Source organism: Alteromonas sp. S005 (assembly GCF_036864475.1).
Classification (GTDB): domain Bacteria; phylum Pseudomonadota; class Gammaproteobacteria; order Enterobacterales; family Alteromonadaceae; genus Alteromonas.
Genome location: NZ_JAZETN010000016.1, coordinates 1 through 57671 on the forward strand (window position 1 = coordinate 1; position 57671 = coordinate 57671).

53 protein-coding genes and 1 pseudogene (1 of these 54 running past the window's edge) are annotated in these 57671 nt (G+C 44.5%); 35 read left to right on the plus strand and 19 right to left on the minus strand.

Annotated features, from left to right (window positions below):
- A partial coding sequence (locus tag V7R55_RS15925; protein ID WP_334060270.1) for a tetratricopeptide repeat protein occupies positions 1-199 on the plus strand: 199 nt, incomplete at its 5' end.
- A gap of 56 nt (positions 200-255) precedes the next feature.
- Here V7R55_RS15925 and V7R55_RS15930 read toward each other — a convergent pair.
- From V7R55_RS15930 to V7R55_RS15950, 5 genes are all read right to left on the minus strand, one after another.
- Positions 256-1095 (minus strand): isopenicillin N synthase family dioxygenase, encoded by an 840-nt coding sequence (locus tag V7R55_RS15930; RefSeq protein ID WP_334060271.1) that lies wholly within the window; start codon positions 1093-1095, stop codon positions 256-258.
- A gap of 169 nt (positions 1096-1264) precedes the next feature.
- Positions 1265-2476, minus strand: coding sequence for a NupC/NupG family nucleoside CNT transporter (locus V7R55_RS15935; RefSeq protein WP_334060272.1), 1212 nt, complete (start codon positions 2474-2476; stop codon positions 1265-1267).
- Between the two features lie 12 nt (positions 2477-2488).
- Positions 2489-3112, minus strand: a complete 624-nt coding sequence (udk, locus tag V7R55_RS15940; protein WP_014950808.1) for a uridine kinase — start codon at positions 3110-3112, stop codon at positions 2489-2491.
- Positions 3113-3300: 188 nt separating this feature from the next.
- Positions 3301-4254, minus strand: coding sequence for a hypothetical protein (locus tag V7R55_RS15945; RefSeq protein WP_334060273.1), 954 nt, complete (start codon positions 4252-4254; stop codon positions 3301-3303).
- Positions 4254-5147, minus strand: coding sequence for a hypothetical protein (locus V7R55_RS15950; RefSeq protein ID WP_438823601.1), 894 nt, complete (start codon positions 5145-5147; stop codon positions 4254-4256). Before V7R55_RS15950 ends, V7R55_RS15945 begins: the two co-directional genes overlap by 1 nt.
- A gap of 386 nt (positions 5148-5533) precedes the next feature.
- On the opposite strand from V7R55_RS15950, the gene V7R55_RS15955 reads away from it, so the two are divergent.
- Positions 5534-8743, plus strand: coding sequence for a TonB-dependent receptor (locus V7R55_RS15955; RefSeq protein ID WP_334060275.1), 3210 nt, complete (start codon positions 5534-5536; stop codon positions 8741-8743).
- A 188-nt stretch (positions 8744-8931) separates the two neighbouring features.
- Positions 8932-9615, plus strand: coding sequence for a type 1 glutamine amidotransferase domain-containing protein (locus V7R55_RS15960; protein WP_334060276.1), 684 nt, complete (start codon positions 8932-8934; stop codon positions 9613-9615).
- Between the two features lie 84 nt (positions 9616-9699).
- On the opposite strand, the gene argR is transcribed toward V7R55_RS15960, so the two are convergent.
- Positions 9700-10164 (minus strand): transcriptional regulator ArgR, encoded by a 465-nt coding sequence (gene argR / locus V7R55_RS15965; protein WP_179984645.1) that lies wholly within the window; start codon positions 10162-10164, stop codon positions 9700-9702.
- A 237-nt stretch (positions 10165-10401) separates the two neighbouring features.
- On the opposite strand from argR, the gene mdh reads away from it, so the two are divergent.
- Entirely contained in the window at positions 10402-11340 is a 939-nt protein-coding gene (mdh, locus tag V7R55_RS15970; RefSeq protein ID WP_334060277.1) for a malate dehydrogenase, read from the plus strand.
- Positions 11341-11643: 303 nt separating this feature from the next.
- On the opposite strand, the gene V7R55_RS15975 is transcribed toward mdh, so the two are convergent.
- On the minus strand, positions 11644-12447 hold the full coding sequence (locus V7R55_RS15975) for a hypothetical protein (RefSeq protein WP_334060278.1): 804 nt from the start codon (positions 12445-12447) through the stop codon (positions 11644-11646).
- A 131-nt stretch (positions 12448-12578) separates the two neighbouring features.
- Here V7R55_RS15975 and V7R55_RS15980 point away from each other — a divergent pair, with 131 nt between their 5' ends.
- Positions 12579-13625: an alpha/beta hydrolase family protein gene (locus V7R55_RS15980; protein ID WP_334060279.1), complete on the plus strand. Its 1047-nt coding sequence runs from the start codon at positions 12579-12581 to the stop codon at positions 13623-13625.
- A gap of 115 nt (positions 13626-13740) precedes the next feature.
- Here the strand turns inward: V7R55_RS15980 and ppc are convergent, their stop codons facing one another.
- A complete protein-coding gene (ppc, locus tag V7R55_RS15985; protein WP_334060280.1) occupies positions 13741-16362 on the minus strand; it encodes a phosphoenolpyruvate carboxylase in 2622 nt (873 codons plus the stop codon).
- Between the two features lie 233 nt (positions 16363-16595).
- Here ppc and V7R55_RS15990 point away from each other — a divergent pair, with 233 nt between their 5' ends.
- The 10 genes from V7R55_RS15990 to nqrM all read left to right on the plus strand — a co-directional run bounded on the left by V7R55_RS15990 (position 16596) and on the right by nqrM (position 26432).
- Complete coding sequence (locus V7R55_RS15990) at positions 16596-17216, plus strand: FKBP-type peptidyl-prolyl cis-trans isomerase (RefSeq protein WP_015068144.1); 621 nt, start codon at positions 16596-16598, stop codon at positions 17214-17216.
- A 332-nt stretch (positions 17217-17548) separates the two neighbouring features.
- A complete protein-coding gene (gene fabV, locus V7R55_RS15995; protein ID WP_278383530.1) occupies positions 17549-18727 on the plus strand; it encodes an enoyl-ACP reductase FabV in 1179 nt (392 codons plus the stop codon).
- A gap of 508 nt (positions 18728-19235) precedes the next feature.
- Positions 19236-20576 carry a Na(+)-translocating NADH-quinone reductase subunit A gene (locus tag V7R55_RS16000; protein ID WP_334060281.1) on the plus strand — a complete coding sequence of 447 codons (1341 nt, stop codon included), beginning with the start codon at positions 19236-19238 and terminating at the stop codon, positions 20574-20576.
- 3 nt (positions 20577-20579) lie between these two features.
- Positions 20580-21782, plus strand: coding sequence for an NADH:ubiquinone reductase (Na(+)-transporting) subunit B (locus V7R55_RS16005; protein ID WP_015068141.1), 1203 nt, complete (start codon positions 20580-20582; stop codon positions 21780-21782).
- Positions 21772-22536, plus strand: a complete 765-nt coding sequence (locus V7R55_RS16010; protein ID WP_141154611.1) for a Na(+)-translocating NADH-quinone reductase subunit C — start codon at positions 21772-21774, stop codon at positions 22534-22536. The genes V7R55_RS16005 and V7R55_RS16010 overlap by 11 nt, the downstream gene beginning before the upstream one ends.
- A 10-nt stretch (positions 22537-22546) precedes the next feature.
- The gene (locus tag V7R55_RS16015) at positions 22547-23179 is read left to right on the plus strand and encodes an NADH:ubiquinone reductase (Na(+)-transporting) subunit D (RefSeq protein ID WP_015068139.1); all 633 of its coding nucleotides are present in this window, start codon (positions 22547-22549) and stop codon (positions 23177-23179) included.
- A gap of 3 nt (positions 23180-23182) precedes the next feature.
- Positions 23183-23791: an NADH:ubiquinone reductase (Na(+)-transporting) subunit E gene (nqrE, locus tag V7R55_RS16020; RefSeq protein ID WP_015068138.1), complete on the plus strand. Its 609-nt coding sequence runs from the start codon at positions 23183-23185 to the stop codon at positions 23789-23791.
- Between the two features lie 20 nt (positions 23792-23811).
- Complete coding sequence (nqrF, locus tag V7R55_RS16025) at positions 23812-25044, plus strand: NADH:ubiquinone reductase (Na(+)-transporting) subunit F (protein ID WP_334060282.1); 1233 nt, start codon at positions 23812-23814, stop codon at positions 25042-25044.
- A 119-nt stretch (positions 25045-25163) separates the two neighbouring features.
- The gene (locus tag V7R55_RS16030) at positions 25164-26189 is read left to right on the plus strand and encodes an FAD:protein FMN transferase (RefSeq protein WP_334060283.1); all 1026 of its coding nucleotides are present in this window, start codon (positions 25164-25166) and stop codon (positions 26187-26189) included.
- Positions 26190-26198: 9 nt separating this feature from the next.
- Positions 26199-26432 carry a (Na+)-NQR maturation NqrM gene (gene nqrM / locus V7R55_RS16035; RefSeq protein ID WP_014950791.1) on the plus strand — a complete coding sequence of 78 codons (234 nt, stop codon included), beginning with the start codon at positions 26199-26201 and terminating at the stop codon, positions 26430-26432.
- Positions 26433-26857: 425 nt separating this feature from the next.
- Here the strand turns inward: nqrM and V7R55_RS16040 are convergent, their stop codons facing one another.
- A complete protein-coding gene (locus tag V7R55_RS16040; protein WP_334060284.1) occupies positions 26858-28111 on the minus strand; it encodes a type II toxin-antitoxin system HipA family toxin in 1254 nt (417 codons plus the stop codon).
- Positions 28108-28413 (minus strand): hypothetical protein, encoded by a 306-nt coding sequence (locus V7R55_RS16045; protein WP_020744337.1) that lies wholly within the window; start codon positions 28411-28413, stop codon positions 28108-28110. Before V7R55_RS16045 ends, V7R55_RS16040 begins: the two co-directional genes overlap by 4 nt.
- Before the next feature lie 366 nt (positions 28414-28779).
- Here V7R55_RS16045 and V7R55_RS16050 point away from each other — a divergent pair.
- The 4 genes and pseudogenes from V7R55_RS16050 to V7R55_RS16065 form a co-directional block, all read left to right on the plus strand.
- A pseudogene (locus V7R55_RS16050) lies at positions 28780-28948 on the plus strand (IS3 family transposase); the annotation flags it as partial.
- Between the two features lie 133 nt (positions 28949-29081).
- Positions 29082-30155 carry a DNA polymerase IV gene (gene dinB, locus V7R55_RS16055; protein ID WP_334060285.1) on the plus strand — a complete coding sequence of 358 codons (1074 nt, stop codon included), beginning with the start codon at positions 29082-29084 and terminating at the stop codon, positions 30153-30155.
- A 50-nt stretch (positions 30156-30205) separates the two neighbouring features.
- Positions 30206-30454 carry a DUF1653 domain-containing protein gene (locus V7R55_RS16060; RefSeq protein WP_334060286.1) on the plus strand — a complete coding sequence of 83 codons (249 nt, stop codon included), beginning with the start codon at positions 30206-30208 and terminating at the stop codon, positions 30452-30454.
- Positions 30455-30517: 63 nt separating this feature from the next.
- Positions 30518-31408 carry an MBL fold metallo-hydrolase gene (locus V7R55_RS16065; RefSeq protein WP_334060287.1) on the plus strand — a complete coding sequence of 297 codons (891 nt, stop codon included), beginning with the start codon at positions 30518-30520 and terminating at the stop codon, positions 31406-31408.
- Between the two features lie 39 nt (positions 31409-31447).
- Here V7R55_RS16065 and V7R55_RS16070 read toward each other — a convergent pair whose 3' ends face one another.
- A complete protein-coding gene (locus V7R55_RS16070; RefSeq protein ID WP_269918326.1) occupies positions 31448-31666 on the minus strand; it encodes a VF530 family protein in 219 nt (72 codons plus the stop codon).
- 104 nt (positions 31667-31770) lie between these two features.
- Complete coding sequence (locus V7R55_RS16075) at positions 31771-32664, minus strand: sterol desaturase family protein (RefSeq protein WP_334060288.1); 894 nt, start codon at positions 32662-32664, stop codon at positions 31771-31773.
- Between the two features lie 87 nt (positions 32665-32751).
- On the opposite strand from V7R55_RS16075, the gene V7R55_RS16080 reads away from it, so the two are divergent.
- Positions 32752-33423 carry a Crp/Fnr family transcriptional regulator gene (locus V7R55_RS16080; protein ID WP_334060289.1) on the plus strand — a complete coding sequence of 224 codons (672 nt, stop codon included), beginning with the start codon at positions 32752-32754 and terminating at the stop codon, positions 33421-33423.
- Between the two features lie 85 nt (positions 33424-33508).
- On the opposite strand, the gene rutR is transcribed toward V7R55_RS16080, so the two are convergent.
- On the minus strand, positions 33509-34183 hold the full coding sequence (gene rutR, locus V7R55_RS16085) for an HTH-type transcriptional regulator RutR (RefSeq protein ID WP_334060290.1): 675 nt from the start codon (positions 34181-34183) through the stop codon (positions 33509-33511).
- A 309-nt stretch (positions 34184-34492) separates the two neighbouring features.
- Here rutR and rutA point away from each other — a divergent pair, with 309 nt between their 5' ends.
- The 9 genes from rutA to V7R55_RS16130 all read left to right on the plus strand — a co-directional run bounded on the left by rutA (position 34493) and on the right by V7R55_RS16130 (position 44955).
- Positions 34493-35581, plus strand: a complete 1089-nt coding sequence (rutA, locus tag V7R55_RS16090; RefSeq protein ID WP_334060291.1) for a pyrimidine utilization protein A — start codon at positions 34493-34495, stop codon at positions 35579-35581.
- Positions 35581-36315 (plus strand): pyrimidine utilization protein B, encoded by a 735-nt coding sequence (gene rutB / locus V7R55_RS16095; RefSeq protein WP_334060292.1) that lies wholly within the window; start codon positions 35581-35583, stop codon positions 36313-36315. Before rutA ends, rutB begins: the two co-directional genes overlap by 1 nt.
- A gap of 132 nt (positions 36316-36447) precedes the next feature.
- Positions 36448-36831 carry a pyrimidine utilization protein C gene (gene rutC / locus V7R55_RS16100; RefSeq protein WP_159120466.1) on the plus strand — a complete coding sequence of 128 codons (384 nt, stop codon included), beginning with the start codon at positions 36448-36450 and terminating at the stop codon, positions 36829-36831.
- A gap of 58 nt (positions 36832-36889) precedes the next feature.
- On the plus strand, positions 36890-37750 hold the full coding sequence (rutD, locus tag V7R55_RS16105) for a pyrimidine utilization protein D (RefSeq protein ID WP_334060293.1): 861 nt from the start codon (positions 36890-36892) through the stop codon (positions 37748-37750).
- A 69-nt stretch (positions 37751-37819) separates the two neighbouring features.
- Positions 37820-38440, plus strand: coding sequence for a malonic semialdehyde reductase (locus tag V7R55_RS16110; RefSeq protein ID WP_334060294.1), 621 nt, complete (start codon positions 37820-37822; stop codon positions 38438-38440).
- Between the two features lie 22 nt (positions 38441-38462).
- The gene (locus V7R55_RS16115; protein WP_334060295.1) at positions 38463-38993 is read left to right on the plus strand and encodes a flavin reductase; all 531 of its coding nucleotides are present in this window, start codon (positions 38463-38465) and stop codon (positions 38991-38993) included.
- Between the two features lie 19 nt (positions 38994-39012).
- Positions 39013-40503 carry a CoA-acylating methylmalonate-semialdehyde dehydrogenase gene (locus tag V7R55_RS16120; RefSeq protein ID WP_334060296.1) on the plus strand — a complete coding sequence of 497 codons (1491 nt, stop codon included), beginning with the start codon at positions 39013-39015 and terminating at the stop codon, positions 40501-40503.
- A gap of 271 nt (positions 40504-40774) precedes the next feature.
- Positions 40775-43093, plus strand: a complete 2319-nt coding sequence (locus V7R55_RS16125) for a TonB-dependent receptor (protein ID WP_334060297.1) — start codon at positions 40775-40777, stop codon at positions 43091-43093.
- 362 nt (positions 43094-43455) lie between these two features.
- A complete protein-coding gene (locus V7R55_RS16130) occupies positions 43456-44955 on the plus strand; it encodes an NCS1 family nucleobase:cation symporter-1 (protein ID WP_334060298.1) in 1500 nt (499 codons plus the stop codon).
- Between the two features lie 61 nt (positions 44956-45016).
- Here the strand turns inward: V7R55_RS16130 and V7R55_RS16135 are convergent, their stop codons facing one another.
- On the minus strand, positions 45017-45751 hold the full coding sequence (locus V7R55_RS16135) for a helix-turn-helix domain-containing protein (protein WP_334060299.1): 735 nt from the start codon (positions 45749-45751) through the stop codon (positions 45017-45019).
- A gap of 131 nt (positions 45752-45882) precedes the next feature.
- Between V7R55_RS16135 and V7R55_RS16140 the strand changes: the two genes are divergently transcribed.
- The 4 genes from V7R55_RS16140 (at position 45883) to V7R55_RS16155 (ending at position 48623) form a co-directional block, all read left to right on the plus strand.
- Positions 45883-46281, plus strand: a complete 399-nt coding sequence (locus V7R55_RS16140; protein WP_334060300.1) for a hypothetical protein — start codon at positions 45883-45885, stop codon at positions 46279-46281.
- Positions 46282-46288: 7 nt separating this feature from the next.
- Positions 46289-47098: a DUF2145 domain-containing protein gene (locus tag V7R55_RS16145; protein ID WP_334060301.1), complete on the plus strand. Its 810-nt coding sequence runs from the start codon at positions 46289-46291 to the stop codon at positions 47096-47098.
- A gap of 10 nt (positions 47099-47108) precedes the next feature.
- Positions 47109-47579: an inner membrane protein YiaA gene (yiaA, locus tag V7R55_RS16150; protein ID WP_334060302.1), complete on the plus strand. Its 471-nt coding sequence runs from the start codon at positions 47109-47111 to the stop codon at positions 47577-47579.
- Positions 47580-47789: 210 nt separating this feature from the next.
- Positions 47790-48623, plus strand: coding sequence for a class II glutamine amidotransferase (locus tag V7R55_RS16155; RefSeq protein WP_334060303.1), 834 nt, complete (start codon positions 47790-47792; stop codon positions 48621-48623).
- 138 nt (positions 48624-48761) lie between these two features.
- Here V7R55_RS16155 and V7R55_RS16160 read toward each other — a convergent pair whose 3' ends face one another.
- The gene (locus tag V7R55_RS16160; protein WP_334060304.1) at positions 48762-49658 is read right to left on the minus strand and encodes a LysR family transcriptional regulator; all 897 of its coding nucleotides are present in this window, start codon (positions 49656-49658) and stop codon (positions 48762-48764) included.
- Between the two features lie 226 nt (positions 49659-49884).
- On the opposite strand from V7R55_RS16160, the gene V7R55_RS16165 reads away from it, so the two are divergent.
- Positions 49885-50400 (plus strand): lactoylglutathione lyase family protein, encoded by a 516-nt coding sequence (locus tag V7R55_RS16165; protein WP_014950763.1) that lies wholly within the window; start codon positions 49885-49887, stop codon positions 50398-50400.
- 145 nt (positions 50401-50545) lie between these two features.
- Here the strand turns inward: V7R55_RS16165 and V7R55_RS16170 are convergent, their stop codons facing one another.
- From V7R55_RS16170 to V7R55_RS16185, 4 genes are all read right to left on the minus strand, one after another.
- Positions 50546-51187, minus strand: a complete 642-nt coding sequence (locus V7R55_RS16170; RefSeq protein WP_334060305.1) for an MBL fold metallo-hydrolase — start codon at positions 51185-51187, stop codon at positions 50546-50548.
- Positions 51188-51190: 3 nt separating this feature from the next.
- On the minus strand, positions 51191-52597 hold the full coding sequence (locus V7R55_RS16175) for an APC family permease (protein ID WP_334060306.1): 1407 nt from the start codon (positions 52595-52597) through the stop codon (positions 51191-51193).
- Complete coding sequence (locus V7R55_RS16180) at positions 52594-54294, minus strand: amidohydrolase (RefSeq protein WP_334060307.1); 1701 nt, start codon at positions 54292-54294, stop codon at positions 52594-52596. Before V7R55_RS16180 ends, V7R55_RS16175 begins: the two co-directional genes overlap by 4 nt.
- A gap of 110 nt (positions 54295-54404) precedes the next feature.
- On the minus strand, positions 54405-55445 hold the full coding sequence (locus V7R55_RS16185; RefSeq protein ID WP_334060308.1) for a serine/threonine dehydratase: 1041 nt from the start codon (positions 55443-55445) through the stop codon (positions 54405-54407).
- A gap of 197 nt (positions 55446-55642) precedes the next feature.
- Between V7R55_RS16185 and V7R55_RS16190 the strand changes: the two genes are divergently transcribed.
- Positions 55643-57671 carry the 5' portion of a putative bifunctional diguanylate cyclase/phosphodiesterase gene (locus tag V7R55_RS16190; protein WP_334060309.1) on the plus strand. 950 nt of this gene lie beyond the right edge of the window, so 2029 of the gene's 2979 nt are visible here — the first part of the coding sequence; its start codon is at positions 55643-55645; its stop codon lies off the right edge, out of view.

Sequence of the window (57671 nt, forward strand, 5' to 3'; positions counted from 1 at the left end):
GGCAATTAAGCATTATAAAAAAGGGTTGAAGCTAGATAATTCTCGTCACGAGATTTTGTTCGGCATGGCCAAAGCGTATCACGAGTTGGGAGATGTTAGCGAAGCACAACGCTTTTTAGAAAGGGCTGTGAAGTATTCACCAAACGAACAAGATAAACAGCGCTATTCTTCTAAATTAGCGACCTTAGCAAGCAACTAAAAAAAAGCCGCAGACTAGCTGCGGCAAAAAGAATAACACTACAAAAGGAACTTAATTTATATAACGCCCAGCTCACGAAGGCGCTCTTGCAGGTATGACCCTGCGGTATGACGTTCTGAAAGAACAACATCTGGTCTAGGGTGTAAAAATAGTGGCAATGAAATACGAGACTTCGTCATGTCAGTGCCATCTGGGTTTACAACTCTATGCGTAGTTGATGGGAAATATCCGCCGGATGCTTCTTGAAGCATATCGCCAATATTCACAATTAAGTTCCCGAAATCACAAGGAACGTCAATCCAACTACCGTCTTTAGCTTGTACTTGCAATCCAGGCTCGTTGGCTGCAGGCAAGATAGTAATCAAATTAATATCTTCGTGAGCAGCAGCGCGAATTGCATCAACTTCTTCATCACCTTTTAGTGGAGGGTAGTGCAGTATACGTAGCAAGGTTTGATCTGAATCTTTGATCATGTCACCTAGCGGCTGACTGTACTTATCGCTCACCTCTGAAGGAGAGTGCTTTTCTATCCAACCCAATAGCTCTTTCGCTAGTGTATTAGCTTCCTCATAGTACTGAGAAATCTGCGGATGTAGCGCTTCTGGACACTGACCCCACGGATAGAAGTGGTAATACTCTTTAATATCTTTTTTCGTAAAGCCTTTAGCTACCTCAGAAACACTCTGAGGGAAAAATCCGTCTTGTTTACCTTTGTTGTACAGGTAATCGTTCTTCTCTTCACTGTCGAAGAAGCCCTGCCAATTGTCGTAAATACCTTGAACTAATGACTGTTGGATAGGGTGATTCTTTAAAACACCGAACCCTGTCTCGCGAAGTGACTTCACGAATTCTTCTTGTGCGTTTTCCGCTTGGTAATCAACAGCAACTAATTGCATAACTTTATCCCGTATATTTTGACTGCGGCATTATAAAGGTAGACGGGCTACAGAAAAAAGTCGCAGAAATTGACATAAATCAATCCCGCGAAGAATTTGCGCGTAATTTACAGAAACCTGACCAGTTAGTCTAGTAAAATCTTGACCAACTGGTCCAAATTAATGAAATTTAACCAAGAGTGAGGTAAAAGCCCGCTAGCGCGGCACTCATCAAGTTAGATAATGTTGCAGCAATAACAGCTTTTAACCCCAGTCTCGCAATTTCTTTTCTGCGTGTTGGTGCCATGGCACCAATTCCACCCATCAAAATAGCGATAGAAGAGAAGTTTGCAAAACCACAAAGTGCAAAGGTGATAATGGCCTGAGATGCTTCAGATAGCTGTGATTGGTTTTCTAAGAAGTTAAGATAGGCAACAAACTCGTTAACCACCATTTTCTGACCAATAAAGCTGCCTGCAAGTTGCGCTTCCTCCCATGGTACGCCGATTGCCCATGCGAGAGGTTGAAGTACATAACCCAGGATCCCTTCAAACGTAACGTTTTCATAACCAAATAGCGCTGCCGTCCAGCCGATAAGGCCGTTAAACATGGCAATTAAAGCTATGAAAGCGAGTAGCATAGCGCCTACGTTTAACGCAAGCTGCATGCCTGACGCTGCGCCACTGGCAGCAGCATCGAACACATTAGCGTAGCCGGTATCTTCCGCGTCTACGTCTTGTAAATCTTCATTTGGCTTGCTGGTTTCAGGCAAAATAATTTTTGCCATTAACAAGCCACCTGGCGCAGCCATGAAGCTTGCCGCCAATAGATATTTAAGATCAACCCCCATGCCAGCATAACCAGCCATGACAGAGCCTGCTATTGATGCCAGGCCGCCTACCATAATGGCAAACAGCTCAGAAGTCGTCATGTGTGGGATGAAAGGACGAACCACTAGAGGGGCTTCGGTTTGACCAACAAAGATGTTGGCAGCAGAGGACATAGATTCTGGACGACTGGTTCCCAGCGCTTTTTGTAAGAATCCACCGATTACTTTGATGATGACACCCATCACTTTGAGGTGATAGAGAACCGCGATAAGTGCAGAGAAAAAGACAATAACGGGAAGCACGTTAAAGGCAAAAATAAAAGCAATTGATTTGTCGCCAATAGGGCCGAACAAGAAGTTAATGCCTTCTTGGCTATAAGCAATAATGTTGGCGACAAATTTGGTTGCGCTTAATAGAACTTCTTTACCTGGTTCAGAGTACAGGACAAATGCGCCAACTGATGCTTGAATAGCAAATGCGCCGCCAACGGTGCGCCAATTTATACTGCGTTTCGCCGATGATAACGCGAAAGCAATACCCAGAAGGACTGCAATGCCCAGTAAACTTACCATAGTAATGTTCCCTTAAAGAAGCGCTTGCTGAATGTGTGATTTGATCACATCTAATGCAATTTGGTTTTTGCCACCTTGCGTCACTACTACGTCGGCAGTGAAGCGGCTAGGTTCGATAAATTGATGATACATAGGCTTAACAGTTTCTTCGTACTGCTTTGCCACCGACTCGATACTACGACCGCGTTCTTTCAGGTCTCGCATCATTCGGCGCATCAAACAAATATCAAGAGGGGTATCGATAAAGATTTTTACGTCATACAGGGGAAGTAAATCGGTACGCGCAAGTAACATAATACCTTCGAGTATAATTACCGGTGCGGGGTTCAAGCGCTCCGTTTCAGGTAAACGCGTGTGCGTTTTATAGCAATAGTGCGGATAGTCGATAGGCTGACCATCACGCAATGCTTGCAAGTGTGCTTTCAAAAGCTCATGTTCAAATGCGTTTGGATGATCGTAGTTATTCTTCTCACGTTGTTCCATGGGAAGATGATCTTGGGCGCGGTAATAGTGGTCTTCGCGCAGCACTTGAACAGGGCGACCTTGAGCACTGAAGCCGTTAAACAAATTTTTTGTAAAAAGAGACTTCCCAGAGCCAGAAGCTCCAGAAATGGCAATAATAAGTGGCGATTGCATAGTACTATAAAGCTGGTTTTGTTGGTGCAAAGATACGCGTTTAGGCCTCGCGAATCAATGTTATATTCACAAGTTATCACTTTTGGGCGCGGTCTTTGCTAGAACTTTATTGTATTTTCAAGGTATTGCGGGCTGTTTTTTAAACTCGCATAAAATACAAAAAAGTTCTCCAAGTGGTCAGTTTTTAATTAGTTACCAATAATTTCGATATCCTCTTCTTTTATCGGTGGCAATGCATAAGAGTGTTGCTTTGAACGTGAACCTTCACCCTGAGCACGAGGAGGGTAATAATTCTCTTTTTCTTCATTATACGATGCGAACACCTCATCAAGAGCAGCTCTTATCTCACTTAACGTCTTGTCTAAGTTTGCGTTGAAGTCTGGACGTTTGCGTTTAGTGTGCCCAAGTTCTATGAGGCGCCCGAAGCTTTTGTTGGCTAAAGCTAGTAATTCAGTAGGTACATCTTTGTGGGGAGGCAAGGGATTACCTGGGTGCTCGATACAATACTTAACCAATGCGGTATAAAAGCATAAAGGCTTGTTCTGTAGCGTAACCACTTTATCGTCTATACCGTTAGAAATGGTTTTGTCTTTTAAATTAATCACAAGCTTAGGCGTAGGGGGGATGACTTCTTCAAGCGCTTTGCGAGCCTTTCTTGTTCTACTCGAAATAAAGAATAGCGGCGATGTAAAGAGTGACGCAATTAAAGCAATCCAACTGAACGTTAAGGCGCTTGAAGGAAGTTTATGGCGAAGTTCGACGAAAATCTCTTGCTCAGCATTAATGAAACGGGAAGACTTTTTACTGGGGTATAGGCTGAAGTCATCAGAATTCGTTTCTATACCTTGAATACCCTTTACCAAAACTGGATAACCTTCTTCTTTGAGGCTGCTGTTCAATCTACTCAGATATCGGTAAATCGCGAATTGATTGACCGGCGTGTTAAGTGTTTTATTACCCACATCTAGAAAGGCACTATCTAAACTAATTCTTCGCTGAACATTATCAAGCGCTAGATGAACAGAAGATTGGAATGAGAAATATTGTGCGGTTATCGCCACGCATTGTAGTGCCACTATTAAAGCTAAAACGTTAATGGCAATCAGGGGCTTGGACTTGAAATAAATCTTTTTATTACCCATTAGTTACACCCCTCTTCCAATGTAATAGTTTTGTAATAGGGTCTGGGGTGAGACATCGCTATATCGTGAACGACTGACTGCATTGCACAAAACAAGTCGGTATTCTGCGTTTGCATTTTCAAAAACCATTGCATTCCGCTTACGCTCTCTAAAAGCGGCGTGGCGTAGTTTCGTGAAAACTTTTCTTTATCTTCTTCAGCCCAGTAAGAAGATATTATGTCCACATCACCGGCAAGCAGCGCGCGTCTTAGTTCTTGATGAGAACTAAAATATACAATATCAACATTATTGGCGCTTAAGCCCAACTCTTGCATCACAGTCTTTGGTACGATATGGCCTGAGCGACTGCTAGGATAGTCCAATAAGCCAATGCGCTTTCCTAAAAGATACTCTTTTGAAAGCTCAGGCCTTTCTCGTAAAGCAATGAAAAAAGCCGAATAGTTAGGGTGCGATGCGATCTTAGTTAAGCCGTAAATCTGATCTGCCCCGAAAGCATCAACTACGTTGCTCTTGACCAACGCTAAATCAACAACGCCGTGATTTATATAACGAAACGTGTCGTAATCGCTTTGTCCGATAATTATCTTTACTTCGCCGAATTGACGTTTAATAGTTTGATCGCTGCACAGCTTTTCCTTTGCCATCTCGGCTATTCTGCCGTCGGTTACATAGACAGAAAAAACATCAAAATTCCCCACAAGGTCGGTCTTGCAGTTCATGTTTTGACCAGTTTGAGGGGCGATATCAGTGTATGTGACTGAATGTTGAAAATAGTTCACCGCACCGCAGGTAATTGCAGCGATAACAAAAATTATCCATTTCCCGGAGGCAACAATTCTGAAATTCGTCAAAAAAACGACCAAATGAATTAACGATTTATAGTGTGATTTCATCAGTTAAGGTTATTTATTGCAATAGGTAAGTTTATTTTAAATAGTTATGTATTTGATTTATTTATTATTTTTATGGGTAAACCTGATTTTTATTAAACGCTGTTTATTAGTCGTATATCTGTCAAGAATAGGTCCAGCTAATCGTTATGGATTGACAATAATAATAACAAGTAAATTAACTTGACCGCATGGTCAAGAAATAGTTTTCAAACTCAATAGCCTCGGGCGATAGCTGTTAAATAAAAATGTAAAACTGTAATAAAACTGACACGAATGTTTACGACAATTTAAAACATTCGGGTATAAGCACAGGCTAGATGTGCTATTTTTGCACTACACTAGACCGTGTTAAAAAAAGAATTTTAAACAAAAAGGGAAACACACACATGAACTTCAAAGCAAAGCTAAGTCGCGTAGCGATCGCTGTTGCTGTTGCTGCAGGTCTGGCGGGTACAGCCTCGGCTCAAACAACAACGTCGTCTATCCGAGGCAATGTTGTCACTGAAGCTGGCTCAGACCTTTCTGGCGCGACAGTCACAATAAAACACGAACCTACAGGTACTTCCTCAGTAGCAATCACGAACGAAAACGGCACTTTTTCTTCGCGCGGTCTTCGCGTAGGTGGTCCTTATACGATTACAATTTCAGGTGACGGTTTCGTTCCTGCGAAAGTAGAAAACGTTTATCTTTCTCTAGACCAGGCGTTGGATCTTCCAATTCAACTTGAGTCGTCTCGCAGCACTGAAGTTATTACGGTAACCGGTAGCTCTGCGGGCACTGGGTATACCAATGAAGCACTAAGCACAAGCCTAGGTCTTGAAGCGCTTCAGCAGGTAGTATCAATTGACCGTGATATCACAGATGCAGCACAACTAGACCCGTTTGCATCAGTAAACGTTCAAAGCGGTGGTTCAAAAGAGCTTAGCATTGCAGGCGCAAATAATAAGTTCAACTCTTTGACTGTTGATGGCGTAGCATTAAATGACCGTTTCGGTCTTAACGCTAACGGTTACCCTACTCAGCGCTCTCCAATTTCTTATGACGCAATTGAATCTTTGTCTATTCAAACTGCGCCTTTTGACGTTGAGTATAACGGGTTTACTGGTGGTACAATCAACGCTGTAACTAAATCAGGTACGAACGAATTCCACGGCTCAGTCGGTTACTACTACACTGACGATTCATTCATTGGCGATAACAATGGTGATGAAGAGTTCAATTTCGATTTCGAAGAAGAAACGTTTGTTGCCACTTTAGGTGGCCCGTTGATAAAAGATAAGCTCTTTTTCTTCGTTGCGTACGATAAATTTGAATCTGTAGCACCACTTAATCGTGGACCTGCTGGATCAGGCGCCGTTAATGAAGTTCCATCTATCACGCTTGATGATGTTGCCCAAGTTTCTCAAATCGTTTCTGACGTGTGGGGCTTTGACATAGGTGGTTTCCAGAAAGACGACGTGCAAGATGAGAAAGTTCTTGCAAATATCGATTGGAATATCAACGATGACCACCGCGCTAAGTTTACTTACATGCTTACCGACGGTAACTCAATCAATGAGCAAAATGGTAACAACTTCCTAGCGCAAGACGAAGTACTTGGTGCATCTTCTGCTTGGTACGATCGTTCTGAAAAAGTTGAAAGTTTTATTGCGCACGTCTTCTCTGACTGGACTTCAGATTTCTCTACACAGTTCAAGGTAGCGAAAACTACGCAAGCTACAGGCCAAGAGTCTCTAAATGGTTCTGAGTTCCCTAACTTTGCCGTTTTCCTACGTGAAGTCGATGGCGATGAGAATTACTTGACGATTGGTCCAGACCGCTTCCGTCACGGTAACTCTCTTGATCAGGACTTCTTCCAAGTTAAACTAGTTGGTATTTACACAACTGGCGACCACATCATGAAGTTTGGTTATGAGCGTGAAGAAGTTGACGTAAATAACCTATTTGCACAAAACTCTGAAGGTTCATACCTATTTAACAGCCTAGAAGACCTTGCAAATGCTGAAGCTTCTGCGCTGCTTTATAATAATGCTATTACAAACGATGAGAACGACCTTCGTGCGATCTGGGGTTACAACTATAACTCACTTTATTTCCAAGATTCATGGGAAGCGACAGCTGAGCTAACGATTGACGCTGGTATTCGTTATGACTGGTATGAATCTGAAGGCTCTATCCGCGAAAACCAAAACTTCGTAGACCGCTACGGCTACTCAAATACTAACGATGTTGATGGTCTAGATGTAATTCTTCCTCGTGTGTCGTTCCAGTGGTATGCCTCTGATTATACAACTGTACGCGGTGGTATTGGTCGCTTCTCTGGTGGTGCACCAAGCGTTTGGGTATCAAACAGCTACTCAAATGACGGCGTAATTTCTGACAACTATCAAGACTTTGGTTCTGGTCAGACATACCAAGTTCCTACTACACCAGATGCTGCTACAGGGCAGTACATTCCTCAGAATATTCTTGACCAGCTTGCTAACAATGCCCCAGATGGTGATGTGAATGCGCTGGCGAATGATTTTGATATTCCTACAACGTGGAAAGTAAGCCTTGGTGTTGCTCACGAGCCAGAAATGGAAGAACTAGAAGGTTGGTTGTTCTCTGCTGATGTGCTTTACAACAAGCTTGAAAATGCTACTTACTGGTATGATCAACGCTGCGAAAACCCAGTGGGTACAGCGCCAGATGGTCGTGGTGTTTACGACTGTAGTGAAGGTCCAGAGGCTATCGTAACTGGCTCAGTTGATGAAGGTGATTCAATACTTTACGCCCTGTCTGCTTCAAAGGCGTGGGATACCTCTTATGGATCATTCGACTTCTTCACAAGTTATACTTACGCTGACGTGGAAGATATCGGCTATGGTACATCTTCAACTGCGACATCTAACTACTCCGACTTTGCTGCTTATGACCGTCAGCAACCGCGAGCTGGCACGTCTAACTTCCAGACTGAGCACCTATGGAAAATGCGCTTCAATTGGAAGAAAGAGTTAATTGACGGTTATGAAACGACTGTTTCAATCTTTGCCGAGCGTCGCTCTGGTCAGCCTTACAGCTACACATTTGATGAAAACAACGCATGTGTGCTAGATGTTGGTGGTGGTCGTTGTGAGCGTGAAAGCCGTAACGATGATGCAGGTCACCTGCTTTACGTTCCAGATGGCATCAATGATCCATTGTTTGCAGCCACTTCATTTGGTGGTGACTTAGCAGCTCAGCAAGAATTCATTGACTATATCAATAGTTCAGAGCTAGCTCAGTATAAAGGTGGAATTGCTGAACGTAATGGCGACAACTCTCGCTGGTCAACAATCATTGATGTGCGTGTTCAACAGGAACTACCTGCGTTGTATCCAGAGCACAAACTTACCGTGTTCTTTGATATAGAAAACTTCGGTAACCTACTGAATGACGATTGGGGCCGCATCGAGCGTACTCGCTATGAATATGAGCGTGCTGTAGTTTCTGCAAATATCGTAGATGGTCAATATGAATATTTTGACTTGAACAGTGATTCACGTATTAAAAACCTAGAAGTTCTTGACCAATCAGTATGGCAAGTTCAGTTCGGTATTAAATACGACTTCTAATTACTTAGTTTAAAAAAGTTGTAGTGTTAGGTGCCACTCTCCTTAACAGGAAGTGGCACTTTTTTATGCCTGCGATTTATCTCACACATCTGTTACTTACCGCGCATAGCCTTTGCTTATGATCTAAGTCCCTCCACTACACGAATCAAGTGACGAGAAAATTTTTTAAATGCTCGCAAGGAGGGCTTATGACAAAACGTATGCTAATGGTAATGACGTCTCATGAAATTATGGGTGATACGGGTAAGAAAACAGGCATGTGGTTAGAAGAGTTTGCAGCGCCATATTACGCATTTAAAGATCAAGACTATACGATTACCCTTGCGTCGCCAATGGGAGGCCAAGTACCTATCGACCCAAATAGCCTTGCAGATGATGCGATGACAGACGACGCAATAAGATATACAAAAGATGAACTGGCGCGAAGTGCAATGGCGTCTACCATACCGCTTGAAGATGTGCGTGCTGAAGAGTTTGACGCCGTATTTTACCCGGGCGGTCACGGCCCTTTGTGGGACCTATCTGACAACGTCCACTCAATTAAATTGATTGAAGACACAATCGCGGCAAATAAACCTGTTGGCGCAGTCTGCCATGCTCCAATCGTGCTAAAGGACGTTAAAACTTCAGATGGCAAGTACTTAGTTGATGGTAAGCAGGTAACGGGGTTTTCAAACAGCGAAGAAGCGGCAATGGAACTTACCGATGTAGTACCATATCTGGTTGAAGATGAACTGGTTAGAAAGGGTGGAAAATATCAAAGTGCTGACGATTTCGCCGTAAAAGTGTGTACTGATGGCTTGTTGGTAACGGGACAAAATCCACCATCGTCACGCCCTGCAGCAGATGCGCTAATTAAGCTTTTATCTTAGGATAATCTTAGTTTATAACCGATTTGGAAACCGCATCTTGTATGCGGTTTCTTGCTTTTTGATTATTAGCTTTTGGAGGCATGGCTAAACGTTTTCAAACAAGTCTTCAACGCGTTGTCTTAATTCTTCAATTCTCGTCACGTCAGCAGGGGCAATAAAAATAGTGTCATCACCTGCAATCGTCCCTAATACGCCGTCTTTTTTACTCAATGAATCAAGTAGGCGAGCAATAAGCTGTGCTGCTCCTGGGCTGGTTCTAATAATAACCATCACATTGTTGTGAACAATATCTAGTACCAACTGTTTGAGCGGACTTTTGGCAGTAGGCATACCTAATTCAGGAGGCAAACAGTAAACCATGTCTCCTCGTGCATTTCGGGTTCGTACTGCACCAAACTTACTTAGCATTCTAGAGATTTTTGATTGGCTGATGTTGTCAAAACCTTGTGCTTTTAAAGCGTCAACAATTTCGCCCTGCGAACCATAATTTTCTGCTTTTAGAATTTCTTTAAAAGCTTTGATGAGTTGCTCTTGTTTTGCGTTTGCCATTAGCGCTCTTTTCTTTTTTAAGTGTTATCGTTAGGAATTGTACTTTGTATGCGCATATTGTGCCGTACAGGTAGACTTTGCGCAATTTCTTTGCATAATCATTCATGATAATGAATATCGTACAAAAATCGCCATAAATAACGTTAATAAGACGATCCGGTGATTGAGTTTTCCCCCGCGTTGCATTAGTGTGACGTTCCGTTTAAATACGTGAAGTAATCCCATAGGAGAAATGGTATGAAAGTAGCCGTGTTAGGTGCTGCCGGTGGTATTGGTCAGGCGCTGTCTTTGTTGTTGAAAACACAATTGCCAGCAGGTTCAGATTTAGCGCTTTACGACGTTGCGCCAGTTGTTCCTGGTGTTGCCGTTGATTTGAGCCACATCCCCACTGCGGTAAAAGTAACCGGTCACGGTAAAGATGACCTAGCTGAAGCACTTACTGGAGCAGACGTAGTTCTTATTCCAGCAGGTATGCCTCGTAAGCCAGGTATGGATCGTTCAGATCTGTTCAACATCAACGCCGGCATTGTTAAAAACCTAATTGAAGGTGTAGCTGATAACTGCCCGGACGCGTGTGTTGGTATCATCACTAACCCAGTGAACACTACTGTAGCTATTGCAGCTGAGACGCTAAAAGCAAAAGGCGTTTACGACAAGAACAAGCTTTTCGGTGTAACTACACTAGACGTTATCCGTGCTGAAACTTTCGTTGCTGAACTTAAAGGCGTAGATGTATCTTCAGTGCACGTACCGGTAATCGGTGGTCACTCTGGTACAACTATCCTTCCTCTTCTTTCACAAGTTGAAGGCGTTGAGTTCACAGACGAAGAAGTATCTAGCCTAACGACTCGTATCCAGAATGCAGGTACTGAAGTTGTTGAAGCGAAAGCGGGCGGCGGCTCTGCAACCCTTTCAATGGGTCAAGCAGCGGCACGTTTCTGTCTATCTCTTGTTGCAGCAATGCAAGGTGAGAACGTTGTTGAGTACACTTATGTACAAACTGACGACAGCGACGACGCAGCATTCTTCGCACACCCTGTACGCCTTGGCGCAAACGGTGTTGAAGAAATCTTGCCATACGGCGAGCTAAGCGCGTTTGAAGAAAAAGCGAAAAACGACATGCTTGAAGGCCTACGTGGCGACATCAAGCTAGGCGTTGACTTCGTAAACGGCTAATTGGTGAGTGTCATTGGCAGGCCTTTGAACGTAGGCACGCCGTGAATACTTCCCTGTAGGCTTCGCCACCGCATCCCTGCGGTGGAGAGCCTACTTATCAAAGCCCCGCCAGTTCCAAACTCCCCATTATCCTAATCACTGTAGATTTGTAGAGAGCGCAGTCTGTTACGACCTTGCGTATCCAGCTTTTTCTGCGCGTTTGAAGGCTTCGCAACTGCACATTCAGAACAGGAGAGCTAAGTAAGGCGATGCTTATTTAAAGCATCACCCAGCAGCTATTCATTTATTTACCACCTATGAAGATTACTGTGCTTGGGCTGGCTCTATGCGGTGCAGCTTTATCGCGCCCATGGCTACTGGATAGCCCTTGTGAATTGCGTAGGTGTAGCCTGAGATCATGTTGTCTGTTTGCATAAATAGGATGATGTTTGAAGCAAAGGTTGTATGTGACGCTTCAATCTCGATCACTTTGCCATCGATACTCATATCGCTAGCAGAGAAGCTTGATTGCACTTCATTGAAGGTTTTGCTGCCCTTTCTATAAACCCGTAATGAACCTTGCTCGTCTTCATTTAATTGTAGTAATGCTAATTCTGGTCTGTCTAAATAATGCATTACGCCAATCCATGTGCCGAAGGGGTGTTCGGTAGTATTTTGTTCAGCATTAGCAATAAGCTGCTCACGTTTTTCAAGGAACTTTCTAGGCGTCGATTTCGCTTCTTGTTTTATCAACTGATAAGTATGAGATACGTAACTCTCTTTACCTTTAAAGCTCGACTCAAGTACTTTTAAATTGGTATCTAGATAAGGGGATAATGTAATCGTTCGCGTTACATCGCTCTCAATGATTGTTTTGATAGTGCATCTATTTTCTATACAAACAATGTCGTCATTAGTAAAAGGTGTGCGACGCGCTTTCTTTAAACCACCTAGAATGGCTATTTCAAAAAAATTGTGCTCGCCACTGTCGTTTATTTGAAGCAATCGAAAAGTAAGGTCATCTTCACTAATGCCTTCCCACAAACCAGCGGGTAGCTCCATTGTACTGGCTGCACAGCGACCACTTAGTGAAAACAGAGTGATTAAGAATATTAGAGATATGCGCATATTTAGTCCTTTAATGCATAGGGTGACAAACTTTGTTACCAATCATATGCATATTTCATTGAGTCGCAAAGCATTTCATTATTTACTAGTCACTCTCATTAGCTCTTTTTTGAAACAAACAAGGATGTGTTATGACGTTTATAAAGCGCAACGTTATGTTTGCCATTTTGTACGCTGCATTTTGTTTTAATGTCAACGCTACAGATTCGGGGGTGAACAAAGCTACCCCCGAAGTACCGGTGGCAGGTCAAATTTTCACTCAGTTACCTTCAACACTTACCCTTAAAGGCAATGCTTTGCCTTTTGAAAACTATCAAGCATGGCTTGCGCATGCACAAAGTAACAACCAAAAAATAGCTTTTGTCGACCGCTGGCAGAAGCGTGTTAATCCCAAAGCGTTTAATACTCTAATAAAACAAACAAGCGCCCAGTGGATTGAGTATGAATCTGATGGTTTGAAGATTTCAGGTGTCATGGTGGTGCCTAAAAACGCTGGCAACGAAAAGCTTCCGGTTATTATTTATAATCGCGGTGGTAATAATAAACACAATGTCAGCCGAATTACTGTAGTAGACCGACTTCTTCCTCTTGCCGCACAAGGTTACATCGTACTTGCCAGCAATTATCGAGGCTCGCGCTTTAGTGAAGGTGAAGATGAATTTGGCGGAAAAGACGTACACGATGTGCTTGCTCTTATCGACATTGCAAAGCAACTTCCTCATGCCGATTCTTCAAAAATTGCGCTGTATGGCGTTAGTCGTGGCGGCATGATGACATGGCAAGCCTTGCGTCAGTTGAAGGCATCAAATGATATTAAAACCGCTATAGTTGTAGCAGGCCCCACTGATTTACATTTTGTGATTAATCGAAGAGCCGATATGAAAGCTCTCCTGTATAGAATGATCCCAGATATTGAAAACAATCAAGAGACTGCTCTAAATGCACGTTCTGCGGTGAAATGGGTAGATGAACTTAACACTAAAGTTCCACTTTTGCTTATTCACGGCGATGCTGACGTGCGTGTTGATGTTGCGCACACAAACATGGCAGCTAAAGCGCTTAGTGAAAATCAACACCCTCATAAAGTGGTAATTTATAAGAGTGGGGATCATGGCCTTACGTTTTATCAAAAAGAAATGAAAGCCGAGATAAGCAGTTGGCTTTCTCAGCATATGTAAGGCTTACGTCAATCTTACTAGGCTGTATACACATGTGATGATAGCGTACCTTAAATACAAAAAAGCCCGCTAAGTATTACTAAGCGGGCTTTAATTTTTCACAAATTTAGCTTACTTAACCTGTGTTACGCATACCAATAGCAATACCTGCGATGGTCACCATCATGGCACGCTCTAGACTGGTGTTCTGTGCATCATCACCGGCTTTACGGATACGATCTAAAAGCTCAATTTGCAGGTAGTGCAGCGGCTGAAGGTATCCTGCGCGGATCTCCATCGACTCTTTACCCTGCGGGTCGTTCTTCATAATGTCGTCATCGCCTGTAATAGCTAACAGTGACGAGATGCTCTCTTTGAGCTCGCTACGCAATGCTTCACCAAAGTGTTTAAGCTCTTTTGGTACCAAGCGCTCATCATAAGCTTCACTGATGCGTGGGTCAGCTTTGTGGAACACCATGTCTAGCATAGATAGACGTGAACGATAGAATGGCCATTCGCTGAACATCTCGTTAACCACTTTTTCGTTCTCAGGTGTCTTCACGCTATCAATGGCGCGCATAACGCCTAACCAGCTTGGCAGAACTAAACGGGTTTGTGCCCAAGCGAAGATCCATGGGATAGCACGTAAGCTCTCAATACCGCCTTGTGGCTTACGCTTAGCAGGGCGGCTGCCTAGTGGCAGTTTGCCTAACTCTTGCTCTGGTGTAGCCACACGGAAGTAAGGTACAAACTCTTCATCGTGACGTACCGTTGCGCGGTAGTTATCACGACCTTGCGCAGCCATTGCGGTAATAAGCTCTCGCCACTCTTCTTTTGGTGCCGGAGGTGGGAACAACATGGCTTCAATTATGGCGCTGGCGTAAATACCTAGGCTGCGTTTAGCGAGTTTTGGCATACCAAACTTATAGCGAATGGTTTCGCCCTGTTCTGTTACACGGAAGCCGCCGTCTAATGAGCCAGGAGGTTGTGAGTAAATAGCAGCATGAGCTGGCAAGCCACCGCGGCCAATCGTACCGCCACGGCCGTGGAATAGGGTCAGGCTTACGTCAAACTCATCAGCAATCGCAACCAAGGCTTCTTGTGATTGATATTGGGCCCAGCCCGCAGCTAATGCACCAGCGTCTTTCGCTGAATCAGAGTAACCGATCATAACGAACTGACGCCCTTTCACGTAACCGCGATACCAGTCGATAGACAGGAGTTTGCGCATTACATCTGGTGAGTTATTCAAATCGTCTAGCGTTTCAAATAGTGGTGCTACCGGCATTGGCCAATCTACACCGCTTTCTTGAAGCAGCAACTGAACGGCCATGACATCTGACGGCTCGCTCGCCATAGAGATAATGTAGATACCAAAGCCATGCTTACTGTGTTTTGCAATGACCTTACAGGTCTCTAGTACTTCTTTTACATCGTCAGATGCATCCCATTGTGATGGGAATAGTGGGCGTTTTGAACTAAGCTCGCGCAATAAGAATGCTTGTTTGTCCGCTTCACTCCACTGCGAATAGTCGCCAAGGCCAAGATAACGTGTTAATTCGCTAAATACGTCTGCGTGACGTTCAGAGTCCTGACGTACATCAAGGCGCAGAAGATGAATACCAAATACACGAGCACGGCGAATGGTGTCTAGAAGTAAGCCATTAGCAACAACCTGCATACCGCAGTCTAATAGTGACTGATAGCAAAGCATCAACGGCTCGATAAGCTCATCGTCGCTTTCTATCCAGTTAGACGTGTCTGGATTTTTACCCGCAAGGTAGTCGGCAATGCCGTCACGAGTAGCAATAAACTTATTTACCAACGGGCGAAGTAGGGCGCGGTACGGTTCGTTTGCATCGCCTACTTGTTCACGTAGTTCTTCATTGCAATCGTACATTGAAAGTTCTACTTGCAAACGATCAAGGTCGATAGCGAAAAGCTTAGCCGCGCGCTTTCTTGCCAGCAGCAATACTTGTTCAGTTACTTTTGAAGTAACAAAAGGGTTACCGTCTCTGTCGCCGCCCATCCAAGAGCTAAATTGTACTGGCGACGAGTCTAGCGGTAGCGATACGTCGTAGTCTTCGTTTAAACGACCATCAAGCTCGCGCATGAAGTCAGGTACCGCTTCCCACAATGAGTTTTCAATGACCGAGAAGCCCCAACGCGCTTCATCAACAGGCGTCGGGCGCACTGAACGAATTTCTTCAGTGTGCCAAGCTTGAGCAATAAGGTCAGCAATGCGTGTTTCTATCTTTTTACGCTCAACATCGCTTAACGATTCTTGATGCACAGCTTGCAGGCAATCCGCTAGCTCTTTGTGTTTATGAATAAGTGTACGGCGCGTAACCTCAGTAGGGTGCGCGGTTAATACAAGATCAATGTTTAGTTTTGCAACGGCGTCTTGTACTTTGTCAGCAGTCAGTTCTGCTTTATCTAGGTGTTTAAACAGAGCATCAATAGATGCATCGACATTCATTGCCGCGTTGTATTCTTGCTCGGCAATATTACCTAGGTTCAAGAACTGTGCGAAGGCACGACCAACAGTAAGCAAATCGCTGTCAGACATTGTTTTGAAAGTTTCTTTCAGTTCTTCGCTACAAGTAGCGTCTCCCTGATAAGAGGCTCGGCCGCCTTTTCTAATCTTTTCAATCCGGTCTAGCCACTCCTGACCTAATTGATTTTTGATTGTTTCACCAAGGGTTTTACCAAGGTATCGAACGGTATCTTTCAGTTCAGCATCGTAGTGTGTTTGCATGCTTTCCTCCTAAATATATGGGCCTAACCATACTGTGTCCTTCGCGACTTGTCTAACCACTTTCGGTTATAATTTACAACATTTTGATACTTTTGCACCACAGTTAACATTGCTCAAAGCAAGATATTTTGTGGTGTGATACACTCTTGCACCGGAAAATGCAGAAACATTCTCGCGTTATGCGTTTTGTTTGAAATTTGTACTGCATTTGTAATTTAATTTCAGGAGTTCTTGTGACTGATACATTCAATACAGTAGAAACCCAAGCAAGTTACGGCATTGGTTTTCAAATGGGTCAACAACTTCAATCAAATCCGTTTGACGGACTAGCGATTGACGCTGTTGTAGCTGGCCTTAAAGACGCCTTCGCAGGTCAAGCACCTCAGGTTGATAACGACACTCTGCGTGATGCGTTTGGCGAAATTCACAAGCGTATGCAAGCTGCTAAAGAAGAAGCAAGCAAAGCGGTTATTGAAGAAGGCACAAAGTACCTTGAAGAAAACGCGAAGCGTGACGAAGTAACCGTAACTGAATCTGGTCTTCAATACGAAGTTGTTACTGAAGGTGACGGCGAGACACCAGATGCTTCTAGCACAGTACGTGTTCACTACCACGGTACGCTTATCAACGGTACTACGTTTGACAGCTCTTACGAGCGTGGTCAGCCAGCTGAATTCCCAGTAGGCGGCGTAATCAAAGGTTGGACTGAAGCACTTCAACTTATGAAAGCAGGTTCAAAGTATCGTCTATACGTACCACACGACCTAGCTTACGGTGAGCAAGGCGCAGGCGCAGCTATTGCACCTTACAGCACCCTTATCTTTGACGTAGAACTTCTTGACGTTCTAGGTTAATGATTTCTTCACAGGAGTGCCCAGTGGTGCTCCTGTGAACACCCGTATTTTTCTTCGTTTAATATCCTATCCCCTTCTACCTTCTAGCCTATTCCTTTTATTTTTCTAACGCTTAGTTTGTAAACGAGCAATGCAGTCATACACTGAGATCGTTTGTGTTTCGCTTATTTAAATCTAAATATGTGATGCTACTATGTTTTGTTGGTGAGAATGCATGTATGCGATATGCTGACAAAATCGTATGAAAGGTTCAGCAGGCTTCCATCTGCTCCGAGTTGTTATCAGTGGCTTCGGCATTACAATAGCCCCACGCTCAAATAAGGAAAATTATTATGGTTATCAAGCCTAAAGTGAGAGGCTTCATTTGTACAAATGCGCACCCGGTAGGCTGTGCAAAAGCGGTGGATGAACAAATTGCTTATGTAGAAGCAAAGGGTGACTTAGGCGAAGGCCCTAAAAATGTACTGGTTATTGGTAGCTCAACAGGCTACGGGTTAGCGTCACGCATCACATCTGCGTTTGGTTATGGCGCAAAAACATTAGGTGTTTGTTTTGAAAAAGCACCAACGGAACGCAAAACAGGTACGGCAGGTTGGTATAACACTGCAGCGTTCCACGAAAAAGCCAAAGGGAAAGGCTTGTATGCTGATACAATAAACGGCGATGCCTTTTCTGATGAGATCAAAAACGAAGCTATCGAAAAAATCAAAGCCGAAATGGGCAAGGTCGACTTGGTTATTTATAGCCTTGCGTCTCCGCGCAGAACCGACCCAGAAACCGGTGTAACCTACAAGTCGACGCTTAAGCCAGTAGGCGAGGCATACACCACAAAAACTTATGATACAGATAAAGATAAAGTGCATGAAGTGGCACTTGAGCCTGCTAACGACGACGAGATCCTTAACACCATCAAAGTGATGGGCGGCGAAGATTGGGAGCGTTGGATGGACTTTTTGCGTGAAGCCGATGTGCTTGCAGAAGGCTGTAAAACCACCGCTTATACCTATATCGGGAAAGAGCTTACATGGCCTATCTACGGTCAAGCAACTATCGGTAAGGCAAAAGAAGATCTAGATCGCGCTGCTGCTGCTATTATTGGTAAAAACAGTGACTTGCTTGTACAAGCAAACGTAAGTTCACTAAAAGCACTGGTAACGCAGGCAAGTTCTGCCATTCCTGTAATGCCTCTGTATATCTCACTCATTTACAAAGTGATGAAAGAAGAGGGGACACACGAAGGGTGTATTGAACAAATTCATGGTTTATTCACACAATGCCTGTTTGGAAATACGCCTACGTTAGATGAAGCAAATCGCTATCGCATGGACGGCAAAGAAACCAACGACGCTACTCAGGCAAAAATTAAAGCGCTATGGGATCAGGTGACACAAGAGAACTTCCATGACTTAAGTGACTACAAAGGTTACCACCATGAGTTCTTAAAACTGTTCGGTTTTGACATTTCCAGCGTTGATTACGACAGTGAAGTTGACCCACTGGTTAAGTGGTAAAACTTAAACTTACCATTAATTAACTTAATGCTATCTGTGCAAAAGCCGTCTGATTTGACGGCTTTTTTGTACTTTATTGCAAGCCGATATGGGGTGTCAGCGGTAAAAATGTAAATGAATAAGACCAAAGGTTTACATTAAATTGTAGAAAAATTTGCCTTTATCTTGAAATAGCGTGGCACAAACGTATGGGTTAATGCTAAAATCCCGAAATTAAGTAGGGGTCTTTTCTGCCTCTACCAAAACAGCGGCGGCGATTGCAGCTACACAACAAAAATAATAAGTGTAAATTTCTGCTGGTGGTCTATATAGAAAGGGCGAATAAAACGTCCGCTTAAGGAATTATGCGTTACGGCTTCATAACAGGCTGACCGTAGCAATTGCAGCAAGTTCCATCATTCAATAAAAAGGTGTCTAACACCTGTTAATAGTGCGTTTTTGCATGCTGACAGGCAGGGTTTCTGCGGTCATGCAAAAGGGTATTTCTATTAGAGTAGTGCAATTACATATGATAAAAATCAAGAAAGGTCTCGACCTCCCAATTGAGGGAGCGCCAAAGCAGGAGATTGCTGATGCATCTTCTGCAACGCGCGTTGCCATTCTGGGAGAAGAATATGTGGGTATGCGTCCTACCATGCACGTCCAAGTTGGCGATGTAGTGAAGAAAGGTCAGGTTCTTTTTGAAGACAAAAAGAATCCTGGCGTTAAATTCACTGCGCCAGCAGCGGGTGAAGTGGTAGAGGTTAACCGTGGTGCAAAACGTGTTCTTCAGTCTGTAGTTATCAAAGTGAACGGTAGTGATGCCGTAACATTTGATAAAATTGCAGCTGACCAGATCGCGAGCGCAACACGCGAGCAGCTTCAGTCAATCCTTGTAGAGTCAGGCATGTGGACAGCGTTCCGTACACGTCCATTTAGCAAATCTCCTAAGCTAGACTCTGTTCCAAGTTCAATTTTCGTTACAGCAATGGATACCAATCCACTTGCAGCAGATCCTGCTGTGATTATTGCTGAGCGCCAAGACGATTTCGTAAATGGTCTTAAAGCGTTAACGCAATTGAGCGGTGGCAAGACTTACGTTTGTAAAGCGGCAGGTTCTTCTGTTGCTACTGGCGATGCGGCAGTTGATGTTGAAGAGTTTGGCGGTCCTCACCCTGCGGGCCTACCGGGTACTCATATCCACTTCCTTGATTCAGCCGGCATGAACAAAACGGTTTGGCACATCAACTACCAAGACGTAATGGCGATTGGTGCATTGCTAACTACAGGTGAACTAGATAACCGTCGAGTTATCTCACTTGCAGGTCCTGCTGCAACAAACCCACGTCTAGTGCGCACTATCATTGGCGCAGATGTGACCGAGCTAACTGCGAACGAGCAAGTAGACGGTGAAGTACGTGTTGTTTCTGGTTCTGTGCTTAACGGTACCACAGCAATGGGCGTACACGGTTTCTTAGGTCGTTTCCACACCCAAGTTTCACTATTAAAAGAAGGTCACGAGAAGAAATTGTTCGGTTGGATCCTACCTGGTTCAAACCAACACTCAGTGACACGCGCTTACTTAGGTCACCTAAGTGGTAGCAAGAAATTTGATATGACAACAACTACCAATGGTTCAGAACGTTCTATGGTTCCAATTGGTAATTACGAACGCGTTATGCCCCTAGATATCATTCCTACGCTTCTGCTTAGGGACCTGATTTCTGGTGATACTGACGGTGCTCAGACGTTGGGTTGCTTAGAGTTGGACGAAGAAGATTTGGCATTGTGTACTTATGTATGCCCTGGCAAATACAACTATGCTCCTATCTTACGCGACTGTTTGACCACGATAGAGAAAGAGGGTTAAGTCATGGGTTTAAAAGCGTATTTAGAAAAAATTGAGCCGGATTTTGAGCCGGGTGGTAAGCATGAAAAATGGTACGCGCTTTATGAAGCTGCAGCGACCATCTTTTATACGCCAGGTAAAGTAAACAAAGCTAACACGCACGTGCGTGATAGCATTGACCTTAAACGCATCATGATCATGGTATGGATGGCAACATTCCCAGCTATGTTCTTTGGTATGTATAACATCGGTTTCCAAGCACAAGAAGCTATTGCTGCTGGTGCAGGAACGCTGCCTGATACATGGCAGGCGGGTCTTTTCACTGCGTTGGGTGGTGATCTGACAAATGCTGGTATTTTAGGTCTATTTTTCTACGGTGCATGTTTCTGGCTACCTATTTATGCAGTAACTTTTGCTGTTGGTGGTTTCTGGGAAGTACTCTTTGCTTCTGTGCGTAAGCACGAAGTTAACGAAGGCTTCTTTGTAACATCAGTACTGTTTGCACTTACACTTCCAGCCACTATCCCTCTATGGCAAGTAGCACTAGGTATTACCTTCGGTGTTGTTATCGCTAAAGAAGTATTCGGTGGTACAGGTCGTAATTTCCTTAACCCAGCTCTGTCTGGTCGTGCATTCCTATACTTTGCATATCCTGCACAAATCTCAGGTGACCAAGTATGGGTAGCAGCAGACGGTTATTCGGGTGCAACGTCTCTTAGCCAAGCAGCATGGGGTAACCTAGACTACGCTGATATGACTCAGTGGATGGATAGCTTTATCGGTACCATCGCGGGCTCTGCAGGTGAAGTATCTACTCTTGCAATTATTCTTGGTGGCTTGTTCATCATGTACATGCGTATAGCAAGCTGGCGCATTGTTGCTGGTGTAGCGATAGGCGTTGCCTTCTTCGCAACTCTGCTAAACCTAATTGGCAGCGATACGAACCCTATGTTTGCAATGCCTGCACATTGGCACTTTGTTGTTGGTGGTCTTGCTTTTGGTATGTTCTTTATGGCGACAGACCCAGTTTCTGCATCGTTCACAAACCAAGGTAAGTGGGCTTACGGTATCTTCATTGGTTTCATGACGGTACTAATCCGCGTCCTTAACCCAGCCTTCCCTGAAGGTGTAATGCTAGCAATTCTATTTGCTAACTTGTGGGCGCCACTGTTCGACTATTTTGTCGCACAAAGCAACATCAAGCGGAGGGTAGCACGTGTCGGCTAAGAAAGAATCTTTAGGCAAAACTATCGGTGTAGTAGTAGCCGTATGTTTGGTTTGTTCAATTGTTGTTTCTGGCGCGGCTGTTGGCCTTCGCTCTTTACAGCAAACAAACGCGGCTCTTGATAAAAAGAGCAACATTCTTAATGCTGCAGGCCTTTACGAAATGGGCATGAGCAACAACGCTATCGAAAGTACGTACAGTGAGCGAGTAGAGCAGCGTTATGTAAATCTTGAAGAAGGTACGTTTGTTGAGGCGCCAGCTCCAGATTACGATATGTATAAAGCTGCTAAGCAGACTGAGTACAGCACAAAGGTAACGAACAGCAATGTAGGTTTCCAACGCCGCCCTAACGTGGCAAGTGTTTACTTAGTTCGCAACGACGCAGGTGATGTATCTCGTATCATCTTACCTGTACACGGTAGCGGCCTTTGGGATCTTATGTACGGATTCTTAGCGATAGATGCAGACGGCCAGACGGTTCGTGAGCTTATTTACTATCAGCAAAAAGAAACGCCAGGACTAGGTGGTGAAGTGCAAAACCCTGCTTGGCAGGACAAATGGGACGGCAAAGAGCTTTACGAGAATGGCGAAGTTGCTATTCGCGTGGTGAAAAATGCTAACCCTAGCAATCCTCACACTATCGATGCGCTTTCAGGTGCAACCCTAACTAGTAACGGTGTTGAAAACACAATTCGTTATTGGGTAGGCGAGCAAGGCTTCGGCCAGTTCCTGAAGAACCAAGCATGGCGTTCATAAGGGAAGTCTCATGGCAGATACTAAAGAAATGAAAAAGGCCCTCTTTGGGCCAATCCTGGACAACAACCCGATCGCCCTACAGGTATTGGGTATCTGTTCAGCACTGGCAATTACCACTAAGCTGGAAACAGCTTTGGTAATGTCGCTAGCGCTTACAAGCGTTGTAGCGTTTTCAAACTTGTTTATTTCACTAATTCGTAACCAGATTCCATCTAGCGTTCGAATTATTATCCAGATGACAATCATTGCATCGTTGGTAATCGTAGTTGACCAAATACTAAAAGCGTATTCGTATGAAATATCGAAGCAGCTGTCGGTATTCGTTGGTCTTATTATTACCAACTGTATTGTAATGGGTCGTGCTGAAGCTTACGCCATGAAGAGCCCACCTCTAATGAGCTTCCTTGATGGTATTGGTAACGGCTTGGGTTACTCTTTCATTCTAATTGTTATTGGTACAATTAAAGAGCTATTTGGTTTCGGCACCATTTTGGGTTTCGAAATCCTTCCACTGGTTCAAAACGGTGGCTGGTACCAAGGTAATGGTTTGTTAATTCTACCATTCAGCTCGTTCTTCTTAATCGGCGGTATGATTTGGGTTATCCGTACTATCCGTCCTGAGCAAGTAGAGCCTAAGGAGTAAGTCATGGAACATTATTTGTCGTTATTTGTTCGCTCAATTTTCGTTGAGAACATGGCGTTATCACTTTTCTTAGGTATGTGTACCTTCCTTGCGGTATCTAAGAAAGTTAAAACTGCTATGGGTCTTGGTGTTGCTGTTATCGTGGTACTAGGTATCTCGGTTCCGGTTAACCAAATTATTTATGTAAACATTCTTGCTCCAGGCGCACTAGCATGGGCAGGTTTCCCAGAAGCTGACTTAAGCTTCCTTAACTTCTTGACGTTTATCGGTGTTATTGCGGCATTGGTACAGATCCTAGAGATGAGCTTAGACAAGTTCTTCCCTGCGCTTTATAACGCACTAGGTATCTTCCTTCCGCTTATTACCGTTAACTGTGCAATCTTCGGTGGTGTAGCGTTCGCAGTACAGCGTGAATATAACTTGACCGAAAGCGTTGTTTACGGCGTAGGAAGTGGTATCGGCTGGGCAATTGCAATTGTGTTGCTTGCGGCAGTACGTGAAAAGCTTAAATATGCTGATATGCCTGATGGTGTTCGTGGTCTAGGTTCTGTATTTATGATCGCGGGTCTAATGGCACTAGGCTTCCAGTCATTCACTGGTATTCAGCTGTAAGAAAGCTCGGGAGCATATAAATGAATAATGTAGAAATATATCTAGGCGTAGGCATGTTCATTGCCATCGTTCTAGCGCTGGTATTTATTATCATGTTTGCCAAGTCTAAATTGGTACCAAGTGGTGATGTAACTATCACTATCAATGGTGATCCAGACAAGGCAATCAAAACTGCGCCGGGTGGCAAACTTCTTGGTGCACTAGCTGACGCAGGTTACTTCGTATCGTCTGCGTGTGGTGGCGGTGGCTCATGTGGCCAGTGTCGTGTAGATGTACACTCAGGTGGTGGTGAAATCCTTCCAACTGAACTAGACCACATCACTAAAGGTGAAGCGCGCGAAGGCTGCCGTCTTTCATGTCAGGTTGCTATTAAGCAAGACATGGAGATCGAGCTGGAAGAGTCGGTATTTGGTGTTAAAAAGTGGGATTGCGAAGTTATCTCTAACGATAACAAAGCAACCTTCATCAAAGAGCTTAAGCTTAAAATTCCTAACGGTGAAAGCGTACCTTTCCGTGCAGGTGGTTATATTCAAATTGAAGCGCCAGCTCACCATGTTAAGTACAAAGAGTTCGATATTCCTGAAGAGTACCGCGGTGACTGGGAACGTTTTGGCTTCTTCGACATCGAGTCTAAAGTAGACGAAGAGACCATTCGTGCTTACTCAATGGCGAACTACCCAGAAGAAGAAGGCATTATTATGTTGAACGTGCGTATCGCTACGCCGCCACCTAATAACTTAAGCCTACCTGCTGGTAAAATGTCATCGTACATTTGGAGCCTGAAAGAGGGCGACAAAGCGACTATCTCTGGTCCGTTCGGTGAATTCTTCGCGAAAGAAACTGAAAACGAAATGGTATTCGTAGGTGGTGGTGCGGGTATGGCCCCAATGCGTTCACACATCTTCGATCAGCTTCGTCGCCTTAAGTCTAACCGTAAGATGAGCTTCTGGTACGGTGCACGTTCACTTCGTGAAATGTTCTACACAGAAGACTTCGACGAGCTAGCAGCTGAAAATGACAACTTTGAGTGGCACGTAGCACTTTCTGATCCTCAGCCAGAGGACAACTGGGAAGGTTACACTGGGTTTATCCACCAAGTACTTCTTGAGAACTACTTGAAAGATCACCCTGCACCAGAAGACTGTGAGTTCTACATGTGTGGACCACCTATGATGAACGCGGCCGTAATCAACATGCTTAAAGATTTAGGTGTTGAGGACGAAAACATCATGCTAGATGACTTCGGTGGCTAAGCTACTCGTTTAAAAGTTAATGAGCATATTAAAAGGGGCGCAAGCCCCTTTTTTGTTGAAGCAAAACGCATAATGCACATTGTTAGTGAAAAATGTGCAAATTAGCTAAGGACAACATCGTGATCCGATTCGGTATTCGAATTTTTCTCGCTTTTGTTGCTATTGGTATTCTTGTACTTGCAAGCTGTAGCGACGAAAAAACGCCTGTAGTGCACCTTCAAGGGCAAACAATGGGCACAACCTATAATGTAAAATACCTTGTAGCTGAAACGCCGGTTGAAGGCTTACAGGCTGAAATAGATGCCCGCCTTGTTGACGTTAATAAGATGATGTCGACTTATGACCCTACATCAGAGCTCTCACGCTTTAATCAATATCGTTATACCGATAACTTCGCGGTGTCGCCAGATACGTTAACCGTGGTTAATGAAGCTCTGCGTTTGGCAAATCTTAGTGGTGGTGTGCTTGATGTTACCGTAGGTCCATTGGTTAATTTGTGGGGGTTTGGCCCGACCAAGCGCCCTGAAAAAGTACCAAGTCAGACAGACATCGACGATATTCGTGAATATGTTGGGTACAAGAAGCTTTCAACCACCCCAACAGGCTTAAAGAAAAGCCATCCTATGCTGTACGTCGACCTATCGACTATTGCCAAAGGTTTTGGCGTTGACGAGGTGGCAGAGATCCTTGAAAAGCACGGCATTGAAAACTACCTTGTAGAAATAGGTGGTGAGATGCGCGTTAAAGGCGAGCGCGGCGACGGTAGTGAATGGCTTATTGCCATCGAAAAGCCAGTTACTACTGAACGCGCTGTTCAAAAAGTTGTCTCAATAGGTGAAAACGCGGTTGCTACATCAGGTGACTATCGCAACTATTACGAAGAAGACGGCGTTCGTTATTCGCACCTAATCGACCCCACAACGGGCAAACCTATCTCACATAACCTGGTGTCGGTTACTGTTGTTCACTCTTCATCTATGACGTCTGATGGTTTGGCTACGGCGTTTAACGTAATGGGGTGGGAACAAGCGATAGCGGTTGCTGAGCAAGAACAACTCGCTGTATTCCTCATTCGTCGCACAGAAGACGGATTTGAAGAGTATGCATCGCCAGAGTTTGATAAACTGGTCACAGTTCATAATTAGGGGGTAGCAATGTCTACATTCATTCTTGCTTTTGGTTTCTTTCTAACAATGGTACTAGCTATGGCCGTTGGCTACCTATTTCAGAAAAAATCAATTTCTGGAAGCTGCGGCGGACTAGGCGCACTGGGTATTGAAAAAGCCTGTGACTGTCCAGAACCTTGCGACCGTAAAAAGTCACGTATGGAAAAAGAAGAAGCCCGCCAGAAAAAATTAAACGAGTGGAAGCAAAACCAAATTTTGTAATGCTTAACCCATCGTTGGTTTAAGGTTTAAAGGCGCTGTTTGAGTAATTCGACAGCGCTTTTTTGTTGCTGTCAGGAAATTCAAAATTAGTTTACTCAGCGAGTGAAAGCTACGACTGCAGTTAAAACACGTTTATAACGTGTATAACTTTGTAGGACAGCTAATCCATATTGATGATTACCAGACTATACGGGTCATATCAAAGACAGTAATACTGCTTAGTTTATATGCAGGCACGATACTATGATCCAGTTGAATCGAAGATGATATTTTTGGTCGATAGCAAATCTAAAGATAGTTTCACCTAGAGCGCTTCATGCGCAACTATCTACCTTTTTTATATAGATAGTTGCGCACGAAGGAAATATTTGACCGTTTTCTTGTCATTCAGTGCTTGAGTTCAAAATCAAAAAAACATGATTGGTCTAAACCCTAAATGCTTCCTGCATTCCAAGCTGTTCTTGCCTGCTAATGCCGATACCAGATGCAACAGCTTCCCAGCTTTTCACTGAGAGCATCACTTCGTCATAGATTTTCTTAGCTTCAGATTCTTTTAAGTTAAAGTAATCAGCGACACTCAATGCCAAACCATAATCTAGCTCATTTGACATGTCATCTATATTTAGGTGTAAGCCGGTCTTATCAATAGACGGGTTTAAATCATAGGCAGGTGACAGTGCCCACCCTTTTTTTGTCAGTAAGAAACCGTGATTACGTAAATGGTCATCGGTATTAGATACAGCAATATTAAACACAATACGGCGCCACAACTGCGCTAAATCTTTTTGAGTTTGCGAGCCATTTACGGTTAGGAACTCTGCTAGCTCTAGATAACTTGCATCTTCTGTTTCGCCCCTGCTGTCATAGTACTGAAGCTGCGTCATGGCTGATGAAAAGTGTATTCGTTGGCCTCTATCTCGGTCAAATCGTTTAGTAATAAACGTGTGATGAGTAGAGTTAAACTTTTGAATGTCACATGGATACATATCAATGCCAGCATCAAGGGCTAATTTATGGCAGACCATTTCCCAAGCGCCGACATCTGTAGTGTCGTTGCTATTGGGAAACTTGGCCATCCATAAATCATTGTTATCATCATGCACACATGCTTTAGGGCGAGCACCACCTAATGAGGAGCCTGGCGCAATGAGCATGCTTAACCAACGGTAATACTCGTCGCTATCAATGTTTTCATCGTTTTCGACCATCATTGAAGCGTATTCTAGTTGTTTAAGTGAAGCCATGGGAGGTGCAGCATGCTCAGCATTATCATCTATAAAATTGCCTTTTGGCTCAGTTTTGAATCGTAAACCGCCCATCCGGTAAGAGTCATGAACGCCAAGTAAATAGTCCATGGCAGTCATTCTGGCGGTTTCTCTGTGGCCATTTTTAAAATCGAGAGCTGCACGTCGTTTCATTAATAGCTCACCCCAACGATCTGGACAAGAATCTAGAAACACGCGGAAGTTCTTATCACTTCTATCGTTATAATGCTCTCCCGAAGTTAATGCTAGTGACGGGTCGAGCTGCATGCGAAACGGAGACTTTAAAAAATCACTATCGTATTCAAAGCTAAATACGCCACCTCGTGATGTTTCCTGAAATAAAAGGTGGCCAGCTAAAATAGGCACTTTTATTGGAAACCAAGAAGCATAAACTTCAGCAGTTACTCGACTCATCGCTTTTTCTCCAATAACTTCATGTCTTGAAGTTTACTGCCCAATTCATCATGCCCGGCCATGTCTGCAAAGTTACTTTCCATGCCGAATACCGCCATCACTTTTAAGTAAGCGCCAATAGCAACACCAGGGTCGCCGTTGAATACTTTAGTGATGGTCTTAGGATCTAACCCTGTACGTTCTGCTACCAATGACTTGGTGAATTCTCGGCGTTTCATTGCCAGAAATAGGTCTTCACCAAAAGTGGTGAGGATCTTCTTTTGTTTAGGAAACAGTTTTTTGTGACCAGCTACACTTGCCATACTCAACTCTATAGGGATTATTTTCCCATTAATTGCGCCTTAATATGGATAATTATCCCTTAAAAATAAAATTATTCAAGTTTGTGTTTTAAAGTATTTGTTTTTATTTGGGGATAATTATCCCGATAATGGGTTGTAATATGGATGATTATCCCTTTCTTCACCTTTGTTTTCAAAAGTATCGCACAGTATGATACTCACCAGTGGGATACTTGCACCAGCGAACAACTTGCAAGCAATCTTCCTCCTGCGTCATTCAATAATAATCGTGTTTCAGCTTAAAAATATTCGGTGATTCATTTAAGAATTATTGCTGCTTCATAAGGGTAAGAATCTACAGGTATATATTCCTTTAGAAATAAACATGAGGTCGATCGCTTTCTCAGCCAACTGATAGAGCTTAGGAGAAAGCCTAAAAAGTAATCTGTGATAACGATATGGAATTTACCAGCAAGGCCTGCCTTTCTGGAGTAAAGAAACAAACGTAGAACTTGGATTTATCCTGCCAGGTAAATCGACACAGAATGCATTTTTATAAAGCCGTTAATCATGTGAATGAGCCTTTAATTCTATCTAGAGTCTGCAAGGAGGTAGTGTAATTCAACGTTTTTAATAATATACTGTCTTTTTGTACAGTTTACTTTAAAGCTAGAGAACAAAGGCAGGTAATGCGAAAAATTATCCACGTCGACATGGATTGTTTTTACGCCGCAGTTGAAATGCGCGACAACCCAGCTTTGCGCAACATTCCTATTGCCATTGGCGGCAGTGCCGACCGTCGCGGTGTTATCTCTACCTGTAATTATCCCGCCCGTAAATTTGGTGTACGCTCTGCTATGGCTACCGCGTATGCGTTAAAACTATGTCCCAACCTTACTTTAGTGAAAGGACGTATGGAGGTATACGCTGCTGAGTCGCAAAAAATACGCAAGATTTTTGCAGACTATACCGACCTTATTGAGCCCCTATCATTAGATGAAGCCTATTTGGACGTCACTAACAGTGAGTTTTGTGGGGGCAGCGCCACATTAATTGCTGAAGAAATACGTGCCCGTATTGAAAGCGAATTAGGTCTTACCGCTTCAGCAGGGGTCGCGCCCTGTAAGTTCGTAGCAAAGGTAGCCAGTGATGAAAACAAGCCTGACGGCATTTGCGTGATTACGCCCGATAAACTTGATGAGTTTGTACGGGAAATGCCGCTAAAGAAAATTCCTGGCGTGGGCAAAGTTACCATGCAAAAGCTGCAGCGCATGGGGCTTAATACCTGCAACGATGTTCGCCAGTATCCTTTTGAACGCATTCAAAAAGAGCTGGGTAAATTTGGCAGTGTGCTTTGGGAACGGGCTCACGGTATTGATGAGCGTGAATTGTCGGTATCACGAGAGCGCAAGTCTATAGGCGTAGAGCGCACGCTAAGCGAAGATATACACACTATCAATCAATGTATCGACTTTCTGCCCCACTTATTTGAAAAGCTTCAGGAGCGCATGGAAAACCATAAGAAGCGGACGGGCAAGCCTGTACGCATTCGCACGCAGGGCGTTAAGCTTAAGTTTAATGATTTTCAGCTAACTACTGTTGAGCATCGCTGCGCCACGCTAGATGAAGCTTATTTTCGTACATTAATGCAGGAAGCTTTTGAGCGAGCAACAGGGCGTGGCATCCGTCTTGTTGGCGTGCATATAGGCCTCGCCGCCGACCAATCAACACAACAGCTGGTTTTGCCTTTTGAGCAGATTTAATTAACACTAGCGTCAATATCTCAGACACAAAACTTATCTCGAAGGATGTTATGGACTCGAAACAACTCAAAACCCCCGGTCGTTACAAGCATTATAAAGGCAATTTATACGATGTTTACGAAGTAGCCACCCACTCAGAAAACGAGAGCAAGTTAGTGGTATATCGGCCGTGCTATGGCGAAAAGGCATTATGGGTTCGCCCTTTGGGTATGTTTTTAGAGTCAGTGAAAAAAGACGGAGTGACACTCCCTCGTTTTGCTTATGTGGGGGATATTCCTGATGACGAAAAAATGATCTAATTGTGAAATTGGGTCATAGTGTAAGAGGTCTTATTTAAACAGGCTTGTTACAAGGAAATAATAATGAAAACTGCCCCTCGTTTTAGCACACATATTATGGCCGCATTCATTGCTGCTAGTCCGTTATTTTATTCGACGGTTAACACCGCAAATGCACAAGACAGGTTCGCCGATGTCGAAGTTGAAGCTACCGCAGTAAAAGGCTCTGTGCACATGCTTACCGGTGCTGGTGGAAATATCGGCGTATCTGCTGGGGAAGACGGTGTTCTTATCATCGACGATCAATTTGCGCCATTGGCTGAAAAGATAGCGGCACAGCTTGGTGAACTAGGCAGCGATAAGCCTAAATATGTGATAAATACGCATTATCACGGCGATCACACAGGCTCCAATGCATTTTTCCATAGTCATAAGGGCGCAACCATTCTGGCGCACGAAAATGTGCGTGTTCGTTTAGCTAACGATGAAAAAATAAAACCCGAAGCGCTGCCAACTATCACCTATGAAGACGGAATAAAAATTTACTTCAATGGTGAAACCCTTCACGTCATGCACTTAGCGGTTGGCCACACCGACGGCGATAGCGTAGTGTGGTTCGAGCAACCCAACGTTATGCACACCGGCGACTTGTTTTTTAATGGTCGCTTTCCTTACATCGACCAAGGTGCAGGGGGCAATGTTGAGGGCTATATGGACTCAGTAAAACAGCTGCTTGCTAAAATAGACGATGAAACCGTTATTATTCCTGGCCACGGCGACATCAGTAACAAGCAAGAATATAGCGCATTTTTAGCTATGATCTCTGAAACGTTCAACTACGTTAAGTCACTTAAGCAAGACGGCAAAACCCTCGATGAAGTTAAAGCGATGGGCTTAGACGATAAGTGGGCTGATTGGAGCTGGAATTTCATCAATGAAGAGAAGTGGATAGCTACACTCTATAAAGATGCGTAGGCTAGAAATAATGGGGTCAGTGTAAAACGCTACACTATTCTAATTACTAAACGTTTGAATATAGAGCTGTTCTACTTTGTCCCGCGCCCACTGGGTCTTTCTAAGAAACTTAAGTGACGACTTAATTGATGGGTCGTTATTAAAGCAGTTAACTCTTATGCGGTAATACAACCCATCCCACCCGTAGCGCTCGTGAAGTTGCGTCACGATTTTTTCTAGCGTTAAGCCGTGTAAGGGGTTATTGGGTTGTTGGTTCATAAAAGCCACTGTTCTGTATTAATTTAAGCAGTAAGTTTATCACGAACTTAACAGTTTATGGGGTCAGAGTAGTTACTCTGACCCCATAAACTTTTAATGCCACATTAAGTGCTATTCTTCGCTGCCTTTTGCATTGTTAATTGCTCTGAATTGAGCACAGATAAGCCCCCATTGGAAGACTCAGTCTCTAACTGCTTTGGCTTTCTCGGCGTTTTGTACAGTGGCCAAATTAGCTGTTCTTTCCAGTTAGCGTAAAACATACCCTCAATGCCGTATTGTGCAGGATACTGCCTAGTGATCTTAGCAGTTCCAAATAGTACATCCCAAAAGAACAACAAGTTTCCATAATTACCTTTGTAGTTGGTCACGCCGTCATCTGCTTTTAATCCATGATGCGCACTATGTGTAGAAGGCGTTGATATCGTGCGCTCAATTACCCAAGCAACAGGATGTAACCATCGAATACTGTAAAGTCTCTTATCCCATTTCCACTCCGCGTGCGCGCCGGTGATAACGGTAAGTTTAACCACCAAGTAAAAGGCATAAGTCCAACCCAATCCTAGATAGATTAGCGCGCCAGAAAACCAAAGCGAAGGCATAAACAGATAATAGAAAAAGTTATTTCTGTAAATAATACGCACGCTCATGTACTTAGCGTTATGGTGGGCTCTATGTAGGTTGTAAAGGAATCGGGTGGAATGTGACAGCCTATGCCACCAATATTGCATCATGTCATCGAAAATCAAAAGTAGCGCTATGTGCACAAGTATAGGGGAATCTACAAGTATTCCCTGAAGTTGGGGAAATGCCAACTTCATCATTGTTGCAGAACAAAAGAGAACCAGTGGCTGGGTTACAATAAATAAGAGTAACGTACCTATGAGCTCTACTTTTCCATCATCGCTCACCTCTGTCGTTTTTTTAAATAGCTTACCGTACTTCGCTTCCAACAAAGCAAACGTGATAAAAACCGCCAGAATTGCCCATTGATAACCCATTGTAATGACTCCCGCTAAGAGATTGTTGAGAGTGAATTTACATTGCGTTAACATGTAAAAATATATATTTATATAGATTTGAATGTCATGTCTTACATTCACGGCATACAGCAAACCGTTATGCCTGACGACTATGTCGAGCTTTGTTTGCCTTTTGGAACGCTAAGAACCTATGCGGCTACCTCGACGATCCACGAAAGGGGAAGTAAAAACAAAGGGTTGTCTCTTGTAGTATCAGGAGAAGTAAAAATTGGTAATTATGGTCTAGACGGCAGTTATCAAATTACTACTGTATTGCGACGAGGAGATACGTTTGGCGAGTTCACATTGTACGCATCACTTGCAAGAACGCATCACGCTGAAGCGCTAACGGAATGTAAGGTTTTGCAAGTACCTGAAACTGCTTTTCGTTCTCTCACAAGCCAATACCCAGCGATTGCAGAATTCATCACCCGTTCACTGGCAATAAAGCTTCATTCGGCGCTCGAAAGGTTGGATGATATTCGACGCTTACCCACTCACGTCCAGTTAGCTAAGCTAATTTATCAATCTTACCTTACCTCTAAGCACGTCTTTATACCTTTGCGGCAAAGTGATTATGCTGAAAGGTTGGGCGTTACCGTACTTACCGCACATAAATCACTTACAAAGTTGTATGATTTAAAGTTGATTGAAAAGCGCTACGGGGGCGTGGCAATTACCCAGGTCGAGCGACTGGAAGGTTTTTTAAAAGAAAGTTCGTCACTATTACCATTGTAAGAGTGGTTAATGTCCTTCACATGCGAGAGCGCCAAAAAACACCCGCAAAATAGTTCCACGCCCGTGGCAACTCATGCATTAAGTATTACGCTGGCTTTAGCTCGCCTAGAATAATGTGCTGAATGCTGCTTAGCGTGCTTTCAAAGAAAGCGGGATCGCTTAAATCTTTACCTGTTACTGCTTTAATTTGCACGCTGAAATCGGCGTAATGCTGCGTAATGGCCCAAATGCTAAAAATTAAATGTATGGGGTCGACAGGTTTAAGCTTTCCGGCCTCAATCCACTCATTAATGACGGCGCTTTTTGCGTCTAGCAATGTTTTAAGCGGCGTTTCTAATTCCTTTATTAAAAGTGGCGCACCTTGCACTACTTCCATACAAAAAAGCTTTGATTCGGCTGGGTTATCCCGTGACATTTCAAGTTTTACGCTAATGTATTCACTTAAGGTGGCTATGGGCTCTTGTTCTGCAGAAAAGCTTTGCAGTGGCGTTAGCCACACATCTAATAGGTGAGTGATAACCGATAAGTAAAGACCGTCTTTGCTTTTAAAGTAATAGAGCAAATTACTTTTTGAGACATTCGCTAATTCCGATACCTGCTCTACCGTAGTACCGCTCACGCCGTTCTTTGCAAATAATGATAGCGCTGCATCCATAATACGGGTGCGCTTTTCTAAGAGTGCTTTTTCTCGCCGCTTTTGGGTTGTAGGGCTAAATGCTCTTGCTGTTTTTGTATTTGCTTGACCTTCAGATTTACTCACTTCTCAATTCTTCTCAACCGGATTTCTGCAATCTGGCGCATAGTTTACGCGCAGTTTTCTCACCTATAAACCCATTTGCACAAATATGCACCAATTAAGTTCAGTTGCACTGGACTGGATGTTCCAAATTGAACCATAAGGTCTATTTTTAAAGTGTAAAACCTTTAAGTTATTGAAAATATTGCATTTAATAAATTGGCCTGCTTTGTGCTGTTCACTATATATACCGCCACTTCAATGTTTTGAATTCGGCAACCTTAAAAAAAGCGGGGTAAACCGCTTAAAACGCAAACAAGCAGAGGGAACAACATGGATATAGGTGTATTTATTCCAATTGGTAACAACGGCTGGTTAATTTCTAAAAATTCGCCTCAGTTCAAACCATCGTTCGATCTCAACAAAGAGATTGTGATGAAGGCTGAAAAGTACGATATGGACTTCGCGCTCTCTATGATCAAACTACGCGGTTTTGGCGGTGAAACTGAATTTTGGGACTACAACTTAGAGTCGTTTACGTTAATGGCTGGTCTTGCGGCCGTTACCTCAAAAATACAGCTGTATGCTACAGCCGCAACCTTAGTATTGCCGCCAGCGATCATGGCACGCATGGCGACTACTATCGATTCTATTTCCAACGGTCGTTTTGGCGTAAACCTAGTGACTGGCTGGCAACGCCCAGAATATTCGCAAATGGGCATGTGGCCGGGCGATGAATTTTTCGGTAACCGCTACGAATATTTAGATGAATACATCAAAGTTGTGAAAGAGCTGTGGGAAACAGGGAAAAGCGATTTTAAAGGCGAGCATTTCCAAATGGATGACTGCCGTATGCTACCTAAACCACAGCGTAAAATACCGCTTATTTGTGCAGGGCAAAGTACCGCGGGCATGGATTTCTCGGCCCGTCACGCCGACTATAACTTCTGTTTTGGTAAAGGTGTGAATACACCTACCGCTTTTGCCCCCACAGCAGCGCGCTTAACTGAAGCCGCTGAAAAGCACGGTCGTAGCGTAGGCTCCGCGGTGCTTATCATGGTCATTGCTGATGAAACCGATGAAGCAGCCATGGCTAAATGGGAAAGCTATAAAGAGGGTAAAGATCAGTCGGCGTTAGATTGGATGGCAACGCAGGGTGCGGCTGACAAAAAGTCAGGCAAAGACACCAACATTCGCGATATGACCAACCCAACCTCAGCAGTAAACCTGAATATGGGTACCCTTGTTGGCTCTTATGAATCAGTCGCTTCTATGCTTGATGAAATAGCCACAGTGCCAGGCTGTGAAGGCGTATTACTGACCTTTGATGACTTCCTTAAAGGCATGGACGATTTTGGCACTAAAATTCAGCCGCTAATGAAATCCCGTCAGCACTTGCTTAGCACATCGGGAGCCGCCTAATGTCAGCCGGTGAAATATTTGAGGTGTCAGGGTGCTTTCAAGCACGTCAAACAGGGCAGCCCGTTTTACCAGCTAAGCCTGAACCATTGACGTTAAACCCTGCGGAAACTGCCGTAATTGTGGTGGATTTGCAAAACGCCTATGCCAGTAAAAACGGTTATTTAGACAAAGCGGGTTTTGATGTGTCTACCACAGCACCAGTCATTGAGAATACCGTTAAGGTACTGGAAACCGCACGGGCTGCTGGTATGCCGGTGGTGTTTTTACAAAATGGATGGGATGCCGACTATAAAGAAGCGGGCGGCCCAGGTTCGCCGAACTGGTACAAATCCAATGCCCTTAAAACCATGCGTAAACAACCAGAATTGAAGGGGAGTTTGCTTGCCAAAGGCACTTGGGACTATGCGCTCGTAGACGCGCTAAAGCCTCAAGATAGCGACATCGTTATCCCTAAAACTCGTTATAGCGGTTTTTATAATACTAATTTAGATAGCATGCTGCGCGCACGCGGTATTCGCAATTTAGTGTTTACCGGCATTGCCACCAATGTGTGTGTGGAGTCTACGCTGCGTGATGGCTTTCATTTGGAATATTTTGGTGTGGTGCTGGCTGACGCTGCCTACCAAGCTGGCCCGCCGGATATTCATGAAGCGTCACTTTTCAATATTCAAACGTTTTTCGGTTGGGTGTCTACCACGGCGCAATTTTGTGAGGTGTTTGAAGGGGCTAGCTAGGCGTTTTTTCTTTGCTTCGACTAGCTACAGAAACAAAAATAATACGATAAATCAGTTTGTACGATTTGAAATAAACCATTTAAAGGCGCTAGACAACATTGCATCCAATAGCGCAAAGAAAAGGATAAGAACATGCCAAAGAAAGCCATTATTCCAGCGGGTACTTCAACGCCAATAGCCCCTTTTGTTCCGGGCTCTATGGCTGACAATATTCTTTATGTGTCAGGCACTTTGCCGTTTGATGAAAACAATGATGTGGTGCATGTGGGTGATGCCGAAGCGCAAACTCGACATGTTCTAGAGACCATTAAAAGCGTTATTGAAGAGGCGGGTGGCACTATGGATGATGTGACCTTCAACTCAATTTTTATTACCGATTGGGACGACTATGCCGCGGTAAACAAGGTTTACGCCGAATATTTCCCTGGCGAAAAACCGGCCCGTTACTGCATTAAAGTTGGGCTGGTAAAGCCTGAAGCCTTAATTGAAATTGCCTCTACAGCACACATTGGGTAAGCGGTCATGTTCGGACTTCCTATTAATTGTGCTCATTGGTTTTATGTAGGTGAACTATATGCCTTCTGATAAGCAGGCAGGCTACGCCCACATCAGCGGCGAAATGAAAGGTGAAGAGCGCAGCGAAATGTACGGCAAAATACATTACGAAATACATGGTCTGACGTCGCCCGATGCGCCAACGGTTGTTTTCAGTTCAGGGCTAGGCGGGGCTGCTAAATTTTGGCAGCCCCAACTGGCTGACTTTACCCAAGGCTACCGAGTGATCACTTACGACCAGCTTGGAACCAACAAAAGTGTGGGTGACTTGCCAGCTACCTACAGAATTTCTGATATGGCTAATGAACTGGCTGTACTGCTGAAAAAACTGGAAGTGCAGCAATGTCATTTCGTTGGTCATGCACTTGGTGGGCTGGTGGGCTTAGAGCTAGGGTTAACTCAACCCAACCTACTGAAAAGCATGGTGCTAGTAAATGCATGGAGTAGCCCCAATCCGCACACCCTGCGTTGCTTTGATATACGCAAAACCTTACTCGCTGCGGATAGAAAAGACATGTACCTACAACTGCAGGCGCTGCTGCTGTTTCCGCCTGATTGGATAGCCGCAAATGCTGCCCACTTAGAAGAGGAAGAGGCACATTTACTCAACCATTTTCCCGATGTAGATAACTTGCTAGCTCGTATCGGCGCTCTTAGCGCGTTTGATATCGACGACACGCTAACGAATATCACTACACCCACGTTAGCCCTGGCAAATAAAGACGACACCTTGGTTCCATGGCAGCGCTCAAAACTGTTAGTTGATGCCATGCCTAACGCAGAGCTGTCGGTAATGAAATATGGCGGTCATGCATCAAGCATTACCGTGCCTGAGGAATTTAATAAATTGGTATTGGAATACTTAGCGCGCATAGCTTAATCGCCTAATCCAATACCTAGGTGGCTAAAACAGTACTTAATAATCTTTAAAAACTGGAAAGAATTTGAAATGACGGTATCAGAGAAAGCTGAATATGAAACAAAAGGCCCCATTAGCGAAAGTGGTCTAGCCCAGTTATTTAGCGGTGCTCATACGCACACTACATGGCTCGATAAAAAGATAGATGAAGCGGTACTAAAGCAGCTTTATGACTTGGTGAAAGTAGGCTCGACATCAGCAAATTGCAGTCCTGCGAGATTTGTTTTTATTACCTCAGATGAAGGTCGAGAAAAACTCAAGCCTTGTCTTTCAAGCGGTAACGTAGAGCAAACCATGACCGCACCTTGCACGGTTATCGTAGCTTTCGACGAAGAATTTTATGAAGAGTTACCTACGCTATTTCCTTATGCGGATGCGAAAAGCTGGTTTACTTCAAGCCCTGAAGCCGCCTATGAAACCGCGATGCGAAACAGTTCCATGCAGGGGGCTTATTTAATTAGCGCTGCGCGCGCACTAGGTCTTGATGCTGGTGCCATGTCTGGCTTCAACCCCAAATTACTCAATGAAACATTCTTTTCCGATAGCACGTGGAAGGTGAACTTCTTACTTAACATTGGCTATGGCGATGGAAAGAAAGTGCACAAACGTTTGCCTCGCTTAAGCTTTGAGCAAGCTTGTCAAATATTGTAACGCCAACACAAAGGATATTTGTATGACTATTACAGCAATAAAAAACGCAGTAACAGAAGTGCTTCCCCCGGTTACGCCTGAGCAATACCGTGAAGGCATGTCTAGCTTAGCGGCAGCGGTAAACGTCGTTACAACCACTGGCCCAGAAGGGCGTGCTGGTTTTACAGCAACTGCAGTGTGCAGCGTAAGCGACAGCCCAGCAACTTTACTGGTGTGTTTAAACCGCAGTGCTTCTGTACATCAGGTATTCAAAAATAGCACCCATCTGGTTATTAACACGCTAACTTCAAAGCATCAGTCAATTTCAAACACTTTTGGTGGTAAAGCGCCCATGAGTGAACGCTTTGAACTTGGTGAATGGGGCGAGTCAGCAACTGGTTGTCCTCAACTGCTCGATGCCGCAGTCAGCTTTGATTGTGTGATCACAGATGTGAAAAGTGTTGCTACACACGATGTGCTTTTTTGCCAAGTAGTAGGCATCAAACAAGACCAAGAAGCCGACGCACTTTTATATTATCAGCGCGGATATCACAGCGCGTGCAAAGACGCATAACTGAAGGATTAGATACTCTATGAAAGTAGTAGGCCACTTTATAAACGGTGAAACCTGTACCCCAAAAGGGCGTATGCAAGATGTTTATAACCCGGCAACGGGGGAAGCAGAGAAGCTGGTTTTACTGGCGTCAAAAGCGACGGTAAACGAAGCCATTGTTAACGCACAGCAAGCTTTTCCACAATGGCGAAATACGCCGGTAAGCAAGCGGGCTCGCGTTATGTTTAAGTTCAAAAGCTTACTTGAAGAGCACGCTGATGAAATTATTGCGTTAATTGGCGCGGAGCACGGCAAGATAAGCCACGACGCGGCAGGCGAACTACAGCGTGGTATCGAGAACGTAGAGTTTGCCTGTGGCGCGCCCCAGTTGCTTAAAGGTGAGCACAGTAAAAATGTTGGTCCAAGTATAGATTCATGGAGCGAGTTTCAGCCTCTTGGTGTGGTAGCGGGTATTACACCATTTAACTTCCCGGCCATGGTACCGCTTTGGATGTTTCCGCTCGCCATAGTATGTGGCAACACCTTTGTTTTGAAACCATCAGAACGGGACCCAAGCTGCGCTATTTTCTTAGCAAAGCTACTCAAAGAAGCAGGCCTGCCCGACGGTGTTTTCAATGTGATCAATGGCGATAAAGAAGCGGTTGATCAAATACTCGATGACGAGCGCATTAAAGCGGTGAGTTTTGTAGGTTCAACGCCTATCGCCGAATACATCTATTCAAAAGCCAATGCTAATGGCAAGCGCTGCCAAGCCTTAGGTGGTGCTAAAAACCACGCCATTGTTATGCCCGATGCAGACGTTGATAACGCGGTCAATCAGCTGTTAGGCGCAGCCTTTGGCTCATCGGGCGAGCGTTGTATGGCTTTGTCTGTGGTGGTTGCCGTGGGCGACAAGATAGCCGATGAGATTGTAGATAAGATGCAGTCGGCCATGAAAGGTTTGAAAGTAGGGGCATTTGACGATGCGTCTAACGATTTTGGCCCACTTATTACGCAGCAGCATAAAGAGAAAGTAGAAGGGTTCATAACAAGTGCAGCAGAGCAGGGCGCTAACGTGGTCGTTGACGGGCGCAGCCCCACAGTTGAAGGGTATGAAACTGGCTTTTTCCTAGGGGCTACGCTTATCGATAAAGTCACACCTGAAATGACGAGTTATAAGGCCGAAATCTTTGGCCCGGTATTACAGGTAATGCGCGTTGACAGTATGGAGCAAGCCATGCAGCTTATTGACGAGCATGAGTACGGCAACGGCACCTGCATTTTCACCCGTGACGGTGAAGCGGCCCGTTATTTCTCCGACAATATTCAGGTGGGCATGGTAGGCATAAACGTACCGCTGCCTGTACCTGTTTCTTATCACAGCTTTGGTGGCTGGAAGCGTTCACTCTTTGGCGACCTTCACGCATATGGGCCAGACGGCGTGCGTTTTTATACCAAGCGCAAAACTATTACCCAACGTTGGCCCTCAAGTGGAGTTAGAGAAGGAGTCAGCTTTTCATTTCCTAGTTAACTAACAAGTTAATAAACACTTACACGCTGCCAGTGTATTAATGTCTTTCGCTAAAACGGCAAATATTCACTGGCCGTAGGTATAAAAAGCTACGCCATTAATTATAACAATTTAAACTCGCAAACCTTTGACAGTTCCTCTCCAGTCTTGTCTTAGGTTTGCACTTAAGTGGCAATCGATAAGCAGTTCACGTCGACAGTTACTCTTTTAAAAATATCGGGACAACACCGCCGCAAGGCTTGTTAAAGAGAACTATAAACGAGAGTAAAACATGCATACGTTAAACACACACAAGCGTCTGCTGGCGTTAACCGTTGGGATGGCGTTAAGTGCGCCAGCGGCCTTTGCTGCAGAAAATGTTTGGGAAAGTATTGAGGTTACCGCGCAAAAGCGCAACGAGAATATAAGTGATGTGGGTATCGCAATCACTGCTTTTTCGGGGGAGCAGTTAGAGGCGCTAGGCCTTGAAAGCAGTACTGAGCTTATGGCCTTTACCCCAGGAGTCTCGCTAGCCGGTGATATTGGCGGGCAGCGCGCTATTTTCAATATTCGAGGCGTAGTACAAAACGACTACGCTGACTTGGCTGAAGCGCCGGTGGCGGTCTATGTGGACGGCGGATATTTAGCAAGTACCCAAGCGCAGACCTTTGGCTTATTCGACGTAGCCCGTATAGAAATTTTAAAAGGCCCGCAGGGGACATTATTTGGCAGAAACGCTACAGGCGGGCTGGTAAATACCATTACCGCAAAACCCACCGCCGACACCGAGGGCTATGCAGAGTTTACCGCAGCGCGATTCGAACAATATCGTTTTGAAGGGGCAATATCCGGGGAAATAGCAGACGGCATTTATGGACGCTTTTCTGGGTTTACCAATCAGCAAAGTGAAATACTCGAAAACATTTACGAAGACGGAGCAGCGCCCGATGCGCGCTTGGGTTCAGTAGGCGGCGGTGAAGACGGCTACAACGACGATACTAAAGCGTTTCGTGCTCAGCTGATGTTTGATATTGGCGAGGAAGGCTCCTTACTTCTAAGCGGTAACTGGTCTGATACCACCAAAAGTGAAGGCCCGTATCAGGTGGTGAACACCACAGAAGTAAAAGATGCCGCAGGCAATGTGATAGATGTAATTTTCGCTGCTGACGATCCGCTTGGCTGTGACACTATCCAAGCGGGTGCGTGTGTAGATGGTAATTTTAATGGCGACCCCTTCCGTCCAGTGCAAGGTGGTGACTTTAACGGTAACTTTGACCCTGATGGGGCGGGCAATAAGGTAAATAAAGACTTTGCCTTTGATGATCAAAACAAAATTAAATCAAAAGGCCTCGCGGCAACATTAGACTATGCCTTTGAAAGCTTCGATTTCTTTGCGATGTCAGACTATAAAGAATTCAAGCGCACGGTTGGGCTTGATTCTGACCAAACGGCGTCTCCTGAACTTATTTTCCAATCTAACAGCACTATAGAACAGTTTAGCCAAGAGTTTCGTTTTTCAGGTGAAACTGCAGACTTAAAGTGGGTAGGGGGGCTTTATTACCTTTATATCGAGACAGATTACAGTCAAGGCTTGGCTGGCTCGCCCACCACCTTTTTCTTAGGCGGTGAAGAAAACAATACCTTGGTGGCCCTTGAAACCGAGTCATACTCTGCCTTCGGGCAAGTTGACTACAGCTTAACTGATGATTTGGTATTAGTAGGCGGGCTTCGCTACACCCGAGAAAACAAAGACTTCATCGGTAATGTGTATCAGAATGAGAATACAGACGATCGAGTGATTGAGATTGACACCAGTACGTCTTCTTTGGAAATACTCTCGCAAAGTAACGATCAAAATTTATGGTCGGCAAAGCTACAGTTGGAATATAGCATTGGCAATAGTTTGTACTACGCGGGAATTAATCGTGGCGTAAAAGCGGGGAGTTTTAATGCGCCCTTATTCGGAGGGTTCAGTTTTTATGAACCTGAAGAGCTAACTTCCTATGAGGCTGGTTTAAAGCACAGCTTCATGCAGGGAAGCGGCGTGTTTAATGCCAACGTCTTTTACTATGACTACAACGATTACCAGTCTTTTTCGTGGGTAAATAATGCTGGTGTGGTGACGAATGAAGAAGCCTCGTTTAGCGGGGTGGAGCTAGAAGTGTTCTTAACCCCAACAGACAGCCTAGACGTAATGGTTAACTTCTCTTATACCGATGCTGTGGTTGAAGACTTAGAAGTGGCCTCAGGTTACTTTGCTGATACAACGCCACCGTTTACCCCTGAATATCAAGCTTCTGCCATGCTCAGATACAATTGGGATGCCTTTGAGGGAAACATGGCTGCTCAGCTGTCAGCGAACTATCAGTCTGAAACCTTTCACAATGCGCGTAATTTTACCGCTCATGAAATTGACAGCTATGCTACGGCGGATGCACGTCTAACGTGGGTTGATGGGCAAGACAATTGGAGCCTAGCTGCTTACATAGATAACCTATTTGACTCTGATCACGAGCTCATTGGTTTTGACGTTTCAGGCTTTTACGGCACGAGCCAAATTTCCTATGCCAAACCTAGGACATATGGCGTGACTATTAGACGAAGTTTCTAGTTTAGTAAGCAAGGCGTTTTAGCCACTTAGCTTAAACGTTAAATCTTACTCGAAAACGGTCTTACTCAAAAACGCCAAACATTTAGCTAACCTAGATGCCGAAATCAGAAAAAACGGTATCTAGGTGTAGCGTTTTCGATAAGTGCAAAACGGCAGCATTTTTGCTTCTGTTCTTATCAGCGACTTATCGCTAAATAACGCGTTTTCGCTAATTTAAAACAATGCGGCATTTTTTCAAAAATGTCACCAAAAGAATCAGCAAAATATTCGGTATTTTATTAACAGTAACGCTTCGTAAAGCCCTGTTTTTCAATATAAATAAAGCAAGCGCGTGCAACACTAAAACAACAAGGAAATAGATCGTGGATAACATCAACAATCAAACCATGACAAAACCTTCCCATTACGATGGCGACTTATGGAATGAAGATTTAGCGCCAACCAACGCGGAAACTAGAACGTGGGTATGGAAAGACTATGCGGCATTGTGGGTGGCTATGGTGGTATGTGTGCCCACTTATTTGCTATCTGCTGGGCTAGTGTCTGAAGGTATGAACTGGTACCAGGCAGTAATAACCGTGCTGTTGGGAAACATTATCGTGCTGGTGCCCATGATGTTAATAGGCCATGCGGGTGCCAAATACGGTTTACCTTTTCCTGTTTTGTTACGTAGCGCTTTTGGCACCAAAGGCGCGAAGATCCCAGCACTTGCTCGTGGTCTTGTAGCATGCGGGTGGTTTGGAATTAACACATGGGTAGGCGGCAGTGCTATTTACGTTATTTTAAATAGCGTGAGCGGTGACGCTTTTGTGGGGCAGGCGCTGCCATTGTTAGGTATCGATATCACGCAAACTCTATGCTTTTTTGCCTTTTGGGCGATGCACTTAGTTTTTATTAAGCACGGCACTGAATCTATTCGCTGGCTTGAAACTTTTGCTGCACCATTTTTGATCTTAATGGGCTTAGCGCTTCTTGCTTGGGCATACATCAATGCCGGTGGATTTGGCGCTATGTTATCTACACCATCTCAATTTGTGGAAGGGGGCGCTAAAGAAGGTCAGTTTTGGTCTGCTTTTTTCGCTGGTCTTACATCTATGGTGGGGTTTTGGGCAACCATGGCTTTAAATATTCCCGACTTTACGCGCTTTGCTAAATCACAGAAAGATCAGATGCTAGGGCAAGCTATCGGCTTGCCCTTACCTATGGCACTGTTTGCCTTTATTGGGGTAGCGGTTACCTCGGCAACCGTAACCATCTATGGTGAAGCTATTTGGGATCCAGTAGCTCTTGCAGGCAGAATGGGTGGCATGGGCGTGGTCTTTGCTTTAGCTGCCTTAGCTCTTGCTACTTTGACTACAAATTTAGCCGCTAATATGGTTGCTCCAGCCTATGGTTTTTCAAATATGGCGCCTTCAAAAATTAGCTTTAGAATGGGCGGATACATCACCGCGGGAATTGGTGTAGCTATTTTCCCTTGGAAGCTGCTTGAAACTGCCGGTGGGTATTTGTTCACCTGGTTAACCGGATATTCAGCACTACTTGGCCCAATCGCAGGCATTCTCATTGCCGACTATTTCATCTTGAGAAAATCGATGCTTAATATCGATGCGCTGTTTCAACACTCAGGTGAATACGGTGCAAACAACGGTTGGAACATGGCGGGTGTGGCTGCACTTGTCATTGGTATTTTGCCTAATATTCCGGGTTTTATGCATGCAGCTGGGTTTGTAGACAGCGTACCTACCATTTTCGATACGCTTTACGCCTACGCATGGTTCGTGGGGCTAATTATCGCCAGTTTCGTATACCTGCTGCTGTCCAACAGAGTACCAGCTACCATGCAGGCAAGAAGTGCCTCTTAATAATGGGGTCAGAGTACTTTTCCATTTAATGTACTCTGACCCCCAATATACTTTGTGAGCGTTATTTTCGTTTCATGTTTTCAAAAAGCGAGGGTTCCCAAGGCCGCATAGCCATTAAAAGCCCTATGTGCTGGCGCTCTTCAATTGGAAGGGCGTTATCTTCACTGCTGAGTTTTGCTGCTTCTTGCCTAAGCTGTTCTAAGCGCCGCTGAATAATCGAAATCGAGGTCTGAGAATAGCGGCCACGTAAATAAAAACGGAACATCCAAGGTTCGTTCTTCTTTGGGTCCATGAACTTTACCATGACTTCCCGTTCCATAAACTTTTCAAGCGGTCCGCTTGGGATCCAGCGAAAATCCTGTGCGATAAGCAGCTTATAATGGTTGTTGGGCAACAATTCGATAAGCTTAAGTTTATCAAGAGTTGTCATTAGCTTTATGCCCTCCACTTCGTCAATATCGTAATGCTCGATAAGTTCAGAAAAGCGCCAGCCGTCTCTTACACACACCGCGGCGAGCAATAGCTTGGGGTTAGCGAGCAGTTCCATTTCTTGCTGTTCAGACAGCTGCGAAATTTTCTCCTGCTGTTTTTGTGAAAGGCTAAATAAATCACTCAATGACAAATTTAAGCACTCACAAATTTGCTCTAACTTATCAAGGCTGAATGCCTGCAACGAAAAGTTACGCTTCACACTCGCTTCGCTTACATTAAGCGTTTTTGCAAGCTGCTTATAGGTAAGTCGCTGTTCACGTAAGCATTGTTTCAAAGTGTCGTATACAAGGCTAATTTGGCTCATGGTATTACTTTTTTATACTTGTGGTGTAAATTAATACTACATTAATCATTTCGGTTTACGAAATTTATTCTTGGTTCTAGTGTAGAAAGTGTTCAGGCACATCTTGTCTTAACAAACTAGGAGCAAGTGATATGAAAAATACACGTTCAACATTGATGTTAACTGCACTATTAAGTAGTGCGCTTCTTACCCATACTGCAATGGCAGATGACTCTTTTGATCACAGCGGCAAAGCCAGTAAGCACAGTGCGCTAGCTGCGTCTGAAGGTTTAGCGACAACCGCTTCGGTAGCAAGTGCGGCTGTGGCAGTACCCATGGTATTGACGGGAAGTGTGGTTGTTGCAGGAAGCGCAGTGGTAGAAAGCGCCGTGAACGAAAGCGCTCGCAACCTTCATCAGGCCAGCCATCAATCTTCAGTGGCGCACAACCAGCCTTTGGTGATAACCGAAACTATTATTACCGCCGACCCAGCTCCAAACCAAGTGGTTACTACGAAAACCATCACGACCACAACTAATGCTCAGCGGTAGGTGAAACATGAAAGCCTACTTAACTTCAATCGGGTTCGCCTTTGTATTGTTGATGTCTAGTATTAACGACGTATACGCGGGTAGCCAGCAACACGGTAAACCCACTTTTACGCCAGAAGCCATCGCAACTTTTTCAAAAGATGTGGAAAAGTATGCGGCAGGCCAAGGGGCCCGGGCATTTATTATCGCCAGACGTGGCAGACCTATTGAGGATATGCCAAAAGGTATTCGATTTACTCATACCGCCGTTGCTATTTACTCAACTATTCAGCTGAGCAATGGCAATACGGCGAAAGGTTATGCCATACACAATTTGTATCAAGATGCTGAAGAGCAGGGAAAAAGTCATTTGATTACCGACTATCCTGTAGATTTCTTCTGGGGCGCATATGCGCTTGAAGCAGGAATTATTATCCCTTCAGCAGAAGTGCAACAAGCGTTGGTGAAGCTATATCGCGATGACAAAGCTAAGCTGCTTCATAATGCTCGATATTCGGTAGTGGCAAACCCGTTTAATAGCGAACGTCAAAATTGCACGGAATACACCCTTGATGTTTTGAACGCTGCAATCTATTCAACCACTGATATTGCGCAGCTAAAGGTAAATGCGAAAGCCCATTTTTCGGCGCAAAAAGTAAACATGAGCCGCGCTAAACTAGGCTTAGCAAGTATATTAAGCGATGGCATGACCTTATCAGATCACGGTCGCAAGGTAGAAACCACCACCTTCGGTAGCCTTGCTCGCTATATGCAAAAGTACAATTTAACAAACAAGGCCGTTACGTTTACCCACACGGGGCAAATAGAGAATATTTAGGAGTTTTACGATGCTAAACATGAATAAACCCACTAAAGCCTTTCGAATCGCGTCGCTAGCAGCACTCGTTGTAGGCGTAGGAGCTTATTTCATAGGTTTGTACAACGCGCCTATGGCCCTTAACGAAAAAGGTTATTATTTCACTATTATGCTATTTGGCTTGTTTTCTGTGGTGAGTTTGCAAAAAACGGTACGCGATAAAATGGAAGGTGTACCTACAACCAAAGCATACTTTTTAGCTTCAGCAGTAGCTACCGGGTCAGCCATTGTACTGTTAGTTATTGGATTGCTAAACGCCGAACTCTTATTAAGCGAAAAAGGCTTTTTTGGAATGGCGTTTACCTTAAGCTTATTTGCCGCCATTACGGTTCAAAAGAACGTTCGTGATAGCCAAATCCAAAGCGAGCCAATTAGCGTCGAACCCCAACTAGCGACTAACGCTTCACAAACTGAAACAACCACCAAAGTAACAGCCGTATAAAAGTAATGGGTTCAGAGTACATTTCTCCAACGTTAGACGCCCCCGCCACCGAACCAATGTACTCTGACCCCAATCTCCGCCGAGTTGTAAGGCGAATATGGAACCTCAGGCAGAATGTGATACTCCTACCTTATGTCGAATTGATTCAATCCAAAAGCTTGCGTATTCTCGACGTACTTAATGAAATAACTGCTATAGGTAATAAACGCTGTGTGTGAACTTTTAGGCATGAGTGCGAACACCCCCACTGACCTATGTTTTAGTTTTACTGGGTTAACTCGCCGTGGCGGTGAAACGGGTCCGCATAAAGACGGCTGGGGCGTGGCATTTTATGAGGGGAAAGGCGTTCGTATGTTTCACGACCCTGAACCCTGCGCCACGTCACCCATTGCTGACTTTGTTTCGAAGCTACCAATTAAAAGTAAAAACGCCATTTGTCATATTCGGCAAGCTAATGTTGGTAACATCAACTTAGCGAACACACACCCCTTTACTCGTGAACTGTGGGGTCGCTATTGGGTGTTTGCACACAATGGGCAACTGCCCAGCTTCTCGCGTCGAGCGGGAATTTATGAAGCGGTAGGGGATACAGACAGCGAAGAGCTTTTCTGCGACATCATGAATAATGTTAGGCAGAATTTACCCCGCGATGCCATGCCTGAACAGTTAGCAGAAACGCTTGTCGCGCTGGCACAAGAATATGCACAACAAGGTGTATTTAATTGCTTGCTGAGTAACGGCGACTGGTTATTTACGTTTTGTAGTACGAAGCTAGCCAGCATTACCCGTAGAGCGCCTTTCGGTCCAGCTTGTTTAAGTGATGTAGAAGTGGAGATTGATTTTGCAGCTGAAACCACACCTAAGGATGTGGTAAGCATTATTGCTACAGAACCGCTTACCAACGATGAACAGTGGGATATCTACGAGCGAGGCGAGTGGAAGCTGTGGCAGGAGGGAGAAGTCATTGCTTCAGGTAAAGTTGATGTGCCTGAACATAAAAAAGAAGCCGAAATGGTAGCGCCTGACCCGTCACTTCACGACTAATCACGAATTGTGGGGGCAGAGTAACTTTAATAGTCAGTCCCCAAAATACTCGGCGCTTAGTTGTAGCTCAGCTAAATAATGTACTCTGACCCCAAAACTCGGGTTGGCTAACTTAATAATGTACTCTGACCCTGATATTTATACCAATACTTGGTTGATGGTTTGTTTAACTGCTTGATAGCGGGCGGGGAGTGCGCTGTGGGGTGTTTGAACACTGTATAAGGGCTCGGTTACCTCGTTTTTGGCTTTGTAAACAGTAAGTTTGTCGGCGAACGATACAAAGTCTAGCGTGCTGGTGGGCAGCACGGTATAACCTAACCCTTCGCTTACCGGCAATAGAATTTGCGAAAGTTGGTTAATGTAGCCGGCATGGGGCAGCTTATTTGGATTAATCTTGGCTACTTCAGGTTCTCCGCAATCGTTAAAGTAGCGCTGTAAGTAGTGCATGGCGTCAGGGTGATTAATAAGCCCTAAGTGGTTGATGATGTCTTTTAATGTAGCAGCATCAACTGTATCAGGCAGACTACGCGGTAGAATAAGCCCCAACGCTTCCTCGCCTAAGTACTCGCTGTGTATATCTTCACTCTCTGGCTGATTAGTTACAATACCAAGCTCAAGCGTATTGTTCGCTATGCCTGATAAAATAGTGCGTCGAGGCGCTACTTCAACATGAATATTTAGCGCGCTATGCTGCGTTTGCAGTGCCAACAGGGCAGGGTAAATACGTTGAGCGATAGCACCTGAACAGGCCACTATACACCTCCCTTCATATGGAGCGTCAAACTTTAAGCTGGCAATAAAATCTTGCTCTTTAGCCTGCTGATTTTTAGCGTAGTGGTACACTCGCTGACCCTGCTCCGTAAGTTGAATACCTTTGCCTAAACGAATCACCAAATCGCACTGACACACTTCTTCTAGCTTTTTAAGGTGCTGGCTTACTCCTGGCTGCGTCATAAAACGTTGCTCAGCGGTGCGAGTGAAGTTGCCTGTTTCTACTAAAGTAATAAAGGTGTCTAGCCAAATAGGGTTAATCATCTTTCTATAAAATAAATTTATGAAATTGAAAAGATATCATAATTTCATGTTTTCCCATTGTCTAGCTACTATGTATCCATATTCACTTAAGCGCTATTTTCGATTAGCTGAATTATTGAGGTCTTGGGTAGGTGTTACAAACAACGTTATCTAACCTAACAATGAAATAGGCAATGTATTAGACGCTTAAACCATTTTGATAACTTGCACTACATAGGAGTAAGTGATGACTGAAGCAGTAAAAACACCGTATCCGCGTACGTTTTCTCATATTGGAATTTCAGTACCCGATTTAGAAGCCGCCGTGAAGTTTTACACTGAAGTACTTGGTTGGTATCTCATCATGAAGCCAACGGAAATTGTTGAAGACGATTCGGCCATTGGCGAAATGTGTACCGATGTATTTGGTCCCGGCTGGGGCAAATTCCGCATTGCACACCTTTCAACAGGTGATCGTGTTGGCGTTGAAATCTTTGAGTTTAGCAACCAAGAGAACCCTGAGAACAACTTCGAGTACTGGAAAACCGGTATCTTCCACTTCTGTGTTCAAGACCCAGACGTAGAAGGCTTGGCTGAGAAAATTGTTGCCGCAGGCGGGAAAAAACGTATGAAGGCGCCACGTTACTACTATCCGGGTGAAAAGCCATACCGCATGATTTATATGGAAGACCCGTTTGGTAACATTCTTGAAATTTATAGCCACAGCTATGAGTTGCACTATGCAAGCGGCGCTTACGAGTAAGCGTTAGTTAATAACGCTTTTTAGGCATTGCGCTAAGTAAATACATAGCAAGCTTTAAATAAGCGAAAGGCGAGAGCGAAACAAGCAAAAGCTTGTTCAACGCACCTCGCCTTTTGTTCTTTAACCGCAGATGAAACGTTAGACCTTATCCAAACTGACCCGAAACATAAGGGTTAGTCGCCTTTTCTGTGGCTACCGTTGTAGTGGGGCCATGCCCAGGATAAATTGTCATATCATCGGGTAGCACCATAATTTTTTGCTTAATAGAGTCGATAAGCTGCTGATGATTGCCCTGCGGAAAGTTAGTTCTGCCAATTGAGCCTGCGAAAATTACATCCCCTACAATAACCCGATTACTTGAACGCTCTACCAACACTACATGTCCAGGCGTATGACCGGGGCAATGCAATACTTCTAGCGTTAAATTGCCCACTGAAATGGTGTCGTTGTCATCTAACCACTCATCAGGAGTAAAAGGCTGCGCGGGTGGAAAGCCAAACATCTGGCTTTGCTGCATAAGAGCGTCTAACCAGAATTTATCACCTATATGAGGCCCAATAATAGGCACGCCATAATGTTCTGCGATAGCGACGGTGCCGCCCACATGATCTAAGTGCCCATGAGTGAGTATAACTTTTTCTATACTCACACCCTTACTTGACGCTGCATCAATAAGCTGTTCAATATCACCGCCAGGGTCAACGAATGCGCCTTTATTAGTGGATGGATCCCAAATTAACGAGCAGTTTTGGGCAAAGGGCGTAACGGGTATAACTTGAATTTCCACTGTTTAACCTTTTGATTTTGTGTTGCTTGGAGAAAAAATTGCAAAATAGAGCAGCGCGCCAACAGCTAATTCACCTAATAAAAATAGCCATGCGTTCGTTGAAGATTGTGCAATAGACCATGCACAAACCGCTAATGCAGCAAAGGGTATCAATCGTTTTAACGGGGTTATAGCGTTAGTGGGCGCGGCTGATGTAAGGTCAGAGTTTCGGCCATGCTCATTAGATAGCGATGAGCTTTGCGAAGATTCCCCTTGTGAAGAGCCCCTTCGTAAAAAAGTTCTCTGCGCTTTTATTAACACGACAACACACATTGCATATACCACTAGCCGTGCCAGCACGCTTGAAATCGCCAGCCATACAAAACTTCCGGAAAGTGCCATGGTACCAGCAAAAATCCCCAATATCGTTATGGAAACGGCTGGGGTGGCAAAGGTTGAATGAATTTCACCTAGCTTGTGACCTAATCTACCGGGAATAAGAGACTGCTGCGCCATAGAGAACGTAAGCCGAGAGGTAGATATCATGTTCGCCAATAAGTTACCGGCAACCGACACCACGGCGGTAAGGGTCATTATAAGCGCCCCAGTTTCTCCAAATATCACATTAGCAAGGGCAATAAGTGGTGCGCTATCCGGCTTAGCAGGCCCTACAGTGTGCCAATAAAGCCACTGCACGAAAAAGTAGAAAATGGCAATGCCTGAAACAGTAAGCATCAAGGCACGAGGTATGGTCTTTTTAGGTGAATCAGTTTCGCCGCTCGTTACCACAACCGTCTCAAAGCCAATAAAGGCGTAAAGCGTAAGTAAAGCACCCGCTGATATAGTGTCGAATGCAGGGACAACGGTAGCCGAAGAGCTTGTCAGCGCAGTAGAGAAGTCGAGCTGCCAATAACCCACAACAATAAGCGCTACAAAAGGCACGAGTTTTAGCACTGATATAGTATCTAGCGAACGCATCGCGGCCTTAAGACCAACAATATTTACGACGATTAATGCTGTTGTCAGCCCTAAGATTGCAAATGACTTGCCTGCGCCTGTATTAAGCTCGGGCCACACATAGCCAGCGTAAAGTAACAGAACGTGCATATTAGCGGCAATTGCCGTAGCTCTAGCCAAGTAATACACAAACCCCGTCTGAAACGCGGCTGCATTACCAAAGCCTTTTTGGGCATAAATGACTGGCCCGCCAGTCTCTTGATAGCGCACAGCTAACTGCCCAAAACACCACACAATGGCCAGCATAAGGGCGCCAAAGATCAAAAAGATGTAGGGGCTGAAAGCGCCAAGTTCCGCGGCCATTTTAGCGGGCAGTGCAAAAATGCCTGCCCCAATGAGCCCATTTAACACCAAAAGGGCAGCGCCAATGCCGCCAATCCCTTTGGTTAAAAGGCTTTTGTTTTCGCTACTCATTTAGAGAATACTTCTTCTCCAGCCACATAGGTGGCGTGTACTTCGGTTTTCCAAATGTCTTTGGCGTCTATGCTGAAAATATCTTGGTCTACCAAAATGAAATCAGCCCATTTCCCTGGGGTTAATGTACCTAAAGTATCTTCCATATGCCCTGCATAGGCAGCATCTAGCGTAAAGCCTTTGAAGGCTTGTTCAATGGTTAGTGCCTCGTGAGCATACCAGCCTTTTACTGGTTGATTATTTCTGTCTTGACGCGTTACCGCAGCGTGAAGACCGTAAAACGGGTTAGCAAGCTCTACAGGAAAGTCGGAGCCCAAGGGCAGAGCTATGCCTGAATCAAGTAGCGTTTTCCATGCATAAGCGCCTTTCATACGGTCTTTACCAAGGCGGTCTTCCGCCATGTTCTTATCGCTGGTGGCATGCGTTGGCTGCATGGAAGGAAGAACTTTTAGCGACGCAAAACGTGCTAGGTCGTCAGGAGCAATAACTTGCGCGTGCTCTATGCGGTTGCGCAACTCGCTGCCGCCAATATTTTTAAACGTAGTTTCAAACTCGTTTAGCGCGACATGATTCGCTTTATCGCCGATAGCGTGATAGTTAAGCTGGAAGCCCGCACCAATAACCGTGGTAAAAAGCTGTGTCATATCTTCCGGTTGAGTTAACAGCAACCCATGTTGATGGGGCGCATCTGAATACGGTTCGAGTAGTGCTGCCCCGCGACTGCCTAGTGCACCATCACCATAGGCTTTTACTGAACGAATATACAAAAAGTCGTCTTCATCACGAATTGCACCGTTACTCAACATGGTTGAAAGCTCCGGGTCAGTCGCGCTCACCATTGCATAAATACGTACAGGCAGGTCACCCTCTACCGCTTCTTTTAGATAGAAATCGTAAACGTCTCTGCCTACGCCAGCATCGTGCATTGACGTAACGCCGTTTGCTAGTAAGTGCTCACCTGCTGCATGTAATTGTTGCTCGTAAACTGCGTTACTGGCTTTCGGTAAGTGTTCTTCAATTAACAGTGATGCGTTATCAATAAATACGCCGGTGGGGTTGCCGTCGGCGTCTTTAATGATTTCGCCCCCTGCAGGCGATGGGGTGTCTTTAGTTATACCCGCAATTTCCATCGCTTTACTGTTTACCCAGGTAGCGTGGCTGTCTACACGAGCCAGTGCCACAGGTCGGTCAGAAATTACTTTATCTAGATCAGTCGCTGTTGGAAACGCTCTGTCAGACCACAATTCCTGGTTCCAACCGCGCCCGGTAATCCAAGCTTGTTCTCCGTTTGCAAATGCGTATTCGGCAACTGTCTTGGCCGCGTCTTGTGCACTGCTACTTTCTCGCAAATCGACTTCTAGTAAGTTTGCTCCTAAGCCGAGAAGGTGACCATGAGCGTCGATAAGACCAGGCAGCATGACTTTACCATTGCCGTCTATGGTGTCATCAACAGAGGTTTTACCTTTATCTACGTCTAGTGCAACGACCTTACCTTCGTCCAAAAGAAGATTTTTAAAAGTTGTGAGTTCACCCTTTTCATTTAAGGTGTAGCCTTTTACGTTCTCGACAAGTGTCGCTGCATCTACTGTAAACGTGGCGGTCATAGCGCCTAACGTTGCCGCTGTTGCAAACGTTGAGGTTAGTAATTTTGAAAGCGAGCGCTTTTTTAATGTCTGTTTGAGCAATGTAGAGTTCATAGTGAGTTTCTGCCTTTTTTCTTTGTTTTTTAGTCTTTTATACCAAGTTGCCCTTGCAGCCTAAACATCAATAGTTGCTCGAGCTTCAAAGGCTGCGCGCTAACACAACGCTATGCTTCAACACGCTCGGTAACTTCTAATTCGTCTTCGTTATCAAACTCGAGGATGGGAGGTTGCAACAAAAAGTCTCTCTCCCAAATCTTAGCCATACTCGTCTGGCTAATGTTGCCACCACTCAATATGACAAGGGCGGTTTGCCCGGGGGGAGTGTTGGCAGCCCAAGCCGCTACAGCAGCCATGGTCATCGCGCACGTAGGCTCAATATGAAGCTTTAGTAGATGATGCAACCACTGCGTCCAGTAAGCAATTTGAAGCTCGTCAACCTCATAAAAATCATCAAGCTCTTGCAGTATAGGCAAGGTGACATCGCCGACAGAGGGCGTGGCTGCGCCATCGGCTAGAGTATTAGGCGTATGTTGCAAAGAAACTATCTCGCCCGCTTGTAGCGACATGGAGGCGTCGTTTGCCTCGGCAGGCTCAGCGCCGATAACCAGAGCATCGGGCTGCAACTCGCGCGTAGCCAATAATGTACCGGATAACAGGCCGCCACCGCCACAAGGCGCAAAAACCGCATCCACATTACCTACTTCGTTTAATGCTTCTAATGCCACAGTACCTTGCCCAGCCACAATATCCTCATGATTGAACGGCGGTATCCAGACGGTGTCTGGTGCTTTTGAGGCTTGCTCGACAGCAGCGTCTGCTTCTGGACGGGTAGGAAATAGTTTTAATTCAGCACCATAGCTTTGCGTAGCAGCAGCTTTAATTGGCGAAATGGTCTCGCTCGCGAAAATAGTGGCCTTAATTCCAAAGTGAGACGCTGCATAGGCTACTGCCTGAGCATGATTTCCAGAACTATTGGCGACCACATACTTTGGTAAGCAACCTTCTTCTTTTAACCGTGCTAAAAAATTCATCGCACCGCGAATTTTGAATGCTCCAATGGTCTGTAAGCATTCTGCTTTAAACAAAATGCGGTTGCCCATCCATTCGTTTAACAGCGAAGATTCAACAATGGGCGTTTTTTTTACAACGCCTTTTATGCGCGCATAAGCGTTTTCTATATCGTCGAAACTGGGGGAAGTGCTCATTTAATACCGCTCTTTTAATTGTGTACTTTTAAAGATTTAAGGTTTATGTGCCTAACTAATAGCAAAAGTGAAAAACAATACAGTGCCAGATACTACTCGATTACGCTAGAGCCTAAACCATAAGGCGCACAAGACAATTCATATTTATTTCATAATTCTACTTTAGTCTACTCGCGCTTTTTTCCGGAGATAGGCATATGTTAAGCAAGCTCAATCATCGTATTTACGCCTTACCTACGGTTTTATTTCTGTTCCTGTCGCTATTATTTGTATCAGCAGGCGTTTTTATTCAAAACGACGAACGTACTGCTCGTATTTCCAAGGCTCAGTCGGTAGCCGAGCAGGCAAAAATAAGTCTAGAGGTTTTCTCTAGCGAACGCATTCAAGCCCTGCATAATCTTATGCAAAACTGGCCAACCTTTGAACCTAACCAAGTCGATTGGTTTAATGCGCAAGCTTTGTCGTTAATGGGCATGCAGAAGGGGTTTTCTTCATTAGTATTTATCGATGCTAACGGTGAGATAGCATGGGTAGCGACTCCCTCAACGGGTATTAAAACCCGCATAGACAATGGTCTGATTGGCAAGCCGATGGAAGCACTAGGCTTAAATATATCCAAGTTTTCAGAGGACTTAGAAAGTAGACTCTTGTATTCAAGCACCGCTGAGCACCACTTCATCGTCATGGGTAGGGCCATTAGTCCTCAAGAGCCTAAGCATGGTTTTTTGGTGGCCGGTTTCGATGTACAAACTATTTTAGGTGTGATGTTAGGCGAGTTAGTGGGGCCGCAGTTTAACTTTCAGCTTCAGGGTGACAACGAAATATTATTTCAAAGCGGTGAGTTACTTAACGATGGTTCCATAGTAATGCTTGAGCCATTCACGTTTTTAGAGCGAGAGTTCTATCTTACTATGCAGTCTCAACTTAGCCCCTATAATGCGGGTTTGTTGATAATCATAATTGGACTACTGATGTCGGCTTTGGTGAGCTATGTACTGCACAAGCAGCTTAAAGGTGCGGTTAATTTATCAGTAAGTCAACAGCGTTACCTCACGGCTAGCGAGGCATCTCTTGATGCTCTACTTATTTATCAACCTGCAGATGGTGACTTCTCGCTTGTGGAAGCAAACTCCTACAGCCGCTATTTATTCCGTGGTGCCTGTGACGCACTGCGAGCGATGAGTTTGGCAGAGCAAACCCGCTTTTTAGGTATGTACGACCAATTTGAAAACGCAAAGAACGTGGCCATAAATGGCGTACCTTATGAAGCGCATGTACAAGTGATTAGCGATAAAATTTGGCCAGAATGGATTAAGATACAAGTGGTTAAAGCCGGCGAAAATATCGCGATTACGGTAAGGGATATTACCGAGCGTTTTCGTGCTCAGCACGACCTTAAACGTAGTGAAGAAAAATATCGTCGATTAGTTGATGGCATGCACCGTCATTTTGTTTACACCAAAACTGTCGAGCATAACTTTGTATATGTGAGCGCAGGTATTAAAAAGATCTTGGGGTTTAGCGCAGAAGAGTTCTGTGCGAACGAGTCTAAATACGTTCGCCAAGTTCCCGACGAAACCTTTGATATACGCCAAACTATTGCCCGCGGAGAAAAGCCCGAACCCTACGTTATGCGTTATCAGGGGAAATCTGGTGAGTTGTTAGCCATTGAATTTTCTGACACACCCATAGTCGATGATCAAGGCTTGTTGGTTGCCGTCGAAGGTATAGCTAGAGATGTAACTAAAGAAATAGCGTTACAGGAAGAAGTATACTTCCAAGCAAATCACGACCAATTAACCGGGTTATTTAATCGTTACGCGTTTGATGAAAAATTAAGAGAGATACTTGAAGATATCCAAAACCTGAACGAGCCAAAAGGCGACGAAAAATATTCAACCCCTGCCGGCTTTGAAAAAGTGGCAAGTATAGAAATGCCTCGTGCTTACTGCAAACAAAGCGTGATGTGTTTTATCGATATGGATCGATTTAAACTGGTAAACGACAGCTGTGGTCATCCGGCTGGCGATAAGCTGCTAAAAGAAATTTCTACTATTTTTAGACAGTATGTAAACGGTCAAGATTTACTTGCTCGCATAGGTGGCGATGAGTTTTGCATTATATTTCGCAATCAGAGCCTAGACGAAGTGACAAAGCGTTTAGATAAACTCCTGTTGGCTATTTCAAACTACCGCTTTGTTTATGACGACAAGTTGTTCTTTGTAG

Bases quoted from the DNA above. Each gene is read 5' to 3' on its own strand.
- V7R55_RS15930 (WP_334060271.1), bottom strand. From the start codon at position 1,095: ATGCAATTAGTTGCTGTTGATTACCAAGCGGAAAACGCACAAGAAGAA.
- V7R55_RS15935 (WP_334060272.1), bottom strand. From the start codon at position 2,476: ATGGTAAGTTTACTGGGCATTGCAGTCCTTCTGGGTATTGCTTTCGCG.
- udk (WP_014950808.1), bottom strand. From the start codon at position 3,112: ATGCAATCGCCACTTATTATTGCCATTTCTGGAGCTTCTGGCTCTGGG.
- V7R55_RS15945 (WP_334060273.1), bottom strand. From the start codon at position 4,254: ATGGGTAATAAAAAGATTTATTTCAAGTCCAAGCCCCTGATTGCCATT.
- V7R55_RS15950 (WP_438823601.1), bottom strand. From the start codon at position 5,147: ATGAAATCACACTATAAATCGTTAATTCATTTGGTCGTTTTTTTGACG.
- V7R55_RS15955 (WP_334060275.1), top strand. From the start codon at position 5,534: ATGAACTTCAAAGCAAAGCTAAGTCGCGTAGCGATCGCTGTTGCTGTT.
- V7R55_RS15960 (WP_334060276.1), top strand. From the start codon at position 8,932: ATGACAAAACGTATGCTAATGGTAATGACGTCTCATGAAATTATGGGT.
- argR (WP_179984645.1), bottom strand. From the start codon at position 10,164: ATGGCAAACGCAAAACAAGAGCAACTCATCAAAGCTTTTAAAGAAATT.
- mdh (WP_334060277.1), top strand. From the start codon at position 10,402: ATGAAAGTAGCCGTGTTAGGTGCTGCCGGTGGTATTGGTCAGGCGCTG.
- V7R55_RS15975 (WP_334060278.1), bottom strand. From the start codon at position 12,447: ATGCGCATATCTCTAATATTCTTAATCACTCTGTTTTCACTAAGTGGT.
- V7R55_RS15980 (WP_334060279.1), top strand. From the start codon at position 12,579: ATGACGTTTATAAAGCGCAACGTTATGTTTGCCATTTTGTACGCTGCA.
- ppc (WP_334060280.1), bottom strand. From the start codon at position 16,362: ATGCAAACACACTACGATGCTGAACTGAAAGATACCGTTCGATACCTT.
- fabV (WP_278383530.1), top strand. From the start codon at position 17,549: ATGGTTATCAAGCCTAAAGTGAGAGGCTTCATTTGTACAAATGCGCAC.
- V7R55_RS16000 (WP_334060281.1), top strand. From the start codon at position 19,236: ATGATAAAAATCAAGAAAGGTCTCGACCTCCCAATTGAGGGAGCGCCA.
- V7R55_RS16005 (WP_015068141.1), top strand. From the start codon at position 20,580: ATGGGTTTAAAAGCGTATTTAGAAAAAATTGAGCCGGATTTTGAGCCG.
- V7R55_RS16015 (WP_015068139.1), top strand. From the start codon at position 22,547: ATGGCAGATACTAAAGAAATGAAAAAGGCCCTCTTTGGGCCAATCCTG.
- nqrE (WP_015068138.1), top strand. From the start codon at position 23,183: ATGGAACATTATTTGTCGTTATTTGTTCGCTCAATTTTCGTTGAGAAC.
- nqrF (WP_334060282.1), top strand. From the start codon at position 23,812: ATGAATAATGTAGAAATATATCTAGGCGTAGGCATGTTCATTGCCATC.
- nqrM (WP_014950791.1), top strand. From the start codon at position 26,199: ATGTCTACATTCATTCTTGCTTTTGGTTTCTTTCTAACAATGGTACTA.
- V7R55_RS16040 (WP_334060284.1), bottom strand. From the start codon at position 28,111: ATGAGTCGAGTAACTGCTGAAGTTTATGCTTCTTGGTTTCCAATAAAA.
- V7R55_RS16045 (WP_020744337.1), bottom strand. From the start codon at position 28,413: ATGGCAAGTGTAGCTGGTCACAAAAAACTGTTTCCTAAACAAAAGAAG.
- dinB (WP_334060285.1), top strand. From the start codon at position 29,082: ATGCGAAAAATTATCCACGTCGACATGGATTGTTTTTACGCCGCAGTT.
- V7R55_RS16060 (WP_334060286.1), top strand. From the start codon at position 30,206: ATGGACTCGAAACAACTCAAAACCCCCGGTCGTTACAAGCATTATAAA.
- V7R55_RS16065 (WP_334060287.1), top strand. From the start codon at position 30,518: ATGAAAACTGCCCCTCGTTTTAGCACACATATTATGGCCGCATTCATT.
- V7R55_RS16070 (WP_269918326.1), bottom strand. From the start codon at position 31,666: ATGAACCAACAACCCAATAACCCCTTACACGGCTTAACGCTAGAAAAA.
- V7R55_RS16075 (WP_334060288.1), bottom strand. From the start codon at position 32,664: ATGGGTTATCAATGGGCAATTCTGGCGGTTTTTATCACGTTTGCTTTG.
- V7R55_RS16080 (WP_334060289.1), top strand. From the start codon at position 32,752: ATGTCTTACATTCACGGCATACAGCAAACCGTTATGCCTGACGACTAT.
- rutA (WP_334060291.1), top strand. From the start codon at position 34,493: ATGGATATAGGTGTATTTATTCCAATTGGTAACAACGGCTGGTTAATT.
- rutB (WP_334060292.1), top strand. From the start codon at position 35,581: ATGTCAGCCGGTGAAATATTTGAGGTGTCAGGGTGCTTTCAAGCACGT.
- rutC (WP_159120466.1), top strand. From the start codon at position 36,448: ATGCCAAAGAAAGCCATTATTCCAGCGGGTACTTCAACGCCAATAGCC.
- rutD (WP_334060293.1), top strand. From the start codon at position 36,890: ATGCCTTCTGATAAGCAGGCAGGCTACGCCCACATCAGCGGCGAAATG.
- V7R55_RS16110 (WP_334060294.1), top strand. From the start codon at position 37,820: ATGACGGTATCAGAGAAAGCTGAATATGAAACAAAAGGCCCCATTAGC.
- V7R55_RS16115 (WP_334060295.1), top strand. From the start codon at position 38,463: ATGACTATTACAGCAATAAAAAACGCAGTAACAGAAGTGCTTCCCCCG.
- V7R55_RS16120 (WP_334060296.1), top strand. From the start codon at position 39,013: ATGAAAGTAGTAGGCCACTTTATAAACGGTGAAACCTGTACCCCAAAA.
- V7R55_RS16125 (WP_334060297.1), top strand. From the start codon at position 40,775: ATGCATACGTTAAACACACACAAGCGTCTGCTGGCGTTAACCGTTGGG.
- V7R55_RS16135 (WP_334060299.1), bottom strand. From the start codon at position 45,751: ATGAGCCAAATTAGCCTTGTATACGACACTTTGAAACAATGCTTACGT.
- V7R55_RS16140 (WP_334060300.1), top strand. From the start codon at position 45,883: ATGAAAAATACACGTTCAACATTGATGTTAACTGCACTATTAAGTAGT.
- V7R55_RS16145 (WP_334060301.1), top strand. From the start codon at position 46,289: ATGAAAGCCTACTTAACTTCAATCGGGTTCGCCTTTGTATTGTTGATG.
- yiaA (WP_334060302.1), top strand. From the start codon at position 47,109: ATGCTAAACATGAATAAACCCACTAAAGCCTTTCGAATCGCGTCGCTA.
- V7R55_RS16160 (WP_334060304.1), bottom strand. From the start codon at position 49,658: ATGATTAACCCTATTTGGCTAGACACCTTTATTACTTTAGTAGAAACA.
- V7R55_RS16165 (WP_014950763.1), top strand. From the start codon at position 49,885: ATGACTGAAGCAGTAAAAACACCGTATCCGCGTACGTTTTCTCATATT.
- V7R55_RS16175 (WP_334060306.1), bottom strand. From the start codon at position 52,597: ATGAGTAGCGAAAACAAAAGCCTTTTAACCAAAGGGATTGGCGGCATT.
- V7R55_RS16180 (WP_334060307.1), bottom strand. From the start codon at position 54,294: ATGAACTCTACATTGCTCAAACAGACATTAAAAAAGCGCTCGCTTTCA.
- V7R55_RS16185 (WP_334060308.1), bottom strand. From the start codon at position 55,445: ATGAGCACTTCCCCCAGTTTCGACGATATAGAAAACGCTTATGCGCGC.